The sequence below is a fragment of the Endoryza foliicola genome (assembly GCF_050589245.1).
GTDB lineage: Bacteria > Bacteroidota > Bacteroidia > Chitinophagales > Chitinophagaceae > Endoryza > Endoryza foliicola.
In genome coordinates this window covers 1-43,758 of the sequence record NZ_JBOBEW010000010.1, presented here as the reverse complement: position 1 = coordinate 43,758, position 43,758 = coordinate 1, and the positions used below count along the sequence as shown (strand labels likewise).

The following is a 43,758-nucleotide window of genomic DNA, read 5'->3' as shown; positions in this document are numbered from 1 at the left end:
CTAGAGTTGTTTAGGCGCAATCAGCTCTCACTCTTTTTCACTTTATTCATCAAAACTAATTGGTATTCACTGTCTCGTAAAATCACCTATATTTTACCTCTTTGCAAACATAGGAGTGCGCAAAGACCGCAAAGGAGTCGCAATTTCTTTTACCGCAGCGTCGCAGCGATCGCGGCGGTAACGCAGCGTGCAACTTTTACTTCCGCTGAAGGCTCAACAACACCGTGCCTCCGAGCCCCCGTGGTGCTGTATTCCCCCGCGAAGCGGCTCTGCGCCCTTAAGTAAACGACTCTTCGAAATTCAAGCTGCCAAAAACTTAAAGCAATAACAGCCTCTTAAACCTAAGACCATTATACTTTGCGTTCCGGCTGTTCCTCCGCGAAGCGGCTCTGCGCCCTTAAGTAAACGACTCTTCGAAATTCAAGCTGCCAAAAACTTAAAGCAATAACAGCCTCTTAAACCTAAGACCATTATACTTTGCGTTCCGGCTGTTCCTCCGCGAAGCGGCTCTGCGCCCTTAAGTAAACGACTCTTCGAAATTCAAGCTTCCAAAAACTTAAAGCAATAACAGCCTCTTAAACCTAAGACCATTATACTTTGCGTTCCGGCTGTTCCTCCGCGAAGCGGCTCTGCGCCCTTAAGTAAACGACTCTTCGAAATTCAAGCTGCCAAAAACTTAAAGCAATAACAGCCTCTTAAACCTAAGACCATTATACTTTGCGTTCCGGCTGTTCCTCCGCGAAGCGGCTCTGCGCCCTTAAGTAAACGACTCTTCGAAATTCAAGCTGCCAAAAACTTAAAGCAATAACAGCCTCTTAAACCTAAGACCATTATACTTTGCGTTCCGGCTGTTCCTCCGCGAAGCGGCTCTGCGCCCTTAAGTAAACGACTCTTCGAACTTCAAGCTGCCAAAAACTTAAAGCAATAACAGCCTCTTAAACCTAAGACCATTATACTTTGCGTTAAAACTTCTTCCCTTCGCCGAAGGCGAACAACTCAAAAACTACAATGTTGGATTCAATAGTCTTCCGCTGTGCAACAAATCATTGATTGTTTCAGCAATACCGGAAGAATGGCGGAGAGCGTCTAAATGCCTGCTGTGGTGGAGATCGGTGCCTACTAAATTGATGTAATCTTTCTTGATAAGATACTGCGCCATGTCAACGGCAGCCTTACCATAGTGGCCCGTAAGAGAGAGAATATTCAATTGAAACAAACATCCGATGCTTTTCAACTCATCAAATAGTTCGCGTCTGTTCCATAAATAGCTGTAACGCTCAGGATGCGCTAAAATGGGCTGGTAGCCGTTGATTTGAAGTTGGAAAAACTGCTCCTTGTAATCCAAGGGAGCCGTTACAAATGAAAACTCTACCAGCACCTTATTTTCATGGATGGTGAGCAATTCTGTTCCTTTCTCAACCATCTGCTTAAAATGATCATCCATAAAATATTCCGCAGCTGCTCGCAAGGGAATATCAACACCCGCCATTTTCAAATCGTCTTCCATCATTCTACGCGCACCATTGATCGTCTTCGCGTCATTATTGTACATGTCGCGGATCACATGCGGCGTCGCTACCAATTTCTCGTATCCCAAATCCTTCAAACCACTGATCAATTCTCTAGAAACCTCGCTATCCGGTGCACCATCGTCGATCCCCGGTAATACATGCGAATGCATATCTACTCGAAGTCCACTAAAGTCGAGGGGTTTGGAGTATTTCTTTTTGAAAATTGAAAACATAGTGGCAAATTAAGAATTAAAAATTAAGAATTGTAGCCCCTTTTCTAGAGAAGGACGAATTCGGCTGTTTCATTATTAATTATCAATTATTACTTATTAATTCTCTCATACTCGGCATAAACTGCTTCAATCCCCTCTCGCAGACCAATCTTGGCTTTCCAGCCCATAGCATGAATTTTGGAAACGTCCATTAATTTACGAGGAGTGCCGTCGGGCTTCGAAGTATCGTAGTTGATGCTTCCTTGATAGCCAACAATATCTTTTACCAGATGGGCTAATTCACCAATTTCGAGATCCTCTCCCACTCCAATATTCACCAATCCTTCTTCATTGTATTCCTGCAATAAAAAATAACAAGCTTCCGCTAAATCATCGGCATGCAAAAATTCTCGCTTAGGCTTACCTGTTCCCCAAATCGTTACTTCGGGAACATTATTGATCTTCGCTTCGTGAAAGCGACGAATCAATGCAGGCAATACATGCGAATTCTGAGGATCGTAGTTGTCATTGGGGCCATACAAATTGGTTGGCATCGCAGAAATGAAATTGCAGCCGTACTGAGCCCGATAGGCATCGCACATTTTAATACCTGCAATTTTTGCTATAGCATAAGGCTCATTGGTTGGTTCCAACAAACCCGTTAATAAGTACTCTTCTTTCAAAGGCTGTGGCGCCATTTTCGGATAAATACAAGAGGAACCCAAGAACAGTAATTTCTTCACCCCATTCACATAAGCTGCATGAATGATATTCGCCTCAATCATCAAATTATCATACAAGAACTCTGCTCTATAAGTATTGTTCGCAATGATTCCACCCACTTTCGCTGCAGCCAAAATCACATATTCAGGCTTCTCCTTTGCAAAGAAGGCATTCACCGCCGACTGATCTCTCAAATCCAATTCTTTCGATGTTCTGGTAATGATATTGGTATAGCCCTTTTGCTCCAAATTTCTTTGGATGGAAGAACCTACCATGCCGCGGTGGCCGGCGATGTATATGGGAGACAGACGTTGCATTTTCTATTCTTGTTTAGTACATTGTTTCAGATGGAGGCTTTAGGCTTTGGGCCTTAGGCCATTCCAATTAACAAAAACGTTTGTATAAAGTATTCAGCCCAAGGCCTAAAAACCTAAGGCCTAACGCCTAAACACCTATTCAAACTGATTCCTAATCACATACCCATTATCCTTCAACAATTTCTCTCTCTTAAACAGTTCCACATCAGCGGCAACCATTTCCTGAACCAACATAGGTAGATCGTATTTAGGTTTCCAGCCTAGTTTTTCTTGTGCTTTGGTAGGATCTCCAATTAATAAGTCTACTTCCGTAGGACGATAATATCGTGGATCAACAGCTACCACTTCCTTACCAATTGGCAATTGGAATTCAGGATTACTGCAAGCCGTAACTACCCCTACTTCTTTGTCATCCGTTCCACTAAACTCAACGGTGATGCCCACTTCCGCAAAACTCATTCTCACAAATTCACGTACCGGCGTGGTAACACCGGTAGCAATCACGAAGTCTTCTGCTTGCTCTTGCTGCAAAATCAACCACATTGCTTCAATATAATCCTTTGCATGACCCCAGTCGCGCTGTGCATTTAAATTCCCCAAGAAAATCTTGTCTTGCATACCCAAGGCAATTTTTGCAACACCTCGTGTGATCTTACGCGTTACAAAGGTTTCACCTCTCAACGGACTTTCGTGGTTGAACAAAATACCGTTAGCCGCAAACATACCATAGGCTTCACGGTAATTTACTGTGATCCAGTAACCATAAAGTTTCGCAACAGCATACGGACTTCTGGGGTAAAAAGGAGTGGTTTCAGATTGTGGCACTGCTTGTACCAATCCGTACAATTCGGAGGTAGAAGCTTGATACACTTTTGTTTTCTTGATCATGCCCAGTAAGCGAACAGCTTCAAGAATCCTCAGTGTTCCAATACCATCGGCATTGGCAGTATATTCAGGCGTTTCAAAGCTTACATGCACATGGCTCATTGCGGCGAGATTGTAAATCTCATCCGGTTGAACTTCTTGGATAATTCGAATCAGGTTCGTGCTGTCTGTTAAATCACCGTAGTGTAGCTTAAAACGAACATTTCTTTCGTGCGGATCTTGATAGATGCTGTCAATACGATCGGTATTGAACATAGAACTTCTTCTCTTAATACCGTGTACTTCGTATCCTTTCTTTAGTAAGAAATCACTGAGATAAGCTCCGTCTTGTCCGGTAACACCGGTGATCAAGGCAATTTTAGGCATGTTATCGAATTAAAAATTGATTGATTTTTCGAAGGGGTTTGCACCATAGGGTGAAGAAATAAGGCTTAAGACCATTCATATCCCAGGCTTTACGATCTTCTTTATTGGCGTTGATGCGGTGTTTCAGCGTTGCATTGCTGGCCCCACCCATACGCATGCGTACGAGGTACTCAGGCACATAGGCCGCTTTCAATCCGGCTTTCAACATGAATCGTAAGATGATTTCGTAGTCAGCGGCCGTTCTTAAATCAAGACTGAACAATCCCAATTGATCGTACACTCTTTTACGAACAAAAAAACTAGGATGCGGCGGCATCCACCCCCAGTAAAAGCTATTCGGAGTGTAAGTGCCCGCTTTCCAACTGCGTACTACTTTTGAAATATCGTGTTGTTGTACGTATTGAAGATCGCCATACACCAGATCCACTTCGGGGTCTTCAAAGGCTTTCATTACGTTGCTGAGCACACTATTGTGTTGATAGAGATCGTCTGAATTCAGAATACCCACTACATCACCGGAGGCCATGCGTACGCCTTTGTTCATGGCATCATAAATGCCTTTGTCTTTACTGCTTTCCACTTTGGCTACATGGGGAAATTCTTTTACAATATCCAAGGTATTGTCTTTCGAAACACCGTCTACTATCAAATGCTCAATGCGCGGATAATCCTGCGCAGCGATGCTGGCAAGCGTATCTCGAACCGTTGCGGCACTATTATAGGTAGCAGTGATGATAGAAATGGTCATGGATATTGTTTTGGTCGGCTTTGAAACGAATTAGGAAGAGTGTCGAGTGATCACGCAGTTCTCCAACACCAACATGTCCATTTGCGTTCTCAAGTAGCAATCCAGCGCGTGTTCCGGAGAATTCACGATGGGTTCGTTTTCATTGAAAGAAGTATTCAATAAAACAGGCACGCCTGTTTTCTTTCTAAATGCTTCAATCAAATTATAATACCGCGGTGTTACAGCTTTATCTACTGATTGCAAACGTCCTGTACCATCGGCATGCGTTACTGCCGGAAGTACACTGTGTTTTTCTTTTTTAATAGGGAATACTTTCTCCATGAAAGGAACATCGTCCATTACTTCAAAATACTCACCCACATATTCCTTCAAAATAGAAGGAGCGAAGGGGCGGAAACTTTCACGACGTTTGATCTTTGAGTTCAACAAATCTTTCGCATCGGTTCTTCTTGGATCGGCAATAATGGAACGGCCACCCAGCGCACGTGGACCAAACTCTGCTCTGCCATTGAACCAACCTACTACACCTGCATTGATCAACTGATCACTAACGATATCGTATAACTGCTCATCATCGTAGCGCTTGTATTCAATACCACGAGATTGCAAATAAGTTTCAATTTCTTCGTTGGTAAAACGACTACCTGTATATGCCGACCAAATAGCCGCAGCACGAGGTTGCTCCAACACATGATTGTAAACGTATAAAGCCGCACCCATAGAGATTCCGGCATCGTGACCGGCAGATGGGATGTACACTTTATCGAAGGTTGTGTTGCGGGTAATTTTTCCATTGGCAACAGAATTCTGTGCCACACCACCAGCAATACATACTTGTTTTAATCCGGTTCTTTTTTGAAGATGGTTGAGAATGTGGAAGATCAACTCTTCGGTGATGCGTTGAACAGAAGCGGCCATGTCTTTGTGATACTGTGTCAACTCCTCGCCTTTCTGACGTACGGCACCGAATTTCTCGGCCATGTATTCGCTGTACAAAGGTGCTACCACAGGGATATGGTCTTCACCATAACTCACAATGCCGCTTTTGGCACTTCGGAAATATTTTGAATTCAATTCAAAGAGGCCATTGTCTTTGAAAATGAGTACATCTCTAATTTTGTCGACATACTGAGGATTGCCATAAGGAGCCAAGCCCATCACTTTGTATTCATCACCGTAATGAGGAAAGCCGAGTAATTGGGTAAACGCTGTATAGAACAATCCAACGGAATGCGGGAAATCAACGGAATCGATCACTTCAATTTTGTTACCTCGACCTATACCGATCATGGTAGTACTGAAATCGCCGGAACCGTCAATAGACAACAAAGCTGCTTCTTCAAAAGGAGAAGCGAAAAAGGCAGAAGCCAAGTGAGAACGGTGGTGTTCTACTTGGTGAATTTTTGCTTTGATAGCGGCTTTAGAAACCGAGGGGTCAATTTTATGAAACTCTTCCTCTAACGAACTCACCTTTTTGGCATTTTTCAAGCGATCCAAAACCGCATTGAAACCGCCACCAGGGTTCTTCAGAAGAAACAACATTTTCTTATCGAGTTTGGCTTTGGGATCGCGGCCAATTGCGATATGATCTACCTGAGCGAGGGTAATACCTGCTTCTCTCAAGCAAAACTCAACTGCCATAGAAGGAAAACCGGCCCAGTGTTTCACGCGACGGAAACGTTCCTCTTCTGTTGCTGCGATCATCACTCCGTCTTTAAAAATCGCCGCTGAAGAATCGGCGTGGTAAGCATTTAGTCCTAGGATATACATAATCTAAAAAAATAGCTTTTTATATTGATCATTGATATTGGATCCGGCTACAAATTGAACCGCCAGTTGATGCGCTCCGTTTGACCACTCCTTATACGTAGAATGGTTCCAATCTATTGCCTGCTGAAGGCAGGAAATAAAGGCTTTTTTTTGGCTTAATGGTATTTCCCAACCTGCATGATGCTCAGCGAGTTGAGTCCATGGAGTCTGGTCACTGATCACTACAGGTTTCCCATTACAAAAGGCATCAAAAATAGCGTGTCCGAAGTTCTCACCTTGGGTAGGCAATGCAAAAATATGGTGTTTTTTATAGAGCTGGTCGAGTTCATGTGGTGGAACAGGGCCGAGAAACTTTATGTTCAAGATTTTAATTGAAGATGAAGGACGTTCTTGTAAAGGAAGAGGAACATCAACAAGAGGTGCGATAGCAGAATCGCTATTGAGGAATGTATCCCACCCCTCTTCTTGTTCCTCTACCTTCTTTGTATTTCCACTCTCCTCGTCTCCTCGTTTCCTCGCTCCTATATTCCCCCCTTGTTCTTCTTCCTCTCCCTTCTTTGTATTTCCACTCTCCTCGTCTCCTCGTCTCCTCGCTCCTATATTCCCCCCCTGTTCTTCTTCCTCTCCCTTCTTTGTATTTCCTCGTTCCTCGTCTCCTCGTCTCCTCGCTCCTATATTCCCCCCTTTTTCTTCTCCCTCCCCCTTCTTTGTATCTCCTCTCTCCTCGTCTCCTCGTTCCTATATTCCCCCCTTGTTCTTCTTCCTCTCCCTTCTTTGTATTTCCTCGTTCCTCGTCTCCTCGTCTCCTCGCTCCTATATTCCCCCCTTTTTCTTCTCCCTCCCCCTTCTTTGTATCTCCTCTCTCCTCGTCTCCTCGTCTCCTCGCTCCTGTATCTCCTATCTCTACAATCCCCTTACACTTCCCCCAATACTCCTCATCTTCCAACACACCTGCAATGGTCAATTTCACTTCGCCATTTACTTCCTTGAGGCATTCCAGTAAGAAATGTAGGTTTTTAACAGGGTGGATGCGTCCAATAAATAGGATATCGAGCTTACCCGATTCTTTGGGTAGTACTTCGTTTTCGAGGGCGGGTGAGCCGGGATAATTTGGTGCATAAAAAGATACTGCACCCGGAAAATAGGCTTGAATATCCTTGGTTTCTGTTTCGTCGGTTGCTTGAAAACGAATGCGTTTGTGAATGCCGAGCAACTTGAACAGTGTTAGAAATATTTTCTTCTTGGTAGATTTGAATTGAACGGCAGAGGCTTTCAACATTCCTCTGGGAGCGAGTACTGCCTTGCATTTGATCGACCCCATTCTGTGCATCAACAAGGGTTGAATGGCGAAGGAGAACGAGAACATGCTGTTCATGTAAATAAGGTCGGGTTGCAGTTCGTTGATGATTGCTTTCATAGCGGCCCATTTTAGGTGGGCGGCATCGGCATACATTACTTTGGCCGGACCGTTCTTATAGTTCACCCATTCATTCACAGCGGGTAAATCCAAGCTTCTACCTCCTAAATCGGCGGTACCCGTTAGAACATAGCATTCGTATTGGTATTGCCATTGCTCCACGGCATTCACCATTGATCGAATGGGGCCACCGGCTTTATAGGCAGGGGCAAACCAGTCTATGAGAATTAAGAGTTTCAAGAGATGGGGGGATTCACCGCAAAGTGCGCGAAGGGCGCAAAGCTGTCGCGAAGGGTTGTTGTATTTGGATGGCTTTCTGTGATTTATCTTTTTACCGCAGCGGCGCAACGAGCGCAGCGGTAACGCAGCGTTGGCATTCGCTCCGAATTTTCTCGTTACTCGATTCTTCGTCTCCTCCTTCCTGTATTCCCCCTGTTCTTCCCTCAATTCTTTCTGTATTTCCTCTTTTCCCGTCTCCTCTTCTCCTCGTTCTTATTTCCCCCTGTTCCTCTTCCTGTTCTTTTTTGTCTTTCCTCGTTCCTCGTCTCCTCCATCCTCCCTCTTATACTCCGGCTGTTCAATTATTAATTATTACTTATTAATTATTAATTACCCCCCACGTTTTTCTCAATCCAATACTCCAACACCACCAACAACCAAACTTCCATCCAGCGTACTTTACTATCGGGTTGTAAGAACGATTGCCAGAGATTTTGAACTGCGGTGGCATTCATGAACGGACGTTTCGCGAGTGCATTGATATGCGTTTCGCAGAAGGAACGCAATTCGTTTTTCATCCATACATTCCAGGGCAGGGTGAATCCTTGCTTGCGACGTTGTGTAATTTCTTTGGGAAGCAATCCACCTAAGCTATCCACCAATAATTGTTTGGGCGAGGAAGTGAGTTTCAACTCGTCGGGGATATTGAGAACGTAGGTAATTAAATCATGATCGAAGAATGGCTCCCGAATTTCCAATGCGTGTGCCATTCCCATTTGATCGGTATCTTTCAACAGCGTTTGTTGGGTGTAACCCATCAACTCGGCTATAGTGATTTGACTGAGATCAGGATAACCTGTAATAGCTTGAATGCTTTCATTGATTTTTGATTCAATGATCAGTTCTTCCGGAACTTTTAATTTGGTCAATTGCGCTAACTGATCTTTTGTAAACACTGATCGGAAAATTGGATAGGTATCTTCTACCCCCACCGATTCTTGTTCCATGATCAATCCCAATTTATGCAGACTTACTTTTTTCGATTTTGACAAGATCAAGCCCAAAGGCCAGCGCAGTAATTTGGAATACTTCCAATAGGGCACTGCCGACTGCAGCTTTTTGAAATGACGGTAAAAAGGATAACCCGCAAACAATTCATCTCCCCCAATACCCGACAGGGCTACCGTTATGCCTTGCTGTTTTACTGCTTTAGAAACAACATATGTATTGATACCATCACCGCTTGGAGTATCCATTGCATTCAATGCCGGCATGAGGTCTTGCAATAATTCTTCCGGCTTCAATAAAATATGATGGTGATTGGTATTGAATTTTTTAGCCAGTGCAGTAGCATAATCCGATTCATCGAATTCCTTTTCGGAAAAAGCAATATTGAAGGTATTGGGGGCATTGCTTACAGTAGACATCAATGCTACAACAGCACTAGAGTCGATACCACCTGAAAGAAATGCTCCCACAGGCACATCGCTCACCATTCTTGATGCCACTGAATTTTGCAACAACACACGGATATTAGAAGTAACCGCTTCATGATCTGAAAAATCATAATAGGCTTGTTGCTCCATGATATCCCAGTAAGCGAAAGAACTTTGTTGTCCTTTCTTCACTTTCATATAATGACCTGCTTCCAACTGTTTGATGCCCTTGATAATGGTTTCAGGGCTGCTCACCGATTGGTAGCTGAGAAATTCTAAAATTGCAGCTTCATTCAAATCAGCCTTTACTAATCCGGAGGCGAGAATGGTTCTGATTTCTGAAGCAAAAACAAAATATTGATCGTTTGAATAGTAGTAAAGTGGTTTAACTCCAAGTCGGTCGCGCACCAAATAGAGCTCTTCATTTTTTTCATCCCACACAGCGTACGCAAACATGCCTTTAAAGGCTTTTACTCCTTGCACACCAAAATGAGCAAAACTTTCTATTACAACTTCGGTATCACTGGTAGTTTTGTAAGTGGCATTTGGAATTACGGCACCTACTTCTTTGTAATTGTAGATTTCGCCGTTGTAAACCATGTGAAAATTTCCGGAGCGATCGGTAAAGGGTTGATTAGCGCCTGTTGAGGTATCGATAATGGATAGACGACGATGTCCGAGTCCAATTTGATTCTTCGTAAAAATTCCTTCTGCGTCGGGACCACGATGTCCCATAGCTTTTGTCATGCTACGCAGCGTGGATTCTTCCGCTTTTTTTCCGTTAAAATATAATACTCCGGCTATACCGCACATAAATGTCTAAGGTGTTAATCAGGCCTAAGGGGACTTCGTGTACTAATAAACGTAAAGGTAGGACTAAATAGATTTCTCGCGTAAAAATACCTGCTTACCATAAACCCGCTGCAAACTTTTTGTTAATAGGCTGCAAAAGTTCGGTCGCCTTTTTCAAAGGTTTGTGGCGATATAAATACAAGCGTATAAGCAGCAAACTCAGGTACAACGTGATTCCTACACGAAAGATTACTTTGTACTTACTCAACACCCACACGCGAACAGAAACTGTTTTCACATACTCCTCTCCTTTCACCCAACTTAAAATTTGCTTAAAGGCCGGCATGATCACCGGAATTTTGTTCCAGTTGGTATACTGAACATCTTCGTATCGGTAACTGGTATCGTAGCCAACAGGTACCTGTTGTTTGTAATAATCCCAATGTGATTGAATATCTGCGAATCCGGCGAGTTGACCTTTTTCATCAATGAATTTTAATTCGTACAAAGGGTCTAATACTCTCCACTTCCCGTTAACATAAGCTTCAATTATGATGTGGCCTCCGTAAATTCCTTTGGCCTTCATTTGACCAAAGCGAAAGGGAATATCAAACTCTCGAAGTAATCGTCCCATTACATATGAACTACTTCCGCAAGCCCCTTTTCCGGTCATTAAATCGAAGGTTACCGGTTGCAAGATTTCGGCTTTGAAACCTTTCAGATCGGTGTCTCCGAAAATTTTACGACGACGTGCTTCCAAATAGTGAGTCATGGAAAGGCACTTGTTTACGATACTATCTTCTGATTTTAAAGCTTCCGTGCTCATGGTACTGCGCACATTTTGGGCGATGGCGCCAAAAAGTTGCTCTTCGTAGGCATTTTCAGTATAGGCATAAAACAACCCGAACACAAACAACCCATGCAAAAAATAGGTCAATTTGTGGTTCCGGAACAGGTTTCCGGCAGCTTGTCGGATGCGAAGTAGAAAATTCATAACTAATTAATAATTAACAATTAATAATTAATAATTCATCAGATTCCAGTTGCGCTAGTGTTTCTCGCATTGCAAAAAATTGAAGTTGTAACAAGCACTTAATTTAATACAACGAAGCGCCAAAAAAGAAGTCTTATTTTTTGACTCTTTGAAACAAAGCGTGTCCTTAATTATTAATTGTTAATTCATAATTTTTAAAACTTTTCATATAACGGTACACTTCAACATATTGTTGTTCAATATACTTAGGTTCAAACTGTATTACATTGGTAAATCCTTCACTGATAAGCGCTTCTCTGTAATTGGTATCACTAATAAGTCTTAAAATGCCTTCTCGAATGGACTCAATTTGATGTGGATTTACCAAACACGCTCCCTTTCCGGCCACAGTTTTCATGGGTTCTACATTGCTGGTAAGTACGGCCCGGCCTGCTTTCTGGCCTTCAATGATGGGGAGGCCGAAACCCTCGTAAACGGAGGCAAACAACACGATATCGGCATCTGCATAGGCATCTGCCATTTGTTGATCGCTGAGATTTTTGCGGATTTCAAAAGAAAGTCCCGATTTCTCGAGTAAGTCGAGGGCTTCTCCTATGAAATTTCCCACCATAATCAAATGACAGGGAATGCCTTTCAAAGCTTCCAGCGTATTGGCCAGGTTCTTATTCGGTGTTACGCCAATGAATAAGAAGACAGGGCGCTCGGCATGGAATGTTTTGGGGCGATGGTAAATATGTTTGTCTACCGGATTGTAGATCACCCGAATTTTATCGGGGTTGGTTCCGGTATGTTGTACGATTTCGTCTTTTGATTGCTGAGAAATGGTCGTAATAACTTTGGCTCTTTTCACCGGCCAATCGAGGAATAATTTCTTCATCATCCAGCGCTTGAAGCCTTTATGCCGGTATAGGAACACACTGTCGTGAATGGTTAACACAGTTTTTTTAGCAGGCAGTGCGAGCATTAGGTAATGCGCCAAACCGGTGATATGATAAACATCGGCCTTTTGAGCGGCGGCGGCTCTGCAGTTTTTCAATATAGAAATAGGATCAGCTTTTCCTTCCGGAAGATGCCAATCTTGAAGGGTATCGGTACTACCCTCGGGCAATCCCACTTGTGCGAACACCCGTTCGAAGCTATGAAACTGCGGAGATGATTTTCGAAAAATACGGAGTATGTGCATCGTTAGAAGGTATAGACAAAGAGCGTGCCCTTAAGTTTAATCGTAGACCCATTTTTGGATGGAGGGGAAAACGAAACGAGCTAGAAAGTAAAATACAATGAAGTCGGTCAATAAACGTCCGAACATATACAAACCATCGGATTCAAAAGAAGCAAAGCTATATAGTGACACAGAAATAATTGAGTATCGAAGAAACAGGTTTAACTCAGTCATATTATAGAATACTCGATAAACGACACCAGTAAAAATCGACATAGCAATTAAAACAATGAACATTCCAATTGGGCCGAAATCGACATAAGCATCTGCAAAATAACCCAAGCTAAAAGATGATCCTTCCTTCAAACCGGCGAAACGTTTTCCAGTAAATTTGCTTGCTTTTTCGGAAGCGTTATAGAGTTTTTTATTAGGATTTAAAATTCTCGGAGTAAGTACATATGAGATATTTTCACCCCAGACTTGGCCGTTTTGAAACGGCATAACATTGGGCACACGATCCATAGCTAAGGCGAAATGATATACATATTGAACGCGATAGGCAGTGTATGCCAAGGCTTTTTGATACTTATCTAAATCCAATTTTCCAACTTGTTCAGAAACTTTGGTGAGCGCTTCCTCACGAGAAACAGATACAACTTGTTGCCTAGAACCTTGGTTTAAGAAATTTCGATACTCCCCTTTGATTGCAGACCAGGTAATCAATAAGCCAAAAAGCGCAATACCAATAAACGTAAGTCGAATAAATTGATTGAACTTAATTACAACAACGAATGTAAGCGACAGGATAATTACAAAGAAGATCACTTCTTTAAAGCTCGAAAAATAAGAATACAGGCCCACTATAAACTCATAAAGCACAATTCCCACCAGCCAAATACGATGGGTGTTTTTTACCCAAATTACATAACCAAGCCATAAAAGAAAAACCCATTTCAATGATGAAACGGTAACAAGAATCTGAGTAAACCCACTAGTATTACCCAATATAAAACCGATACCGCTTAAAAAAGTGGTAGAAATGATATATAAAATCAATAGCTTTCTTTGATTTATAACAGATGCTGAAACTTCAAAATCATTGTATTCATAAAACTTTAATCTTCCAACCACAATGCTTGATGCTGCAGCCATAACAAAAAGCCCAATAAGCGAAAGGAAATATGCATTATCGCCGTTGGCAGACAAACCATCCATTCCTTTATTGGAGAGGTTCATCCAAAACACAAAAGTGAACACCTGCAGCCATTGAAGAAAGTAAGAAAATATCAATATTCCCGGCGCATGAATTTTCCAAATGAATTTAATGATGCCTACAAAAACCAATAAGCCGGCTAAAAGATACGCACCGTTTGGTAAGAAAAGACACAAACCAAGAAGCACATACAGCATTATCACCATGCCCCCAGAAAACTTTATGGGAATATGTCTATTAAGTTTTTTCAATATATTATTCTTTCAACTGTAAAATTAGTTAGTTTCTGTCCATTCAATGACTGCATTTGCGATGGCATCAAAGGAAAATTTATCGATCAATTTGCCCGCATTTCCACCTAATTCCAATAAGTCCTTTCTTTCGAGTGCGAGTGCTTTTTGAAGGGTTTCTTTCAATGATGCTTGGTTTCTGCCTTCAAACTGCCATCCAATCCCGCACTTATTCACCAGATCTTCAGTTGCCCCGCAAAGATCCGAAGCTATTACTGTTCTATTGCAAGCCATCGCCTCGTTCAAAGCCAATCCCCAAGTTTCGCCGGGACCAACGGAAGGTAAAACGAAAATATCTGCCAAACGGTATACTACGGGCATGGATTGTTGGTTTTGAAAGCCGAGAAAATGAATTCTTGGGTCACCTGCTGCTAGTTCTTTCAAAGAAGCTTCAAGAACACCCGTACCAACAATGATTAAATGCGTTTTGGGAATGTTAAGCTCTTTAAATGCACGCATGAGTCCTAGGGGATTCTTCTTAGGTTCCAGTTTCCCTGCAAATAAGATTACCTTTTCATTGGAAGCAATACCTAATTCCAATCTCCACTTCTCCGCTTTTTCTTCTGCAAGAGAGGCATATTTAAAACGACTGTTATCAATTGCATGCGGTGCATAAAAAAGATGGTCCTTTGCTATCCCGTGTTTGATAAAGTATTCTCGATTGGCTTCCCCGGTATACAAAGCAGCATCAATATGTTTGTACACCCAACTCAGCAACATTCTTCTGATGAGCTTCTTAACAGAAAAATTCTTAGGTTCATCCAAAAGCGTAGAATCACCTCTAAACAATATGGGTACCTTTCCGGAAAAATGACGCAGCAGTTTAAGATGCGATTTAAAACTCCATCCAAAAACAAGCAAACCATCAGGACTAAATTCGCTGATTTCTTGAATCAAATTTGGGTTGTCGATTCCTGAGAAGTGAGACGAACCGGGATTAGAGGAACTATTTTTACTAAACTGATAGTTGTATCCGTCTAACAAAGGAATATCCCAGCTTATTTCTCTCTTAAAATTCGGATCGTACAATTTTCCAGCCTGAGATTGTTCCCAAGTATAGAACACCTTCACATCAAGCTTACCGGAGGAAGCTAACAATGCAAAAAAAGGCGCATTGTATTGTATAGGATGTGTAGTTACAATTGCTAGCTTCTTCATTAGAACGGAACTCCGAATACAGTTATTTTTTTAGCTTCTTTAACTCGCTTGCTTACCAATGCGATGTCCTTTATATAAATAGTGTTGTGTGTGCCCCAATGGGTAACAGCCTTTAAAGACCTTGTGAACGGCTCGTACTGGTAGGGAGAAAACCCGTGAGATTGTAAATTCTCATGGATAGATTTTTCATCAAATCCATAGTGCGTTCCACTTCCATTCAGTTCAATGATGATTGCTTGGAGTTGTGGGTTGGAAAGTGTTTGCTGCATACCTTGAATTACCGGCATTTCAAAGCCTTCTACATCAATCTTAACCAATTCTGGAATGCCTTCTTCTGCAGCAATGGAATCAAAAGGTCGAATTTGAACAGTTACCGATTTTACGCCGGTCTCTGATTCCTGTACCACATGATTAATAGTATCTAAATCGGTTGAAAATTGCACCGTTTCTTCTTTCGCACCAACACCAATATTAAAGCACTTTTGCAAGGCTTCCACACCATTTAAAGTACGGTTTTTCTCGACCCATTGATAGGTGTTTGGTGCGGGTTCAAAACTCAAGGTTCTTGCACCACACTCTGCTGTAGCCAACACACTAAAAATGCCCACATTGGCGCCAATATCGGCGAATAAACTCTCCTTTCGCAAAAAATGAAGAAGGAATGCCATGTCCTCAAATTCATGCAAACCTGTATAAATACTTCCGGTAGCACCTGTCATCCCTTTTTTAACCCAAATCTTGGAGTGTTCAGTTAGTTGATACGCAATGGTTCTCGGAAAGAGCCGTTGACTGAATTGCCAACTAAAGAATCTCCAATAGGCCTTTACGAGATTATGTTTGGCCAATGGATGATTAGAAATGTATTTAAGAATGTCTTTGATTCCGTACATGCATCAAATATTAATGATCGTTCAAGATAAGGTAGCTATATTATTTCGATTCGAAAGAAATGGCTCTTTCAAAAAGTGTCGTTTGCTTTTCTGTAAAGTAACGATCCGAAAATTGATTGGTTAGCGCGTAGTTTAATTCAATTGGTCGTTTCTCGAGTCCAAAAAACTCACCGATTCGTGCTTTGATTTTATTTTTTAGCATGGTAAAATCATCGCTAGCGCCTACTCCAACGGCTATTCCGGAACCGGACTTTTCTATAATCGACTTCACTAAACTTTCTTCATTAAAAATTGAAAAAATGGGGCGTTTAGAAAGAATACAGTTGTACACTTTAGAAGCATTGTAATCTTTGTCTTGAGAACCCGGAATAAAAATAATGTCCGTAGACTCCAAAGTTCGGAGCGCTTGAAAATAAGGTATACGATCGGTTTGTTCTGTTACCAAATTTGTGATTCCAAGTTTCTGAGCTAATTTTTCAATTCTTTTCTCTGCGTTGGCAGTATAACTAGTGCCCAAAAAATAAAAATGGTACAAATGGGGATTCGTGCATGTTTCTAAAAAAACAGAAAAGAATGCTTCAATAATAGGCAAGAAAAAAGGAGTGACCGCCCCAATATAGGCGACATTGATTTTCTGACCGAAATTTTCGAAAGAATAAGGTTCCACTTTTTGCTCTCCGGCAATTTCAAAATCTCTGGAGGAAGCCCCAAATGGAATCACTTCCATCGGAACCTTCTTTGATAACAATCCATAACGTTGTTCCATCATTTCAATATACCCTTTGGAAACGCTCACTACACCGGAAGCCTTTGGCATGGTATCACCTTCCATTTTTTTGTGAATGGAATAGGCAAATCCGTGTTTCGGTGGACGCAAGTGCTTGGGTTTATCGAGGTAGAAATCGTTTCTCCACGGATCTTGAAGATCAATTACAAAAGGTATCTTGAATTTTCGTTTCCAATATTGACCCAGCCAACACACATGAAAGGCGGTAGTGCTGAAATAGATAAGATCGAATTTCTCCTTTTTTAGCAATCGATTTCCTGCCTTTTGCATGTGCCACAAAGCGCGCATTCCCAAAGCGCCCAAGCCAACTTTACGTGTATGCTTGGTTGAGAATGCTTTCACTTTAATCACCCTCACATCCTTGGGAACGGATGCCTCTAACACAGGATCGCGAAATCCTTCTACAAAGGCAGGGTCTACAGTTAGCACTGTTGGAATCCAGCCGAACTCCAAAAAAAACGGAAGACTCATTCTCACTCGATGTTGATCGGGCGTATTGACCGGAGGAAAATGGGGCGATATAATCAGAACCTTTTTCAAGAACTATAACGAAGTTTATGACTGTATTTTTGACAAGGCTTTTCCACTAACAGATAAAACAACCATGCCGCAACAATGCAAACTACCAAGCCAAATATAAAAATCAACCACTGCCTAAACTCCGAGTTCGCATAGCGGCCAAGAAAATTCAAACATTTACTTCCTATAGGCACATGTACTAAATACAAGGAGAAGGATATCTTCCCTAAAAAATCAGTGACCTTCGATTTAATATTTAACCAAGCTATTGCTCCGGCAGTGGCGCCAATACTCAGATACATGGCTGCCGGTTGATCTCGATGAATAGACACAGCCATACAAATAAGAACAACGATTCCAAATTCAAGTTTAGTAAGCTTTTCGAAACGCAAGGCACAAGCCGCAATTCCCGCAATAAAAAAGGGCATGTAACTGAATACATATAAGGGAATAATATAACTAGCCGCCAATAGTAAGGCGAAGACACTCATCATCCAAGTCTTACCTTTAAACATTATAGGTAAGATCAAAGCGATGAGTATATAATAATGAAACTCCGCTTCCAAACTCCAGTATACAGGCGAGAGCCATTCAAAACCCAAATGAGTGGGTAAATAAGCTACATGAGAGGCTACCTGGCCAATGCTTAAGTTGAAACTTCCTTCCTTATAGCCAGGCATGTACATAGAAATGTATCCTAGTACAATTATCATGAGGATTGACACGAGATACGGTGGTTCGATACGAATGCATCGCTTTGCCAGAAATCGAAAAAAATGACTTAAAGTATATTTCCCCTTGATCATTGAATAGGGAATAATGAATCCGGAAACCACAAAAAACACTTCTACTCCCAACCATCCAAAGGCAAATATTTTACTTAAAATAGCTGCTGATCCTTCCAAAGGCAAATTGGTTTTTGTCAAATGAAACAAACAAACTGCAAGAGATGCAATACCTCTCAGCGTTTCAATAGTTTCAATTTTACCCTTTTGCTGGCTTTCCGTTTTCATGTTATCCTTTTATGGCACGATAAATTCGATAGGACAAACTGAGCTTCTGAGCCAATGTCTTTTCATTGTCTCCATCATGATAGATAAATCTTCGAATAGCATATCGATCACCTTTTGGATGATAGATCCCCAAGCCAAATTTCAATCCGATGGATTTAAGCATTTCTTGATATCTATCGGGTACTCGTCCAAATGGCCATGCCATCGACTTGATAGTTGTTTTTGTTAGTTCAGTAAGAATTTCTTTTGAGTTTAATAATTCGGCTTGCGCTTGTTCAAAAGAAACGGTATCCAACTCAATATGCTGATGCCCATGCACTCCAATCTCGAATCCAGCCATTGCCACATCCCGCAATTCAGACTCAGACATGATCTCAATTGAGGATTTTCCTTGTTTACTGTCCCAAGTGTTACTGCCAGAAAAATGAGCGGTAGGCATGTAAAGCACAGCCTTCATATTTCTTCTCTGCAATTCGGGAATAGCGAAATCCAATAAATGACGGTAACAATCGTCAATCGTTAACATCACTTGTTTTGAAAAAATGGAAGAGGATTGAGCTGTCCAAGAATTGAAATCCTTGGTTTCAATTCCGTTCTTTTCAATGTAATCAAGTAAGCGAATAAAACTTTCTTTGGAAATAGCATAAGGCTTATGATCCTCAAGTCTCGGATCATCACCAATATGATGAAGCATCGCAATGGGTGGAAAGGTCATTTTAAAGCGTTTCGTACGGTATCGATTAATTTCCCTTCTTGAGATTCCCAAGAAAAAAACTTATCATAATTATCAATAATCTGTTTGGCGTCTTTAGCGTTAATCCTTATTTGGTGTATCGCTTCAGCTATCTCATTCGGGCTATCGAAACCAACAACATGAACAGCACCTTCCATCTTTTCTGCTACTTCAAGCTGCCCCAATGTTTTTGTAGCAATTACTTGAATACCCGACTGCAGGTATTGAAGAATTTTATTCGTAACAGTTGTATTCCTGCTTTCGGGCATTTCACGTTCCAGTGCTAGCCCTATAGTATGTTTTGCAATTTCTTTCTGCAACTGATCTGCAGGAATTTGTTGTGACCAAATAAGTTGATGGCCCTTTGAAAATGGAAACAATGACTCAAACTCATTCTTCAAACTTTCATCATGATCACCAATTAACTTCAATGATATAGGGAAGTCGACTACTTTAAGCGCTTGAAAAACTGTTTCTATTCCACGGTCTGTGCCAATTGTTTGTGAAAACCAAATTATAGAAACACTATTTGAATGTTTACTTTCTAAATCTACTTCAACCTTAGGAAAACCATTGTATATTACTACTGGCCTAGCCGTTGCAGTGTAATAGTCTTTGATGGCATCTGCCATTGCATTTGATGGAGTCAAACAAAAGGCCGAATTATTTAGAGCGTATTTTTCTATCTTTTCGAGAAATTTTACCGGCCTCAGTTTGTTGATATAATCGTGAGAGTACCAATCTTCAAAATCAAAACCTACTCTTTTACCTTTTTCGGCAAGTTTTGTGCCTACGTATTGTGCGCAATCAATATGAACGATGTACAAATCAGCCTCTTCCTTTAAAGAAGCTTCAAGTAACAATTCTGGAGCATATCCTAATAGCAATGGGGATTCGAAACCAAAATAGATCTTTAGATAAGATACTATCTTCTTCCGAAGTCGATAATAAAATCGTAGCAAAAATGGCGACTCAGTTTCAATTAGATTTAATACCGGTTTATAGGTAACCCCTTTTATTGCTTTCAGTAGGTTTTGATCGCGTTCAAGCTGTTGAAACGATGTAAAAATCGTCAAAGCCACAACCTCATATCCTGCTTTGCTCAATGCCAGCGCTTCTTTCAATAGCCTTGGATTAGTGCAAATGTGATGATCAGAAATCAAACAAATTTTCCTCATTTCCGTGCCTCTGTTTCTATCAGTAATGAAATTTTTCTAATCTGATTTACATATGTGTTGTCAAGTGCATAGTCAATTCTCTTGATTCTATTTTGCCTACTTGATAGTTCCGAAAATGCGCTCTTCAACTGATTAAATTTCTCAATCACATCTTCGTTTTGTTCAATCGTATATACCAGTTCTGAATCTTGATACATTATCATTGGAGAAGTAAAAACAACAGCTCCTGTGGACAGATACTCCATAATTTTATGCGGGTTTCCATTGTCCCACCTTGCGGAATATTGAAATTCAAGATTAATAAGGACGTCCACATCTTTAAAGGTTTCAATTATTTCGGAAGAAGACTTGGGCCCTACTAATTTTACATATTTGTAACTAGACAATTTATTGATAAAACTCTCAATTTCATTAAAATCATGCCCTCCAAGATTGTTCTGCTTAGCATCAAAAGGACCAGCAAAGACAAACTCTACATCTGGATTTGCTTCTACTAATCTTAAAATTCGATCCTTATCTAAACTCTGTTTAAGAAGCGATCCCCAAAAACCAACTTTGCGAATTTTTGTTGATAGATCGATCTTTTCGTTCTTGATTGCATCTCTTACTCTCAAAGCGTTCTTCTCAAAAACGGAATTAATGCCATGGTTTATTACCGAGCTAAAGACGCCTGGGCTTCGCTGATACTCTAAAATTCTATGAGATGTTGAAAAAATAATATCCGCCGTTTTTGAACATGGCGATTGCATGCGATCGTCAGTATGATCTACGGAATGATAGATTTTAAAATCGGCGCCAAAACAATTAAGATTATCATAGTTTCCATCATCGAAATTCCAAACAACTGAAAATTTACCAAATCGAAATCGAAATATTACAGCAAACTGTACCCACTGTAAAAAAGAAAAAACAATTGCACCGAGGAACTTTTTTCCTCGCGCGATTGGCTTGTAAGAAATTACAAATACTCCTTCTTCAGACTGTACCACTTTGCCCCAAACTGAAGAATTCAAATCAGGCGGGTTCAAAAAAAACACGCTATCTGCCACCGTAAGTAATGCTATAGCGTAGTTGTGTTTCGAAACTCTTAATTTCCCCCACTTTTCGGGACTAACTAAAAGGACTTTCTTATTTTGAAAAAACATGTTCTCCCGCGTTGATCACAATATCACTAATAATCGAAATACTCTCATCGCTTAGTTCAGCATAAATTGGTAAACTCAGAATCTTTGATTGATTCGCATATGCGTTGGGAAAATCTTCCGGCTTATGACCTTGAGAAGCATAACATGCTAAGAATGGAAGTGCAGTAGGATAGTGAACAAAGGTTTCTACTCCTTGCTCTTTCAATGATTGCATCAATGCCGTTCTATTATTGGTTTTCACCACGTATAAATGATATACGTGCTTGAATCCTTCTTTTACCTTGGGCAATTCCAAATCAGCATTTTGTAAGAGCTCGGTATATTTTGCCGCACGATCAATACGTGCTTCAGTCCATTTTGCTAAATGTGGAAGCTTTGCAGAGAGAATGGCTGCTTGCAGTCCATCCAATCGACTGTTTCTTCCTTCAATAATGTGATTGTGCTTTCCTTTCTGGCCGTGATTGGCGATCATGCGACAGGTTTCCATTAATGCAACATCATTGGTAGCCATGCATCCCGCATCACCATATGCACCTAAATTCTTGCCGGGATAAAAAGAGAAGCTGGAGGCATCGCCCCAGGTTCCGATCATTTTCCCATTAATGGTAGCGCCATGTGCTTGCGCACAATCTTCCATTACTTTCAAACCATGCTTTTTTGCAATGGCCATGATAGCAGGCATATCGGCCGGATGACCGAATAAATGCACCGGAATAATGGCCTTTGTATTGGAAGTGATGGCAGCTTCGATTTTTGAAGGATCTATGGTATAATAGTCTGCTTCAATATCTACAAACACCGGCTTCGCTCCCACATTGCCTACTGCCTCGGAAGTACTAATCCAGGAATGTGCAGGCACAATCACTTCATCCCCTTCACCAATGCCCCATGCTTTCAGAATGATTTCCAAAGAATCGGTACCATTGCCACAGGCAATTACATGATCGATACCCAAATAAGCTGCAAAGGCTTTCTCAAAATTACTTACCGGACTACCTCCGATAAAACTGGTATTCTTAATGGTATTCTCAATAGCAGTATCTATATCAGACTTGATAGAGAGATACTGAGCGTAGAGGTCTACAAAAGGAATTGATTGCATTTTAAAGTAGTTTTAGTACTAGGGCTTTGGTAACCCAGGTTTGTCCTTTGGAATTGGTGATGGTTCTTTCTTCTTTTACAGTAAGCACTTTTTCAAGGTCCTTCCATATTTTATCATGTCCTTCATATTCACACATGGAAATAATGAAGAGGCCATTCGATTTCATGTTTTCATCCAAACACTTTTTGATCGTTTTTACCGGACGGGTAAAATAATAAAGTGTCTCATTAAAAATTACAACGTCAAACTTTCCATCCACATACTGGTTGTCGTAGTTAACTGTCTCCCATTTTGCTTCCGGAAATTGCTTGGCCGCAGCTTTAACAGCATTATCGGATATGTCAATACCAAAAAATGAAACCGGTTGCCATTTCTTAAAATAAGAATAGAGCACTCCTTTGCCGGAGCCAATGTCTAAAATAGAAGCATTTAATGAGGTATATTTCTTGTAGAACTCAACAATGCATTCATAATGTTCAGCTTCATCGGGGTTTTCAAGATAGTCCCATACATCGCTGCTGTATTGTTGTTCCCAGGTCGACTTAGAGACCGGGCTTCCCATACCGATATGTTTGCCCACTGTTTTGAAGAACAGATGGTTTAATTTGTTGACAGCTCTTACAACTACATTGCTCATTTTGGTTCGATTGAACGGATTTTTTTCGCCGGATTGCCCGCGTAAACGCCGGGTTCGGTGATGTTTTTAGTGACAACGCTACCTGCGCCAATCACTACATGATCGCAAATATTCACGGGGAGGATGGTGGCATTGCTGCCGAGGGAAACATGGTTACCGATAACTGTGTGCTTCCATTTGGTTTGGTCGCCACCGGCGGGACCGCCTTCACTGAATAAGTCGTTGATAAACATCACTCCATGTCCAATAAAGCAGTTCGAACCAATGGTTACTAACTCACATATAAACGTATGGCTTTGCACTTTGGTATAGTCGCCAATGGATACTGATTTTTGAATTTCTACGAAAGGCCCGATAAAGCAGTTGTTGCCTACTTTGCAGCCGTACATGTTTACGGGCTGCACCACTTTTACATTTTCGCCGAACTGTACGTCGGGCGTGATCTTCGACTCGAAGAATTTAACGTGAGGGTGATGTTGGCTCATATATTTAATGAAAGAAAACCCTTAGAAGGGGCTAAAGGTTCTGTTTTTTGAATGTTTTTGGTGTGCTGGTCTTTTCTTTTTCACCGCAGCGCTGGCAGTCTTTATGCATTTCCTTCCCCCTGTTCTTCTTCCTGTTCTTTTTCCTCTTCCTCCCTCCTCTTTCACCACAGATACCACAGATTAATACAGATTCTCACAGATTAGTCTCCGAAATTCAATCAACCTGACCGCCGGCTGTTTCATTATTAATTATTACTTATTAATTATTAATTATCCTCTTCCTGCCGCCGAATATATCTTATCAATGATCTCTACAGTTTTTAATCCTTCAAAACCATTGGTAGCAATTACACCACCGTCTTGCAAAACTTCGATGACGTTTTTGTACACTTTATCATGATTACTCATGGAGCCGAAGTATTTGCCGTAGTTATTTGGGGGATTGCCGGGTGGAAGGTCTTTGATTTCGTAGCCTTCAATGCTTTGGTATTCTAATTCGTTCAAATACTGACCTCCAATTTTCACGGTTCCCTTTTCACCAAATAAAGTGAGAGATCCTTCCATGTTTTTATCGTAACTATTCACTGAATAGTTAATGGTACCGATGGCTCCATTATAGAATTGTAGGGTTGCAACACCTGTATCTTCAAATTCAATAATTCCCTCGTGATGATAGTTTTGGATATAGGCTTTTACGTCTTTCACATCCCCTACCAACCAATATAATAAGTCAACGAAATGACTGAACTGCGTGTACAAAGTACCGCCATCGAGTGCCAGCGTGCCTTTCCAAGAATTCGCATAGTATTCATTGTTACGATTCCAGAAGCAACTTAATTGCGCAGAATAAATTTTTCCAAGGCGACCATCATCAATCAATTTCTTAACGGCAGCAACGGGTGGATTGAAGCGGTTTTGCTTTACCACAAACAATCGACGATTGGCTTTCTCGGCTTCTTTGATCATTTCACCACAATCTTGCACACTCAATGCCATTGGCTTCTCACACAGTACGTGAAAGCCGGCACGCAAACTTTGTATGGTATGTTCAGCATGCAATCCGTTCGGAGAACAGATGCTCACTACTTGGATCGATTTTTCATTCGCCAATAATTCCTTAGAATCGGTATAGGTGTTCGCTCCGTATTTTTCGCCCAAGGCTTTTGCTTTTTCTTCTACCGTATCACATACAGCTACCAAGGTTCCAATTTTTGCGATATGTTCTGCGTGGCGCTGTGCAATTCGTCCACATCCGATAATTGCGAAATTCATGTTGAATTATTAATTAAGAATTAAAAATAATTTGATCAATTAGTTTAATTGTTTAACCTTTTTCCAGTAGGAAAACTGATTAAAACTCCCATTCCTTTTTTCTGATATACAAACATACTGGCCGCTGCTACAGCAGAGGCTTTGTGCTGAACTGCTTTTTCAAAATCACTGAAACCACCGGCTCCACCACATGCAATAACAGGAACAGAAACAGCAGCGGCAACTTTTTCAACCAGGTCAAGATCGTAGCCTTCCCAAGTTCCATCGCGGTCGATGCTGTTTACCATAATTTCACCGATGCCTGCTTCTTCCAATGTTTTAGCCCATTCTACAGGATCTTTCCCCGAACTCTGCGTACCGGAAAATCCATGTACTTTGTATCTACCAAAAAGGTTTTTCTTTACGTCAATGGATCCAACAACTGCCTGTGCTCCGTACACATTGCCAATTTCCCGAACCAAAGCGGTATTGGAAAAGAGAATGGAATTCAGGACTACTTTTTCGTAGCCATCGTCGAATACTTTCTTAGCATCATCGAAACTACGAATGGCGCCGCCGTATGCCATGGGCATGAAAGCTTCGCCGGCGATCTCTGCTATTTTTTTATGATCGATCCCGCGTTTATCGCGAGAAGCCGTATAGTCGAGCAATACCAGTTCATCGGCTTCTTTCTCGTTAAAGATTTTCACCGTATTGATGGGATCGCCCACATATTGAGGTTTTTGAAATTTTACGGTTTTGTACAACCCTCCATTTTGCAGCAATAGAACCGGTATGATACGTACTCTTGCCATGGATTAGAGTTTTGCGAAGTTTTCAAACACTTTCATCCCGAATTTGTGACTTTTTTCGGGGTGAAACTGTGTACCGTAAATATTGTCTTTATGAAAAGCACATACAAAATCGTAGCCGTAGTGTGTGGTAGCACTGGTAGCGGATTCGTCTTTTATCTTGAAATGAAAGGTATGTACATGGTAAAAGCGTGGTTCTGCGGGAAGGGCGTTCCAAAGCGGATTCTGATCCTTGGTGCTGATATCGCTCCATCCCATATGGGGTACTTTCAGACCCGGTACAGATTCGGTGCGGAACCGGATGGTGTCGGCACTCACCCAATTCAGTCCGTCTACATCGCCCTCTTCACTGTGACTGGTCATAAGTTGCGCTCCAAGGCAAATACCCAGGATGGGCTTTTTCTTTACCAGTACTTCTTCGTTCAGGAGGTCTTGCAATCCGGATTCCTTGAGATTGTCCATGCCCTTTTTAAAATGGCCTACTCCGGGAAGAAGTAGTTTGGACGCGGCTTTGATGGTTTCGAAGTCGGAAGTGATCACCGCTTCAATACCAAGCCTTTTGAACATATTTTGGATGCTCGTGAGGTTACCGAGCCCGTAGTTAACGATTGCGATCATCCATTTGCATTTGCTTAATAACGCTACTCGTGGAGCCTATTATTGTCCGTTTTTTTCAAATAAATAGAAATTAGCCCTTGATTTTTGTTGACCGTATCCATAGAATGGATTCTCAGTAATTTCAATCAACTTAAACTCAGGGAACATAGATTCAACATACTTTGTAAACTCACGATGATATACATGATCTGTTTCGTTTTCAAGGAAGTTCGTACTATAAACTAAAACATATTTGCTGCTTGTTTTAAAGAGATCTTTTAAATAACCAACAAAAACCGCTTCTTCGACTAAATGATACAACACATCGAGAGACAAGCTTATATCAAATTTTTGGCTCAAGACAGGTAAAGACGCATCATATACATAAAATGACTTGGAGCTATCACCTTGGAATTTCTCTTTACACTTTTCAATAATTGTCTTCGAAATATCAATACCTACAAAACTTGGATAATTAATTAAAGTAAGTTGATTGCCGTCACCTACTCCAAATTCAATCGCAGTTTGAATTCCATGTTTACTAATCAGACCATTTATATAGTCAGCTTTAAATTCTGAAAGCTTCCCGTAGGAACCGTCTCCGGAGTTTCCTCCTGCAGAGTATCGACTTTCCCAATAGGATTTAGAACTAAAGGAAGGTTTTCCTAGAATTTTGCGAATCAGTTTGGAAATCATTTTATTGAGGTTTATGGGTTAACAATTACATCTAGTTCCTGACTCACAACAGTTTCCATGGAACAAATCCTTCTCATTTCTGCGGCTGCGTTCGTACTCAAGTCTACGAATAAATCGGGCGAATTATATAAAAGTTCAAGGTGATCTGCCAACTCTGTCGCTGAATTAGATAGAAGGCCGGAGAATCGGTCTTTTACATACTCTGGGATAGCAGTATTATTAGACGCCAAAGGAACGAGGCCGCTGCTCATGGCTTCACACATTGAAACCCCTTGTGCATCTTGCCGAGTTGGGCACAAGAAAACTCCGTAATTTTTATGTACTTCAGGAATCAAGACTTGCCTAACCGGACCTTCTATCAACTCTACATTATCAAACTTTTTTAAAGGCTCCGTTAGGGGTTTAAACAAATGGCCTGTGCCTCTTAGCGTAAACTGAAAGTTTTTAAATACGTCTCTTTGAGATAATATTTGAATTGCTTTTACAGAAATATCATTGGCATATTTCCGAGTATGAAAAGACCTCAATAACAAAACGCGAGTCCGTTGCTCAATAGTTTTTGGAATATACTTGAACAGATCGGTATCAATAGGGTTAGCGATAATTGAATAGCGCTTAACTTTTGACAGTGTATCTTCTTCAGTAATTCGTTTCATCCATTCTGAGACAAAAACAAAGTGGATGTCGTCGCGAGAACTTGCGTATTGTATTAGTTTGCGAAGATTCAATTGTTGAATGGTATTCTCTTTTATGAATCGGAAAAAAACCGGAGAATACCAGCTGTAGTTGAACATTCTTCGATACCAACCTAATGCTTCATACCCATGAACCCAAATCAAGTAAGGAACCTTTACCACTTTAAAAAGTTCTTCAAGCATCCAAGAATGATAAAAATGCACAATTATCCTATCCGGCTTATACTCTTGAATAGCTTTTACAAGAGCTTGGCTCTCTTGAAAAAAAGATATTTCAACTCCTTCGTAGTTAATAACCCTTGGCTTATGAAAGAAAGAAAAGACTTTCACTTGATGGTTTTTCTGATATTCCTTCACGCGCACGTGAACGAACACATTTCCCATCAAATTTTCAAGATGAGGATAATTTTCATTTAGTACCAGTAACTTCATTTATTATAAATTTTTCAGAAGAATACTAGCTATTTCTTCAGCAGCTTTACCATTGCCATAGGGATTAGCAACATTTGCCATAGACTTATAAAACTTGTCATCATTAATTAGCTTTTGAGCATAATTAACTATTCTAACCGGATCTGTCCCTACTAATACAGCCGCACCTGCATCAACCACTTCCATCCTTTCAGTAGACTCTCTCATTACTAATATTGGCTTGTTTAAAGACGGAGCTTCTTCTTGCACTCCACCTGAATCAGTTAATATAAAAAATGACTTTTCCATTAACTGAGTAAATGAAATATAGTCTGCCGGAGGTATAAGTTTTATATTTTGCAAACCATTTAGAATTCGATTCACCGGCTCTTGCACATTTGGATTCAAATGAACAGGATATACAAAAAGACAATCGGGATTATTTTGTGCAAGTGTACTTATGGCTTTGCAAATGTTTTCAAATCCAACACCAAAGTTTTCTCTTCTATGACCAGTGATAAGCACCATTTTAGTATCTGCTTTCAACCAATCAAATTCAACTTTGTAACTATCAGAATTTGTATCAATTTTTTTTACGGCAAACTGAAGAGCATCAATCACAGTATTGCCTGTTAAATAAATTGATTCGGAAGGAACACCCTCATCAAGGAGGTTTCTTTTTGCTACATTAGTTGGCACAAAATGAAAAGCAGTAACTTTTCCAATAACTTGTCGATTAAATTCTTCCGGAAATGGACTATCAATAGTATGCGTTCTTAGCCCTGCTTCGATGTGACCAACTTTAATTTTTCTATAAAATGAAACCAAAGCTGCACAAAATGCTGTGGTTGTATCACCTTGAACTAAAACAATATCAGGCTTAAAACTCGCAACATAAGAATCCAATTCCCGAACCAATGTAGAAGTCAGAGTTGCAAGTGACTGATTGGGTTGCATCACGTCAAGCATCGAATCGATTTTAAGATCAAAAAAATCGATCAATGGCAAAACCATTTCCTTGTGCTGACCTGTAAAGCAAACAGAAACTTCGAATTCTTCTACTTTACGAAGTTGCTGAATAACTGGTGCCATTTTAATTGCCTCGGGCCGAGTTCCGAAAACTATTGAAATACGTTTCAACGGAATAGATTTATGAGTTTTCTTTTATAGTTTACTTTGCTCAGATTCTTAATTATATTCTTCCTTTCTAAAACCGGTAGAGGACAATCAGGATGATTCAGGGCATCAATGAAAATCGATTTTCTCAAAGAAGCATATTTTTTTGCATAGTCTGACTTAGACTCTTGACCAGCATGTGTTCTAGCCCAATATAAATCAGGTGGAAAAATAACTACGGGGTAATATCGAGCAAGTATCAGCCAAAGTTCATTGTCCCCAATCATTCGTTTACCAGTAAAGCCCCCTACTTTCTCAAAAACATCCCGTCGTATAATTGCAGAACCAGGAGCTCGATCTAAATGTCCAAATCCTCCAAAATGTTCCCTGTATGCTTGGTCTGGAGTCAACAAATACGGGTGAGGCATGTCTTTCTTTCCTTTCCCACTTAATCCAAGACCAGCTTCCGGAAACTGTTCCATACTATCTACCATCACATTAAGGGTATGTGGATACATAATATCGTCGCTATCCAGGTACTTTATGTACTTGCCATTTGCATATGAAGCCGCTTTGTTTCGATTTGGATAATCTCCTAGATTTACATCGTTACAGTATACTTTCACTCTTGAATCCTTCGTCTGATAACTTCGTGCTATCTCAACTGTTTTATCTACTGATCCATCATCCACAATAATCAATTCAAAGTCGTTCAAATTAGAAGACAGTACACTTTCCACCGCCAATTCTATAAAGTTTTCGCGATTAAAAGAAGTCATCAATACACTTACTATCGGGGAGCTCATAGTGCGGTATTTTTTAATGGTACGGGGGCTTTACCACAATATTTCTCATGAACTTGTTCTAATTCATCCATCCCTTTTGCCAACGATTGATTAAAAATTAATGAACTCTTAAACGCAGCCTTCTTTAATTCAATTGTATAGCTATACCATTTCCAAATTCGAGTAGGTGAAAACTTTAACCTTTTAAGCAATATATAAATAATCTTAAGTCGATCCTTGATAGATGTCCTTTGAACATTTGGAACTAGCCCAAATGTAACATATCGAAAATAGAAGGTTGTAAACAGTCGCTTAAACGTATATTCCGGATTTTCTAAATGATAGTGATAAACACGACCATTGTAGTTATAAGCTATTTTTCGGCCCTTTAGTAGGGTTCTCTTTGCCCAAATCATATCTTCACCAAACACAACCTGCTCAAAAGGAACTTCTTCCAGTGCCGATCTTTTATATAAAGCATTAACGTTATCCCAACTACAAAACTGCTTCTTCTGCTCTGGTGATAGGCGATCAAATTCAGACGGCTCTGTTAACTGATAATAAATAGGCTCAGGCTTTGTTATTGGGAAAAACCAATCTAAAGGATTCTTATTGAGATCGTGTGGCGTAACTTGTTGTCCACAAACTGCAACCGCATCTGACTCCTCGAGCGTATTGATTAGTGTTTGTAATAAGAGAGAATCAACAGGTCGTGCATCTTGAACTGTATAATAGAGCAATTCCTCATTTGTCAGCTCAAGCCCCAAATTCCTTGTAAGGCCATGACTAAATGTAGAAGGATCAATATGTTTAACTTCAACCTTATTAATCGACTTCAAATATTCTAGCGTACCATCGGTTGATCCAGAGTCAATAACGATGATTCTTGAAAGAGGAACCGATTGGTTAAGAAGTCCCTCAATACAGTCTTTTATTTCCGGGAATCCGTTTTTGACCGGTATAATCGCCGCAATGCTAGGGTATACTCGACTCATATCACTATTTCTCCTTCGTATACAACTTTATTCAAAGTGTTGTCATAAGGTGTAATCATTTTCTGTATGCGAGTGTCAAACAAACGGTCTAGAGAATTTATTTTATACCCTTTAAGGCGTCGAAAAAGCATATATCTTTTAAAAAAAGTCTGTTGACTCTCATTAAGCACTCCGTTTCGACCTAGAGTCTTCGTCAAATCACTGACTTCTGCCCAATATCCACTTTTTACTCCACCAGTCACCAGGTCTACTGCAACATTCTGAATTCCATGAATATACTTCGCTAATTGACCTTTCTCTTTCAATCCTTCAATAGTTTGCAGTAAAACTTTTACTCTACTTCGCCATTTATTGATAGAATGGTAACCTGTTCGGGATAAACTAACATCACTTATTCGCAAAAAAATATCAGGCTTTAGATCCATGCGCTTTTTATAAATCACATCGCCGATCATAGTTCGCAAATGCAATTCTACATCTTGCCAAACCGCCAAGTCTTGTCTCCAGGCACCAACTTCAAGGAACTTATCGCGCTTCCAAATTGTACCGGTACCTTGACAAATAGCATCACCAAATAATATCCGCTCTATATCATCCCTGTCTTTGTCTATATTCCAAAGCAATCCGAGGTCGGTTGGCTCTGTTTTAAACATAAGCATGGGAAAAATGACAACATCTGCATTCACTTCTGATTCTGCAGCTTTAACCCTTTGTTCAATGCAAAATGAAGCCAAAAGATCATCTGTGTCAAGAAAAATTACATACTTTCCAGTAGCCTTTTCAACTGCAATGTTTCTGCATACTGCGGCACCTTTTGGATCTCGATCTCGTTGAAAGACTCTAACTCTAGAATCCTTTTCAGCATAACTCTTTATCAATTCCCAGCTATTGTCTGTACTTCCATCATCCACAATCATCCACTCCCAATGCGGATAAGTTTGCTTAAAGATACTTTCCGCAGTTTCATGAATAATATCAGCACGATTAAAGGAAGGTGTAATAATAGAAACAACTGGATTCATCACTTTCTAATACCTGTTAAGTTTTTAAATCCTTCCCACAAGGGTTTCATGGGCTTTAAAATAGGATAATAATTGAAAAAAGACCCTTCAGTATCAAACTCTCTATGGTCACGCACGGGCGTATTCATAATTGCCTCGAATTCATTTTCGGTTAACCCCAACTTCTTTAAAACATACTCTTTATCTTGCTTCAATTCTAAAGGATTATACGAAGGTTGCTGTAATTCAATCAATGCCTCCTCTCTAGTGATCTGACCACTGCATATCAATGTAGACAAATGAGCTTTTCTCTTGTCGATCTTAAACTTTACAGGCAGAATATATCCTTGATAGAATTTAGTCCATAAGCTTTCATAATGTTTTCCGCCATAATCTCTCCAGGCTAATTCACTTTGAAGAAGAGACTTAACCTCATCCTTATTAAATGGAATCCAGTTTAAATAATTTACAAACTCAACACCCGAATTTTTTATAAACTTCTTCATTTTCTTATCTAAGAAAGGGAATGTCTTGAGCTCGTTTTCGCCGTAAAGCTTATGAATAGCTTTAATGTTGATATAGTCTTTCTTATTGTAAGTCCAGTGGTAAGGCAGAATTCCTTCTGTTTGAACATTTAGTCCGCCTAGCACGTATTTAATATCGTTTTCTTTAGCAATCTTGAATAGCGTTCCGTAAATCGCATGATCAGTCAACACTTCTATATCAACAACTGAGGCTCTCAAATATGCAAGCTGCAAGTCTCTAAACTCATTCCAATCGATAACATAGGTATATAAATCAAAGCCTAATTTATTTACAATATTTTCGATATTCTGTACAGCGAGTTCACTATTCCATCCATTATCAAAATGCACACACAAGGCCCTTAACCCGTACTTATGGGCTATGTATGCTACATAACTACTATCAACACCTCCACTAACGCCAATTAAACAATCGTATTTTCTATTCTTTCCGTACTCCTTAATAGTGTTTACAGTGTTATTCAAAAGATTCAAACCAATATCGCCTTCACGAATAAAGAGCTCTCTTTGCTTATGATAGTAATGACAATGGTTACAAATCCCCTTTTCATCAAAGGTAATGTTAGGGTCATCATTTGTATCAAGAATACAATTAGAACATTGTTTGTAGCTCATTTTCATAACTTTTAGATCCAAAGATTTTTACTCCGAAACGACTCGAATTCGTTTTTAGGAATAAAACCAACATATTCACGATCAGATTTATATTCAACACATTTGTCTTTCTCCAACGTCTTGATGATCTTGGCAGGATTGCCGGCAATTACACAATAGCCCTCTGGAAATGACTTTGTAACAACCGCCCCCGCTCCAACTACGGTAAAATCACCTAATCGTACACCGGGTAATACAACAGAGTTCATTCCTAACCAACAGTATCGGCCGATATGAACTTCTTCATGGTGATGTATGGAATTATCATACAAATCATGATTGGAAGAAATAATGCCAACATTTTGAGCAATTTGCGTATAGTCTCCTATATAAACTTTACCAATACCTTGTATATAGCAACCTGGTTCATATCCCGGACTGGTCTCTACTCCAATACATATATTTTTGAATTGGTTTATTTTACTAGCAGGATGTACCGGCCAATAAGGTGATTTACCTGCACCCAGAACCCGTTGCTTCCATACTTGTTTGTAAGAAATCGGAACTTGAGTTCTTTGAGTTTCTCTTACGCACTTAAAAACCGGGAATTGATCCAGAGTCCAACAAAATAAATTGTCCAACTTCCTAATTCCGAATCTAAAAACTCTTTTTATGAAATTCATTTAGCCAATTTTTTCAACATTCCAGGGCAAAATTGGATGAATAACTCCTGATGGCTTCCTTGCGATAGTCATCCCCAGATCATTCGTAACAAGCTCATCAATTGAAAAAGCAACCGTTTGATTTAAAACAAAGGCCTTTGTCATTGGTATATCAATATCAACCGAAACAAAGTAGCGTGAAACAGTCAAGAAATTACCAGGAATAGTAAAGGAAGATTTATACTTACCAGCCTTTCTAACTCTCGATTGGTCTTGGTAGCGAAAATCACTTGTTGAAAAGACTTCCGTTCCATCAAAAGTCAATATATTAACAACTACTCGCAAATCTTTAACCTCTTCTGTTAATGTATAATATACCTCAACGGTAACAACATCAGACGAAACCAACGTAAGATCAAGAGAGTTCTTTCTATCAAGTATTTGAATTTTATCGAGCTGAACAGTTCTATCTCCTGGATGATTTTCATGCCACTGCTTGAATCTTTCTACTTCCGAATCTGATGATAAATAATCTTCAATTATGTCACTAGTTGCTCCAATTTTAGAAACTGTACCACGTTGCATCAATACGGCACCGTTGCAAAGACTTTTTACGGCTCCCATATTGTGACTAACAAAAAGTACTGTACGTCCTTCGCCTTTACTTACTTCACTCATCTTTCCTAAACACTTATTCTGAAATTCAGCATCACCAACAGCAAGTACTTCATCTACTATTAATATCTCACTTTCCAAATGGGCTGCAACACCAAAGGCCAGCCGCACATACATCCCGCTACTATATCTTTTTACAGGAGTGTCAATATATCTTGACACACCCGCGAAATCGACAATTTCATCAAACTTTCGCTTAATTTCTTGCTTTGTCATTCCAAGTATCGCTCCGTTCAAGAAGATGTTCTCCCTTCCAGTCAATTCCGGATGAAACCCTGTTCCTACTTCCAATAGTGATGCAATTCTACCCTTGGCTCTAATTGTACCTTTTGTAGGAGCTGTAACACGTGACAATATCTTTAATAGAGTAGACTTTCCAGCACCATTTTTACCAATAATGCCAAATACTGAACCTTGAGGAACATTAAAAGACACGTCGTTAATTGCCCAAACGTATTGACTACCCGCCGAATCTCTTTTATTTTCTTGACCCAATTTCATATATGGATCTTCTTTACCTCTTATTTTATGCCACCATCTGTTTAGATCATGACTTAAGGTTCCGGTTCCCACCTCACCTAATCGATAAAGTTTTGATACGTTGTGTATTTCAATTGCGTTTGAACTCATATTATACGGTATCCATGAAGGTTTTTTCAACCCTATTAAAAATTATTGTTCCCAATAAAAGAATAATAAAAATAACAATACAACTATAACCCAAGTACATCCATTCAAACGCTCCCTTTCCTAAAAAAACATATCGAAACGTCTCAATGATTGGTGTAAAAGGATTCATCACAATCAGCCATTTGTACTTTTGAGGAGCGAGTGACAATGGGTATACAATTGGCGTTGCAAACATTAATAGTTGAATTCCAAAAGTCAATAGAAATCGTAAATCTCGATACTTTGTCGTTAACGATGAAAATATCACTCCAAGTCCTAACGATAACCCTGCCATCATTAAAATCAACAATGGGAAAAGATACATCAACCCCCAATTTGGCTCTATTGTTCCATCAACCAAATAATAAATCCAAACAGCAACAAACAATAGAAATTGAATTCCGAAACGTATCAAATTACTTAAGATAATAGACAAAGGAATAACTAGCCTAGGGAAATAAACTTTCCCGAAAATATTAGCATTTGTAATAAAAGTATCCGACGTTTTTGTCAATGATTCAGAAAAATAATTCCAACAAGTGACTCCAGAAATATAAAATATTAGTCCGGGTAGCCCATCGGTTGATAGCTTTGCTACACGACCAAAGATCAATAGATACATCACTGTAGTTAGCAGTGGTTGAATAAAAAACCAAATTGGACCAAGAATGGTTTGCTTGTAAAAAGCAACAAAGTCTCTTCTTACCAAAAGCAGTAAGAGATCTCTATACTTCCAAACTGCCTTCAAGTTAACTTTGAAAACACTCTCAGAAGGTTTTATCTCAATATCCCATTCGTTCGATTGAACAATTTCTGCCATGTCTACTGCTCTTTGATTTCTTGTTATTTCATTATTTTATCCCACAATTTCCTTAATGGAGAGCGGTGCTTTTTTCTTCTTTTCTGCCCATTTGGCTTCTCATGATCGAAATAATCACTGCTATATGCGTGTACATATCCATAACCATAGCCATGACCGTAACCATAACCACTATAAGCATAGTAAGAGCCATAACCCGTAGCGAATCGGATATCGTTGATGATTACACTGAGATGCGGCAATTTCTTAGAACGATACAAATCATCTAACAATAAGATCTGCTTCTTATTAGTATAGTTGTGACGAACAATGTAAGCCGCACAGTCAGCAAATTGACCCAAGGTGATGGCATCACTCACTAGCCCTACCGGCGCAGTATCAATGATGATGGCATCAAAATTTTGCTTCAGCCATGCAAACATTTCAGCAATTCGCGGGCTCAGGAGCATTTCTGAAGGGTTTGGTGGTATTGGTCCGCAAGGAATAATAAAGAGATTCTCTCGATCAGGAACCGGATAAACGATTTCATCCATGCTATTTGCACCAATAACAAAATTGGTAATACCCTTAAACTTATCATTGATCTTCAAACCTTTTAAGATCTTAGGTTTGCGTATGTCAAACTCGAGGATGACCGTCTTCTTTCCGCTAAGTGCTAGTACGCCACCAATATTGGTACTGACGAATGATTTACCCTCACCACTATATGTTGAAGTCACCATTATTACAGGCTTCTCTACTCCTGGCAAGATATAATTCAAGTTAGATCGAACAATACGGAACTGTTCTGCAACTACACTTCTACCTCTACTGCTCACTACCAGTGCACCAGTATCACCTTCGGCCGAGTGACCAATTTCTCCAAGGATTGGAGTATCGGTCAAATTCTGAATGTCGATTCGATTTTTTACTTTGTCGTTTAAATAATCAATTAAGAAAATAATAGCACCCGGTAATCCAATACCAATGATTATTGCGATCAAATAAATACTTCTCTTATTCGGAGAAACTTGTACACCATTCGACATTCCAGACTCCATTACTTTAATGTTAGAAATGGTTGAAGCCGATGCAATAGATGTCTCTAATTTCTTTTGCAATAAATACTGGTACAGTTCTCGAAGTATTACTTGTTGTCTTTCTACTTCACCTCCCTTTCTTTCCTTTAATGGTATCGAAGTAATTCTTGATTCTGCTTCTTTGCTTTTTGCGGACAAGTCATTAAAAGACATTGTTTGTGTGCGTTTTACATTCTGCAATGCCTCAACCAGATCTGCACGAATTCTTTCAATTGAACTTTCCATATTGCGAATGTTCGGATGCCCAGCTGGTACAGTTTTTAATGCTGTTTCTCTTTCCAATTGCAATCTATTAAACTCCCCTATCAACTGCAGAAGAGCCGGCTCCTCAATCCCCAAGCTTAAAGAAACCTTTTTGAATGTGTTCTTCTGATCAGATAAATAGTTGATCAGAAAATCAGTTACGCGCAACTGAAATGTTTGGGTAGCTAATTGCTTCCGGCTTTCCGAAATCTCATCAAACATCATTTGCCCTTGTAAGTCAGGGTTAAATACTTGATTTTGCTCACGGTAGCTTTGTAAATTCTGTTCAGCACCACCCAAATCTTTCTGTACTGATCGAAGTTGATCATCTATAAAACGTAAAGTAGACTCTGCAGTTTCCCGCTTATCTTCTAAAGTAGACCCTTGGTATTGCGCCATATACTCGTTGATTATGGCTACACCAATTGAGATATTGTCAGTTCTGTATGAAAGTGCAATAACGTTTGTTCCTTCTGTTGCTAATGCTACATTTATGCTTCCTGCTAAAGAGGCGGCTGCCTTTTCAAGTGGCATCCAGCTTACTTCAAAAATATTGGTTGCAAATCCTCTTAATCCCCTTTCATTCTTAATGACTCTAAATCCTACTCCATTTTTATTCACAATCTGCCCATAACTATACTTTTGTGGTAACTCACCAATCGTATAGTAAGTGTCACTCATGTTAATTAGAAAACTGTAAGAAGAAGTACTGTCATCTAGATGCAAGGCTTCAAAAATTAGTGGAGCATCACTAGCTTGCAAGTGCGTTGATTTGATCTTGCCTTTGTTTATGTAATTCGTTTGCAAACCAAGAGACTTAATAACTCTTGCTGCCATAGATCGCGAACGAATCACTTCAATCTCATCATTTATACGTGTCTGATTTTGCACACCAAAGATATCGTCAAACTTTTCTCCTGAGCTAGCATAAGGCGCATTCCTTGTTACAAGTAACTTGCTTTTAACTTCATATATCGGCACTTCGTACCGAATTTTTATATACGCAAGAAGTAAACAAATCGCAACGGAAATGGTTACCCATGGCAGAAAACGCATATAGCGCATAAAGTGCTCACGAGGCGTCACACTTTGCTTCGATGTTTCCTGATTCTTCAAAATATCTTCACTCATAAACAGAAATTACTTGAATAGATTAATAAGGATAGCTGTAACACTTATTACGGAAGTAGCAACAGTAATATATCGCAGTGTCATTTGATCATTCGCTGCTTCTTTCTTTTTATTAGCAGGAATTATGATTATGTCATTTTGTTGAAGTTGATAGTAAGGTGATGCAAAGATCGAAGCATCATACATGTCTAATCGCGCAAAACTACGTTGACCGTTCTCTTCTCTTATTATTGTTACAATATCTTTTCTAGCGAAGGGGCCAAAGTCACCGGCTAATCCAATAGCCTCCATGAGATTTACCTTTTCGGTAGGAATACTATAGGAGCCAGGGCGTGCAACTTCTCCCATTACTGTAATCTTAAAATTTAAAAATCTTACATCTACTATCGGATTCTTTAAAAGATCATTGCGTTTAAAATAGTCCATTAATTCATTTGAAATTTGCAGTTTGGTTTTGCCACCAACGAGCAATTTTCCAACTCCAACAATAGTTACATTTCCATCTTTGTCTACCAAATAGCCTTTCGTATCATTTCCGTTTGAAGCTGTTGCTATACCGGTATTAATTCCGTTAGCTACTCCAACAGAGCCATTTAAATTGTACAAAGCAGATGCAGATGCATTATCACTGTATATAACTACAGAAATCAAATCTCCTGGTTGTACTACCGGTTCCTTCCATTGCACATTCTTAAGCGGGATGGTATCAAAACTGCCTTCGAGGTATTGCACCGGTTTGTGAGTTACGCAGGAGGTGGTGGCGAACATAAGCAGTGCCGGTACCAGCAACCAAAGCAAATTCTTCTTCATAATTGGTTTTAAAAATTAGCGTTTTTTAAAGGATAACCCTTAGCAAAACTACTGAAATCGAGGCGTTTACGTCTGTTTGAGCGAATAAAACGCCGTTATTCTTTTACAATTGTTTTGGAGGGGCTTGTTTTTTTCAAAATAATTTTTTTCTTTTCCACCCAGGCGGTGATTCTATAATTGATGCTTTCTATTCTCAATTCCACCATCTTCTTACGCACTTGCAATACCTTCGCCTCCTCATCAGCAAATAATCCTGAACTCACTTGAACTAAGTCGTTTTCTTTGATATCGAGCGGTTCTGCAATTACTTCCGGGTGCTCGTTAAGGAAACGCTTGATGAGGTCGATGTCGCGATTGCTAATAACGGCGGGCTTCCCAAGCCAGTAAATAAAATTCACCACACCCTCGGTCATGCGAACACTTGTTCGTTCGTCGTCGGATATGCGCACAAATACATAGCTCTTGAATAGTGGCTCCTCCACAGTTTTGATGCGATCACTCCATTGCCGTTTTACTTTGTTCAACGGACAGTAACTCTCCAGTCCCTTCTCAGACAAGAGTTGATGTACCTTCTTTTCCCATCGCGGACGGGTGTACACCGCATACCATTTTTTCTTTTCGTTCATTTTAACCATGGGGCAGAGCTTCGCCTCCTCAGTTACACATTTATTTTGTAACTAAGTGTTTTTCAACAACTTACATTCAATTACCCAAATAGAAAAGGGTATAGAGAATACTGTTTTAGTACTCCTATACCCTTCCACAAATATGTTTGGTTTCGGCTTTTTGCACCGGATATTGAATTGGATAGCGGGTTTGCGGTCAACATTTGTTAATACACGCATTCCCAATTTGGGCAAATATAGGATATTTTTAACACCAACCGCTTTTTTATGGGAGTGGATTAAAAATACAAACTACTTAAAAACAAGGGGTTAAACATCGAAGGCTGTGAAACTAAGCCTGCATCACGATTCAAGAAAAACAGGGTGAAATATTAGCAAAAATGCTAAAGGAAGATTTTAGGAGGAGGTAAGGGTTTTTGTGTAGGATTTCGGGAACAGCCGGAACACAAAGGATAATGGTCTTAGGTTGAAGAGGCTGTTATTGCTTTAAGTTTTTGGCAGCTCGAGTTTCGGAGAGTCGTTTACTTAAGGACGCAAAGCCGCTCCGCGGGGGGAATACAAGGCAGAGCATGAGTTTCTTATCAAAGAATTCAATTCGTTCAGTGCCCACGTTGCGCTGGCCGAAGGCCTCCTTCCGGCGAAGCCCAATTAAACACAGTGTGCTGCACTCAAGGCATTAAAAACTTTGCGTTAAAATATTCACCGCAAAGTACGCGGAGCGCGCAAAGGAATGGTGGTTGGAGGCTGGACGGATTGTAGTTAGTTAAGTTTTTGTCAGCTTGGAATTCGGAGAGTCACTTACTGGAGACGCAGAGCNATATTCACCGCAAAGTACGCGGAGCGCGCAAAGGAATGGTGGTTGGAGGCTGGACGGATTGTAGTTAGTTAAGTTTTTGTCAGCTTGGAATTCGGAGAGTCACTTACTGGAGACGCAGAGCGGCTGCGCGGGGGAATACAGGGGAGAGCAAAAGTTTCTTATTAAAGAATTCAATTTGTTCAGTGCCCACTTTGCGCTGGCCGAAGGCCTCCTTCCGGCGAAGCCCAACTAAACACAGTGTGCTGCACTCAAGACAACTAAAACTTTGCGTTAATATGTATTGAACTCCCGCGGAGCGGGAACAGCCGGAACGCAGAGTTATTGTGGTTGAAGGTTGGAGAGCGTTTTATGAATTTGAGTTTTTGGCAGTATGAAATTCGGAAATTCAATTACTGGAGACGCAGAGCCGCTGCGCGGGGGAATACAGGGGAGAGCATGAATTTCTTATTAAAAATTTCAATTCGTTTAGTGCCAACGTTGCGCTGGCCGAAGGCCTCCTTCCGGCGAAGCCCAATTAAACACAGCGTGCTGCACTCGAGACAACTAAGACTTTGCGTTAAAATATTCACCGCAAAGTGCGCGGAGAGCGCAAAGGAATGGTGGTTGGAGGCTGGAGGGATTGTAGTTAGTTAAGTTTTTGTCAGCTTGGAATTCGGAGAGTCGTTTACTTAAGGACGCAAAGGCCGCTGCGCGGCGGGAACAGCCGGAACGCAGAGTTATTGTGGTTGAAGGTTGGAGAGCGTTTTATGAATTTGAGTTTTTGGCAGTATGAAATTCGGAAATTCATTTACTGGAGACGCAGAGCCGCTGCGCGGGGGAATACAGGGGAGAGCATGAATTTCTTTTTAAAGATTTCAATTCGTTCAGTGCCAACGTTGCGCTGGCCGAAGGCCTCCTTCCGGCGAAGCCCAATTAAACACTGCGTGCTGCACTCGAAGCATTAAAAACTTTGCGTTAAAATATTCACCGCAAAGTGCGCGGAGCGCGCAAAGGAATCGCAAAGAGTTTTCTCCTTCTTCTTTGCGACACTACGTTAAGAATTTCTTTCCCCGCCGAAGGCGGAAGAATATATAATCAACCTGACTGCCAACGTTGCGCTGGCCGAAGGCCTCCTTCCGGCGAAGCCCAACTAAACACAGGGTGCTGCACTCGAGACAACTAAAACTTTGCGTTAAAATGCTCACGCAAAGTGCGCGGAGAGCGCAAAGGAGTCGCAAAAGAACTTATCTCCGTATCGCTTCAATATCTCCATTAAGAAAGCATCGTAGCACCATCCATTATTTCAAGAATTTTGCAAGCAAGAACTTTGAAAATCGCTTCTCAATAAATTTGGTGTATTGTACCGAAAGAATCCCTAATAAGATAATAACCAAAATGGGATATAGCATTGTATCGGCAAAAGGGAAAGTTGCTGTTTTACTGATCAACAAAATACCCAAATGTTCGTGTATCAAATAAAAGAAATAAGAACTCGCTCCTTGCTTCGTTAGAACCGGAACTGCATCTCCCAGCCCGTCTATTTTTCGAAAACTCAGTAAATAAAACAGTCCAACAAAAAAGAGTAATAAGAATTTCACCTGCCATTCCATTTTTCCCGCCCAAAGGATCACAATCGCAAGTATTCCCGCTGCATAAAAAAACCATTGCTTAGTAACAACCCTTTTATCGGTTTGATAAATTCGATACATCAAAGACCCAAAAAGAAAGTATTGAATATAATGCATTAGTGTAAACACACGCAACGTTAAATGACCCAGCTCTGCTTTTGCCAATTCCGGTAAATGCATACCGAAGCGATCTTTCAGTACTACTTTCTCAATAAATTGATTCGCTATTATTACTAAAAAAGAAAACATGGTAAAGTTTCTCAAAAACTTCTCCTTATTGTAAAAAAACAACAATGCAGCCAATACATAAAACTGTATCTCAGGCCATAAACTCCAATACGACCCCGAGAGGTATGTCCATGTAATACTTGAATCAAAAACATTTAATAAGCCTGGCTCTAAAAACGTAAGGCTATAAAGCAAATTGGAAAAAGAATGGGATTCGGGTTTAATTTGCTGTGTGTCGAAGCATATAAACAAGAGATACGTTAACAATGATGCTACAAGCATTGAAGGAAACAAACGGACCCATCTTTTGATAAAAAATTCCTTTCTTGAATTAGTATTCTCAAGGGTATAATAAATTACAAATCCACTGATCATGAAAAAAAATTGAACACCTAAATTTCCATGATTGAACCAACGCGCATATTGATTACCGTAAGGGTAAACATTGGGGAGTTCTGTCCATCGAAAAAAATAATGATAGAGCGCTACCAAAAGAATAGCTATAAACCGAAAAACATCTAGCGTATTGACTCTAATCCTCATACTGACTTAGTTGAAGTGACGAAAGGAAAAAAGAAGACTGATAAGGATATGGGAGTTAGAAGCGCTTAGTAAAGTATAGGTTAGTTATTAGATGCTTTTTCTTGCAAAAACCTTTTAATAAAAGATTCTAAATGCTCTGTACTAAGTTTTTGAAACAGGAATATCGTAGGAAATTTTGTAAATGATTTGTAAACGCAGAAAATATTTTCTATACAAACTTGATAATCATCATTTTAGATAAAATCCTTTTTATCAATGCTATTGATTGAATAGATCGCCGCTCCGCGGGGGTATATGGAGGCGCGGAGGAGTTTCTTTTTTACCGCGGCGGCCCTTCGGCTGAACCTTCGGTTTGCGCTTCGACAAGCTCAGGAACCGCTCAGGAACCACGCAGCGAATATCCGTGCCCCTGAGCCTCCGTGATTTTATATTTCTTCCGTCTTATTTTTCACCACAGATACCCCGGATTACAACAGATTTTCACAGATTAGCCTTCGATATTCGGAGTAGCTTCACCGCAACGACCGCTGAGATTCTGTGTTAAAAACCAATTGATTTTTATTATTTATTTTTACGCTTTAGGCGGCTTATGCCAGCCTGTTTAGTGGGGTAATCTTTATGGATTACCCCCTAACTTTTTATAATAGT

At 40.1% G+C, this 43,758-nt stretch carries 38 protein-coding genes; all 38 read right to left on the bottom strand.

What is annotated here, in order from left to right:
* Window positions 1–1,003: 1,003 nt before the first annotated feature.
* The 38 genes from ACQ2HE_RS19130 to ACQ2HE_RS18945 all read right to left on the bottom strand — a co-directional run bounded on the left by ACQ2HE_RS19130 (window position 1,004) and on the right by ACQ2HE_RS18945 (window position 43,110).
* The gene (locus ACQ2HE_RS19130) at window positions 1,004–1,744 is read right to left on the bottom strand and encodes a tyrosine-protein phosphatase (protein ID WP_430901750.1); all 741 of its coding nucleotides are present in this window, start codon (window positions 1,742–1,744) and stop codon (window positions 1,004–1,006) included.
* 89 nt (window positions 1,745–1,833) lie between these two features.
* Entirely contained in the window at window positions 1,834–2,763 is a 930-nt protein-coding gene (gene fcl, locus ACQ2HE_RS19125; protein WP_430901748.1) for a GDP-L-fucose synthase, read from the bottom strand.
* A gap of 135 nt (window positions 2,764–2,898) precedes the next feature.
* Window positions 2,899–4,014 (bottom strand): GDP-mannose 4,6-dehydratase, encoded by a 1,116-nt coding sequence (gene gmd / locus ACQ2HE_RS19120; RefSeq protein ID WP_430901746.1) that lies wholly within the window; start codon window positions 4,012–4,014, stop codon window positions 2,899–2,901.
* Between the two features lies 1 nt (window position 4,015).
* Window positions 4,016–4,762 (bottom strand): glycosyltransferase family 2 protein, encoded by a 747-nt coding sequence (locus ACQ2HE_RS19115; protein WP_430901744.1) that lies wholly within the window; start codon window positions 4,760–4,762, stop codon window positions 4,016–4,018.
* Between the two features lie 30 nt (window positions 4,763–4,792).
* A complete protein-coding gene (locus ACQ2HE_RS19110) occupies window positions 4,793–6,532 on the bottom strand; it encodes a carbamoyltransferase family protein (protein ID WP_430901742.1) in 1,740 nt (579 codons plus the stop codon).
* A 3-nt stretch (window positions 6,533–6,535) separates the two neighbouring features.
* Window positions 6,536–6,895 carry a glycosyltransferase gene (locus ACQ2HE_RS19105; RefSeq protein ID WP_430902485.1) on the bottom strand — a complete coding sequence of 120 codons (360 nt, stop codon included), beginning with the start codon at window positions 6,893–6,895 and terminating at the stop codon, window positions 6,536–6,538.
* Window positions 6,896–6,968: 73 nt separating this feature from the next.
* Window positions 6,969–8,189 (bottom strand): hypothetical protein, encoded by a 1,221-nt coding sequence (locus ACQ2HE_RS19100; protein ID WP_430902484.1) that lies wholly within the window; start codon window positions 8,187–8,189, stop codon window positions 6,969–6,971.
* 365 nt (window positions 8,190–8,554) lie between these two features.
* Window positions 8,555–10,417 (bottom strand): asparagine synthase (glutamine-hydrolyzing), encoded by a 1,863-nt coding sequence (gene asnB / locus ACQ2HE_RS19095; RefSeq protein WP_430901738.1) that lies wholly within the window; start codon window positions 10,415–10,417, stop codon window positions 8,555–8,557.
* A gap of 94 nt (window positions 10,418–10,511) precedes the next feature.
* The gene (locus ACQ2HE_RS19090; protein ID WP_430901736.1) at window positions 10,512–11,390 is read right to left on the bottom strand and encodes a transglutaminase-like domain-containing protein; all 879 of its coding nucleotides are present in this window, start codon (window positions 11,388–11,390) and stop codon (window positions 10,512–10,514) included.
* A 166-nt stretch (window positions 11,391–11,556) separates the two neighbouring features.
* A complete protein-coding gene (locus ACQ2HE_RS19085) occupies window positions 11,557–12,573 on the bottom strand; it encodes a glycosyltransferase family 4 protein (RefSeq protein ID WP_430901734.1) in 1,017 nt (338 codons plus the stop codon).
* A 36-nt stretch (window positions 12,574–12,609) separates the two neighbouring features.
* A complete protein-coding gene (locus ACQ2HE_RS19080; RefSeq protein WP_430901732.1) occupies window positions 12,610–13,971 on the bottom strand; it encodes a hypothetical protein in 1,362 nt (453 codons plus the stop codon).
* 69 nt (window positions 13,972–14,040) lie between these two features.
* Window positions 14,041–15,213, bottom strand: coding sequence for a glycosyltransferase family 4 protein (locus ACQ2HE_RS19075; RefSeq protein WP_430901730.1), 1,173 nt, complete (start codon window positions 15,211–15,213; stop codon window positions 14,041–14,043).
* On the bottom strand, window positions 15,213–16,103 hold the full coding sequence (locus ACQ2HE_RS19070) for an FkbM family methyltransferase (RefSeq protein ID WP_430901728.1): 891 nt from the start codon (window positions 16,101–16,103) through the stop codon (window positions 15,213–15,215). Before ACQ2HE_RS19070 ends, ACQ2HE_RS19075 begins: the two co-directional genes overlap by 1 nt.
* A gap of 40 nt (window positions 16,104–16,143) precedes the next feature.
* A complete protein-coding gene (locus tag ACQ2HE_RS19065) occupies window positions 16,144–17,361 on the bottom strand; it encodes a glycosyltransferase (RefSeq protein WP_430901726.1) in 1,218 nt (405 codons plus the stop codon).
* A 65-nt stretch (window positions 17,362–17,426) separates the two neighbouring features.
* Entirely contained in the window at window positions 17,427–18,422 is a 996-nt protein-coding gene (locus ACQ2HE_RS19060; protein ID WP_430901724.1) for an acyltransferase family protein, read from the bottom strand.
* Between the two features lies 1 nt (window position 18,423).
* Window positions 18,424–19,137 carry a polysaccharide deacetylase family protein gene (locus ACQ2HE_RS19055; protein ID WP_430901722.1) on the bottom strand — a complete coding sequence of 238 codons (714 nt, stop codon included), beginning with the start codon at window positions 19,135–19,137 and terminating at the stop codon, window positions 18,424–18,426.
* Window positions 19,134–20,279: a glycosyltransferase family protein gene (locus ACQ2HE_RS19050; RefSeq protein ID WP_430901720.1), complete on the bottom strand. Its 1,146-nt coding sequence runs from the start codon at window positions 20,277–20,279 to the stop codon at window positions 19,134–19,136. Before ACQ2HE_RS19050 ends, ACQ2HE_RS19055 begins: the two co-directional genes overlap by 4 nt.
* A gap of 50 nt (window positions 20,280–20,329) precedes the next feature.
* Window positions 20,330–21,478: a glycosyltransferase family protein gene (locus ACQ2HE_RS19045; protein ID WP_430901718.1), complete on the bottom strand. Its 1,149-nt coding sequence runs from the start codon at window positions 21,476–21,478 to the stop codon at window positions 20,330–20,332.
* Entirely contained in the window at window positions 21,462–22,580 is a 1,119-nt protein-coding gene (locus ACQ2HE_RS19040; protein WP_430901716.1) for a DegT/DnrJ/EryC1/StrS family aminotransferase, read from the bottom strand. The genes ACQ2HE_RS19045 and ACQ2HE_RS19040 overlap by 17 nt, the downstream gene beginning before the upstream one ends.
* A 1-nt stretch (window position 22,581) precedes the next feature.
* On the bottom strand, window positions 22,582–23,217 hold the full coding sequence (locus ACQ2HE_RS19035) for a class I SAM-dependent methyltransferase (RefSeq protein ID WP_430901714.1): 636 nt from the start codon (window positions 23,215–23,217) through the stop codon (window positions 22,582–22,584).
* Window positions 23,214–23,702: an acyltransferase gene (locus tag ACQ2HE_RS19030; protein ID WP_430901712.1), complete on the bottom strand. Its 489-nt coding sequence runs from the start codon at window positions 23,700–23,702 to the stop codon at window positions 23,214–23,216. Before ACQ2HE_RS19030 ends, ACQ2HE_RS19035 begins: the two co-directional genes overlap by 4 nt.
* A gap of 270 nt (window positions 23,703–23,972) precedes the next feature.
* Complete coding sequence (locus ACQ2HE_RS19025) at window positions 23,973–24,974, bottom strand: Gfo/Idh/MocA family protein (RefSeq protein ID WP_430901710.1); 1,002 nt, start codon at window positions 24,972–24,974, stop codon at window positions 23,973–23,975.
* A gap of 44 nt (window positions 24,975–25,018) precedes the next feature.
* Window positions 25,019–25,768: an AglZ/HisF2 family acetamidino modification protein gene (locus tag ACQ2HE_RS19020; protein WP_430901708.1), complete on the bottom strand. Its 750-nt coding sequence runs from the start codon at window positions 25,766–25,768 to the stop codon at window positions 25,019–25,021.
* A 3-nt stretch (window positions 25,769–25,771) separates the two neighbouring features.
* The gene (gene hisH, locus ACQ2HE_RS19015) at window positions 25,772–26,383 is read right to left on the bottom strand and encodes an imidazole glycerol phosphate synthase subunit HisH (RefSeq protein ID WP_430901706.1); all 612 of its coding nucleotides are present in this window, start codon (window positions 26,381–26,383) and stop codon (window positions 25,772–25,774) included.
* 39 nt (window positions 26,384–26,422) lie between these two features.
* Complete coding sequence (locus ACQ2HE_RS19010; RefSeq protein ID WP_430901704.1) at window positions 26,423–27,058, bottom strand: methyltransferase domain-containing protein; 636 nt, start codon at window positions 27,056–27,058, stop codon at window positions 26,423–26,425.
* Window positions 27,059–27,069: 11 nt separating this feature from the next.
* Window positions 27,070–28,185 (bottom strand): glycosyltransferase family 4 protein, encoded by a 1,116-nt coding sequence (locus tag ACQ2HE_RS19005; protein WP_430901702.1) that lies wholly within the window; start codon window positions 28,183–28,185, stop codon window positions 27,070–27,072.
* Between the two features lie 3 nt (window positions 28,186–28,188).
* On the bottom strand, window positions 28,189–29,304 hold the full coding sequence (wecB, locus tag ACQ2HE_RS19000; protein WP_430901700.1) for a non-hydrolyzing UDP-N-acetylglucosamine 2-epimerase: 1,116 nt from the start codon (window positions 29,302–29,304) through the stop codon (window positions 28,189–28,191).
* Window positions 29,301–30,086, bottom strand: coding sequence for a glycosyltransferase family 2 protein (locus ACQ2HE_RS18995; RefSeq protein WP_430901698.1), 786 nt, complete (start codon window positions 30,084–30,086; stop codon window positions 29,301–29,303). The genes wecB and ACQ2HE_RS18995 overlap by 4 nt, the downstream gene beginning before the upstream one ends.
* Window positions 30,083–31,060, bottom strand: coding sequence for a glycosyltransferase family 2 protein (locus ACQ2HE_RS18990; protein ID WP_430901696.1), 978 nt, complete (start codon window positions 31,058–31,060; stop codon window positions 30,083–30,085). The genes ACQ2HE_RS18995 and ACQ2HE_RS18990 overlap by 4 nt, the downstream gene beginning before the upstream one ends.
* On the bottom strand, window positions 31,057–32,082 hold the full coding sequence (locus ACQ2HE_RS18985) for a glycosyltransferase family 2 protein (protein ID WP_430901694.1): 1,026 nt from the start codon (window positions 32,080–32,082) through the stop codon (window positions 31,057–31,059). Before ACQ2HE_RS18985 ends, ACQ2HE_RS18990 begins: the two co-directional genes overlap by 4 nt.
* The gene (locus ACQ2HE_RS18980; protein ID WP_430901692.1) at window positions 32,082–33,221 is read right to left on the bottom strand and encodes an N-acetyl sugar amidotransferase; all 1,140 of its coding nucleotides are present in this window, start codon (window positions 33,219–33,221) and stop codon (window positions 32,082–32,084) included. Before ACQ2HE_RS18980 ends, ACQ2HE_RS18985 begins: the two co-directional genes overlap by 1 nt.
* An 11-nt stretch (window positions 33,222–33,232) precedes the next feature.
* On the bottom strand, window positions 33,233–33,883 hold the full coding sequence (locus ACQ2HE_RS18975; RefSeq protein ID WP_430901690.1) for a DapH/DapD/GlmU-related protein: 651 nt from the start codon (window positions 33,881–33,883) through the stop codon (window positions 33,233–33,235).
* Window positions 33,884–35,167, bottom strand: a complete 1,284-nt coding sequence (locus tag ACQ2HE_RS18970; protein WP_430901688.1) for an ABC transporter ATP-binding protein — start codon at window positions 35,165–35,167, stop codon at window positions 33,884–33,886.
* Window position 35,168: 1 nt separating this feature from the next.
* Window positions 35,169–36,026, bottom strand: a complete 858-nt coding sequence (locus tag ACQ2HE_RS18965) for an ABC transporter permease (RefSeq protein ID WP_430901686.1) — start codon at window positions 36,024–36,026, stop codon at window positions 35,169–35,171.
* A gap of 23 nt (window positions 36,027–36,049) precedes the next feature.
* A complete protein-coding gene (locus ACQ2HE_RS18960) occupies window positions 36,050–38,479 on the bottom strand; it encodes a GumC family protein (protein WP_430901684.1) in 2,430 nt (809 codons plus the stop codon).
* Window positions 38,480–38,488: 9 nt separating this feature from the next.
* Complete coding sequence (locus ACQ2HE_RS18955) at window positions 38,489–39,289, bottom strand: polysaccharide biosynthesis/export family protein (protein WP_430901682.1); 801 nt, start codon at window positions 39,287–39,289, stop codon at window positions 38,489–38,491.
* 95 nt (window positions 39,290–39,384) lie between these two features.
* Window positions 39,385–39,924 carry a UpxY family transcription antiterminator gene (locus tag ACQ2HE_RS18950; RefSeq protein WP_430901680.1) on the bottom strand — a complete coding sequence of 180 codons (540 nt, stop codon included), beginning with the start codon at window positions 39,922–39,924 and terminating at the stop codon, window positions 39,385–39,387.
* A 2,085-nt stretch (window positions 39,925–42,009) separates the two neighbouring features.
* Window positions 42,010–43,110: an acyltransferase family protein gene (locus ACQ2HE_RS18945; protein ID WP_430901678.1), complete on the bottom strand. Its 1,101-nt coding sequence runs from the start codon at window positions 43,108–43,110 to the stop codon at window positions 42,010–42,012.
* Between the last annotated feature and the right edge of the window lie 648 nt (window positions 43,111–43,758).

Excerpts from the sequence above, each read along its gene's own strand:
- ACQ2HE_RS19130 (WP_430901750.1), bottom strand. The coding sequence starts at position 1,744 with ATGTTTTCAATTTTCAAAAAGAAATACTCCAAACCCCTCGACTTTAGT.
- fcl (WP_430901748.1), bottom strand. The coding sequence starts at position 2,763 with ATGCAACGTCTGTCTCCCATATACATCGCCGGCCACCGCGGCATGGTA.
- gmd (WP_430901746.1), bottom strand. The coding sequence starts at position 4,014 with ATGCCTAAAATTGCCTTGATCACCGGTGTTACCGGACAAGACGGAGCT.
- ACQ2HE_RS19115 (WP_430901744.1), bottom strand. The coding sequence starts at position 4,762 with ATGACCATTTCTATCATCACTGCTACCTATAATAGTGCCGCAACGGTT.
- ACQ2HE_RS19110 (WP_430901742.1), bottom strand. The coding sequence starts at position 6,532 with ATGTATATCCTAGGACTAAATGCTTACCACGCCGATTCTTCAGCGGCG.
- asnB (WP_430901738.1), bottom strand. The coding sequence starts at position 10,417 with ATGTGCGGTATAGCCGGAGTATTATATTTTAACGGAAAAAAAGCGGAA.
- ACQ2HE_RS19090 (WP_430901736.1), bottom strand. The coding sequence starts at position 11,390 with ATGAATTTTCTACTTCGCATCCGACAAGCTGCCGGAAACCTGTTCCGG.
- ACQ2HE_RS19085 (WP_430901734.1), bottom strand. The coding sequence starts at position 12,573 with ATGCACATACTCCGTATTTTTCGAAAATCATCTCCGCAGTTTCATAGC.
- ACQ2HE_RS19080 (WP_430901732.1), bottom strand. The coding sequence starts at position 13,971 with ATGGTGATAATGCTGTATGTGCTTCTTGGTTTGTGTCTTTTCTTACCA.
- ACQ2HE_RS19075 (WP_430901730.1), bottom strand. The coding sequence starts at position 15,213 with ATGAAGAAGCTAGCAATTGTAACTACACATCCTATACAATACAATGCG.
- ACQ2HE_RS19070 (WP_430901728.1), bottom strand. The coding sequence starts at position 16,103 with ATGTACGGAATCAAAGACATTCTTAAATACATTTCTAATCATCCATTG.
- ACQ2HE_RS19065 (WP_430901726.1), bottom strand. The coding sequence starts at position 17,361 with ATGAGTCTTCCGTTTTTTTTGGAGTTCGGCTGGATTCCAACAGTGCTA.
- ACQ2HE_RS19060 (WP_430901724.1), bottom strand. The coding sequence starts at position 18,422 with ATGAAAACGGAAAGCCAGCAAAAGGGTAAAATTGAAACTATTGAAACG.
- ACQ2HE_RS19055 (WP_430901722.1), bottom strand. The coding sequence starts at position 19,137 with ATGACCTTTCCACCCATTGCGATGCTTCATCATATTGGTGATGATCCG.
- ACQ2HE_RS19045 (WP_430901718.1), bottom strand. The coding sequence starts at position 21,478 with ATGTTTTTTCAAAATAAGAAAGTCCTTTTAGTTAGTCCCGAAAAGTGG.
- ACQ2HE_RS19040 (WP_430901716.1), bottom strand. The coding sequence starts at position 22,580 with ATGCAATCAATTCCTTTTGTAGACCTCTACGCTCAGTATCTCTCTATC.
- ACQ2HE_RS19035 (WP_430901714.1), bottom strand. The coding sequence starts at position 23,217 with ATGAGCAATGTAGTTGTAAGAGCTGTCAACAAATTAAACCATCTGTTC.
- ACQ2HE_RS19030 (WP_430901712.1), bottom strand. The coding sequence starts at position 23,702 with ATGAGCCAACATCACCCTCACGTTAAATTCTTCGAGTCGAAGATCACG.
- ACQ2HE_RS19025 (WP_430901710.1), bottom strand. The coding sequence starts at position 24,974 with ATGAATTTCGCAATTATCGGATGTGGACGAATTGCACAGCGCCACGCA.
- ACQ2HE_RS19020 (WP_430901708.1), bottom strand. The coding sequence starts at position 25,768 with ATGGCAAGAGTACGTATCATACCGGTTCTATTGCTGCAAAATGGAGGG.
- hisH (WP_430901706.1), bottom strand. The coding sequence starts at position 26,383 with ATGATCGCAATCGTTAACTACGGGCTCGGTAACCTCACGAGCATCCAA.
- ACQ2HE_RS19010 (WP_430901704.1), bottom strand. The coding sequence starts at position 27,058 with ATGATTTCCAAACTGATTCGCAAAATTCTAGGAAAACCTTCCTTTAGT.
- ACQ2HE_RS19005 (WP_430901702.1), bottom strand. The coding sequence starts at position 28,185 with ATGAAGTTACTGGTACTAAATGAAAATTATCCTCATCTTGAAAATTTG.
- ACQ2HE_RS18995 (WP_430901698.1), bottom strand. The coding sequence starts at position 30,086 with ATGAGCTCCCCGATAGTAAGTGTATTGATGACTTCTTTTAATCGCGAA.
- ACQ2HE_RS18990 (WP_430901696.1), bottom strand. The coding sequence starts at position 31,060 with ATGAGTCGAGTATACCCTAGCATTGCGGCGATTATACCGGTCAAAAAC.
- ACQ2HE_RS18985 (WP_430901694.1), bottom strand. The coding sequence starts at position 32,082 with ATGAATCCAGTTGTTTCTATTATTACACCTTCCTTTAATCGTGCTGAT.
- ACQ2HE_RS18980 (WP_430901692.1), bottom strand. The coding sequence starts at position 33,221 with ATGAGCTACAAACAATGTTCTAATTGTATTCTTGATACAAATGATGAC.
- ACQ2HE_RS18975 (WP_430901690.1), bottom strand. The coding sequence starts at position 33,883 with ATGAATTTCATAAAAAGAGTTTTTAGATTCGGAATTAGGAAGTTGGAC.
- ACQ2HE_RS18970 (WP_430901688.1), bottom strand. The coding sequence starts at position 35,167 with ATGAGTTCAAACGCAATTGAAATACACAACGTATCAAAACTTTATCGA.
- ACQ2HE_RS18965 (WP_430901686.1), bottom strand. The coding sequence starts at position 36,026 with ATGGCAGAAATTGTTCAATCGAACGAATGGGATATTGAGATAAAACCT.
- ACQ2HE_RS18960 (WP_430901684.1), bottom strand. The coding sequence starts at position 38,479 with ATGAGTGAAGATATTTTGAAGAATCAGGAAACATCGAAGCAAAGTGTG.
- ACQ2HE_RS18955 (WP_430901682.1), bottom strand. The coding sequence starts at position 39,289 with ATGAAGAAGAATTTGCTTTGGTTGCTGGTACCGGCACTGCTTATGTTC.
- ACQ2HE_RS18950 (WP_430901680.1), bottom strand. The coding sequence starts at position 39,924 with ATGGTTAAAATGAACGAAAAGAAAAAATGGTATGCGGTGTACACCCGT.
- ACQ2HE_RS18945 (WP_430901678.1), bottom strand. The coding sequence starts at position 43,110 with ATGAGGATTAGAGTCAATACGCTAGATGTTTTTCGGTTTATAGCTATT.